Raw genomic sequence first — 51,150 nt, 5'->3', positions numbered from 1 at the left:
CGGCAGCTCTGCGGACGGCCAGGGTTCGGGCACCTCGGCGTCGGGCAAGGGCGACGAGGACAAGCCGGCGCAGGTCCCCGAGCCGAAGCCACAGCCGCGGGTGTACGTGATCCAGTGGGGTGACACCCTCACGGAGATCTCGGCGGAGACCGGAGTGCCGATCGGGGCCCTGGTCGAGAAGAACCGGATCCAGGATCCGAATCTCATCTACGCCGGGGCCTCGCTGCTCATCCCGCCCACGGCGTGAGAGCAGGCCTGGGGCCCGGACTGCGCCGACCTTCAGCGCAGTCCGGGCCTCTTGCTGTGTCCGGAAACGGTCAGTCGGCGGGTCCTGCAAGCATCTGCTGCAGCGATCGCAGCCGCGCCAGCTCGGCCTGCATGGGGGCGACGTCGTCCGGCGCGTAGTCCTGGGGGTAGTCGAGCTTGTACTCGGCGAGCAGCTCGATCTTGGCGGCGAGGAGGTCCAGCACGCCCAGTTCGTCGATCAGGGCCCGGGCGAAGGCCCGGAAAGCGTCCTCGTGGGTGATCGCCGCGCCCTGGGCCCAGCCGAGGGCTGCGAGGGCGGATTCTCCGTTCTCATGGGTGAGACCGCGGGAGGTGACGACAGCGGCTGCGGCCTTCTCGGTGAGGTTCGCCATCGTCCCGGTCGGGTCAGGCATCGGCATCGCCGCCTTGCCCTGCGGCGCTGTCGCCGGCCGGGGGCGTCGGGGTCTGGATGTCCAGCCAGATCTGCATGGCATCCAGTGCGTTCGAGACCCCGTCGCCTTCGTCTAGCGTGATCAGCTCCGTCCACCCCGACTGCGTGAGCGTCGAGACGGCGAACTCTTCCCTGGCCGCAGTCACCTGGTAGAGCCCGGAGCCGGCGACTTCGTAGATGGTCCGGCCGTGCCGGGCGGAGCCTTCGGCCCGTTCGTACTTGACGGGCAGCTGGGCTGCGCGGAGAGGGACGGTCATGGGCTACTCCTGTGGGTCGTGGCTCTCAAGAACAGACGATTCGGTAACGGTGGCCGCGCCGCGCACCGCGCGGCTGCGACCACCACGGAACGACCCCCGGGACCGGCGTGAGCCGGTCCACGGTCTTTCCACCGGTTCCCCAGGGACGCAAAAGACCCCGCCTCGGCCGAAGCCGGGCGGGGTCGACCGAGCGCCGGAAGAAGTGCTGCGCCGCGCTCAGGCGGCGTCGGTGTCGGCCTCACCGGGATCCTCGGCAGCGTCGTGCTTGTCAAACAGGAAACCCCGGGCCTGGCCGCTGGCCATCATGTCTCCGAGGTGCGCCAGGAGCACCGCGCGCTGCGTGGTCCGGCGGTCCTCCAGCGGGTCGTAGTCGCGCAGGGCATCCAGGTTGACCACCCAGCCGTTCTCGCGTTCGACTGCTTCCTCAAGTTCGGAGCCGGCGGCGACGGCCATACCGGTGAAGTCGTGGTCGAACTCGGGTGTGACGTCGAGCCGCTGTGTCGGGTCGTCGATGTAAAGCGTGTCGCCGAACAGCAGCCCGCCGGAGCGGTCGAAGGCGGTGAGAAAGGCGCGGTCGGCGCGGGAGGTGTTCTCGACATGCACGGCGGCCACGGCGTCGTTGGCGAGAAAGTCCGTCTGGCTCAGACGGGCATAGGTGCGTGAGCGGGCCTCGTAGCACCACATGATCGACCGGGCCTCGTCGAATCCGCGGAACTCGTCGGAGGGGGGCTGCATATCGACCATCTGATGCTCCTTCACGGGCGTGATCACCTCAGTCCGGCGGGACATCACGATGTACGGAATCGCCGGGCTGTGGTTCCCATCCTGCCACAGGAGTGGAAAAGATTCCACTCAAATACCAAACGCCGGCACGAGGAAGACGTCCCCAGGGTGGTGGGACCCCGCGGCGGGATCAGTCTCGAGTGGAGTCAGGGCTCTTGGGCGGGTCGTCGAGCTGCTCGCTCTTGCGCGCCAGCTCCACAATGGCCCGGATGCTGGCCAGTGCGCCGTCGCTGAGCCCGTGCACACGCAGGGCGATGGTTCGCTCCAGCGGGGTCAGCTCCTGCTCGGTGGCGCTATCTGGCTCGTTCTCCTCCAGGAAGTAGGACAGGGGGACGTCGAAGGCGTCGGCCAGGGCTCGGAGGTGCTGCAGGCGGGGATTGTGGGCCTCCCCCTTGCGCAGTTGCTGCAGGTAGCTGAGCGACATCGAGGAGATGCCGCGCTGCTCCATTCTCTGGACGATTTCCTGCAGGGTGACGGGGCGACCGTGTGGTCCTGCCGTCTCCGCGAACAAGCGTTCTAGTCGCTGGGCGATGGTCACGGAGCTGGATCCTCCTCGTGATTTCAGACATGAAGTCATCGAGGCGAACGGTGCACGCGACGACACCTTCATACTAGTGGAAGATCTTCCAATGCGGTGGCATCGGCACATTTCCGGTTGCGCCGGAGCAGCGGGCAGTCCTAGCCGGCCGTGGGCATGTACGCACTGGCTCCGAGCATCACGGCGGCCGCCAGGCCGGATCCGAGTGTGAGCTCGAGGCGTGTGTGGTGCTTTAGCTTCAGCCGGGCGAAGGCGACCACGGGCAGCAGGGTTGGGAGGGCGAGCAGCCACCAGGGCGAGAGCAGCATCGCCGCGAGGACGACGAGGGAGGTGAAGCAGAACGCGTGCATGGAGACTTTCGGTCCCAGGAGGGTCACTCCCCCGGCAAGGACGAGCCCGGCAACCATCGTCGGCAGGATCCACAGCAGCGGGCGCGGTGCGTCCAGCAGCACCGCCGTTGCCATGCCTCCAAGCACAGACGCCACGCAGACCAGGAAGACCCGCCAGCGCTGATCGCGCCGGGTGACGTGTCGATCGGTGAGCTGCTCGCGCCGCACGGCGACATGGATGGTTGCTGTCGGGATCACTGCGCAGAAAGAGCCGATCAGGATGCCCCATCCGAGACCAACCCATGTATGCGGGTGGCCTGTGACGCCGCAGAGGACGCAGATGAGGAACACGGACACAGCGGGCGCGAACACGTCACTGAGGATCCGGGCGGCCCGGGCCGCAGGATCGCCGGTCTCGGGGATGCGTATTTTCGTTCCGTTCCCGGTCATCGCCCGTCCGTCCCATTCATGGCACTCATCGCTACTCGGATCTCGTAGAGGCTCTGCACAGAGGCGGCCAAGGTTTCGTCGTCTTTCAGCTTGAGCGTGCGGAGCCGGCTCAGGGCGAGTGTGAACCACCCGAGGCTGGGAACGGCGTTCTCGCCGCTGAGATGGCGCACCAGCCCCGCCGACAGGTGCGGATCCTCGGGGTGCTGCCTGTGCAGGGGTTCCAGTGCGGGGTCGTGGTCCTCGCGGATGAGTCTGAGCGCGTCGTGGGTTTCGATGGTGAGCCTTGAGAGCGTCATCAGCTGATCGAACCCCTGCCTGTCTTCGGGCGGAAGCTTTACGTCGGGGTGAAGAGTGGTGGTCGTTCGCCACAAAGGTACGACGACCTCGTGCGCGAGGCGGAGCGCGAGCCTCACCTGCGTTTCTATGCTGATGCGGCGGATGACCCCTGTTGCGAGTCCCAGGAAGAAGAAGCTGACAACGGTGACGAGGAGTTGTGTCCTCAGTTCAGTTCCGCCGACGACCGGACTGCCAAAGAGGTCCAGGAGTGATGAGCCGATGAACAGGGCAGATCCGATGGCCCCCGTAAAGACGAATGCAACCGGAAGGCGGGCGGAGAAGGGTTGGTTCTTCTGCGTCATGGTCCGCCAACAGCCGACGGCAACTACGGCAGTTGCCGCGGCGAATGCAGAGAGGTACAGGAAGTTGTAGGAGATCAGTGCCCAAGCCTGGCCGCGGGCAAGGGCGGCGTCGATGTCGACCCGGTCGTAGATGGTGCCGTCGGCATGGACGGGGATGAACCACACCAGCACGGCCTCGCCCAGGGCGATGATCCCGGCGAAGAGGTAGATGAACCGGGTTGCACGTCGTGAAAGCGGAGTCGCGCGGAACGTGAGGATGAGCAGCGCCACGGATACCTGGGCGGTCAGGATGGCAAGGCGCTTGAGGAGGTCGACGGCAGGTCCGTCTAAGGGCGGCTCCACGCCACGGCAGACCGTGGCCACGAAGAGGGCGGCACAGGTGACCCTGAGAAGGTTAACCCGGCGTCGGCGTCCTTGATACAGGGCAGAGACGATGATGATCAGGCCCATGGTGATACCGACAATGATGATCTCAGTCATCAGATCTCACCGTCCTCGTTTGATCCGGACAGGAAGGCGAGGACCTCGCTGCGTTCTTCCGATGCCCGCCGCTTCCGGTGCAGAGCATCCATCAGCCGCATGCCGGTGGTCTCGGCGCGCTTCTCCACCGGATCGTCGAACATGCTGCGCAGATGGGTGCAGTCGGTGTCGGCCCGGACGTCGCCGTGCAGGATATGGGCGAACTCGTGGAGGATTGTCTGCTCAATGTTGAGGGGCGGGAGCTCAGGGTCGTAGAAGACGTGGGCCACTCGTCCGATCACAGTGGTGAGGCCGCTGACCTCATAATGGCGCATCTCATCCGGGATGGGCCGTATCACGATCTCGAGGCCGCAAGCTGAGGCGATGGCTTTCCCGAGTGCTTCGAGGCTCAACTCGTTCGGCCAGTCGAAGAGGTCGAGCTGAGCGGGCTTCGGGGTGCAGCTGGTGGCACCGACCTTGGCAGCGCCTTTGCGCATCAGTCGGGCGAACAGGGGGTGACGGGGCTGGCCGTTCCGAGGCGTATCGGCGGTCGCAGCGGATGGAATAAAGGCAGGCATCAGCGTTCCTCTAAATAGCGAGAAGAGCGGACACCGCCTGTCGTTTGTCAACGAAGGGGTACAAGTCCAGTAAAGTTCCGTGTCACAACTTTACAACCTGGGAGGGTAAGAAAAAAATGAGCGACATGGGGAGAACTGCCCTGGTGATCGGTGCAACCCGTGGGATCGGGGCGGCCACGGCTCGAGCCCTGCTCTCCGCCGGCTACCGGACGGCGGGTACGCATCGTACCGGGGGGACCGTGCCCGAGGGGGTGCTCCCCCTCGAGATGGATGTGCGTGACAGTAATTCGATCGCAGCTGGCGTCAAGGCGGCTGCCGCCGACCTGGGTGGTCTGGATGTGCTCGTCGTCGCAGCAGGGATCACCCGCGACAAGCTGCTCATGCGGATGAGCGAGGAGGACCTGATCGAGGTCATGCAGGTCAATGCGATCGGGCCGATGCTGGCCTGCAAGGCGGCCCTGGGGCCGATGCTGCGGCAGCGCGGCGGATCGATCGTGCTGGTTTCATCCATGTCCGTGAAGTACGGCGTTGTCGGCCAGTGCAATTACACTGCATCCAAGGGGGCATTGGAAGCGTTTGCACGATCGATGGCCAGGGAGTACGCAGCCCGGAACATCCGGGTGAACGTTGTTGCTCCCGGCGCAACTGATACGGACATGATGGCTGATGTTGCTGAGGAGGCACGGATGGCAATGCTGGAAGGAATCCCGCTGGGTCGGTTCGGGACGGCAGATGAAGTCGCTTCGGCGATCATTCACACCGCGGAGAATACCTACATGTCGGGGGCCACTGTGCAGGTCTCAGGCGGTATTTGATCATGCAGGTCCAGCTGGATGTAGGTTCCTGGGGCCTTTTCTGCGGAAGCGACGGCAAGCAGCTGGTTCTGGTGGACGATAAGCCCTGTGGTCCGGTCTCCGCTCGGAAGCCCACGCGTGCAATTCCCAGGCGTCTTCTACTTGATGAGAACCGCATCGCCCAGGTGATGCGCAGTGGCAATGTAATTTCCGAGACAGTCCCCCATGCGGACGAGCAGTGGGCAGTTGAGGTACGGCCCGTCTTCTCTCCACGTACCTCCACGGTGATCGGTGTCCTCGCCGGCGTGGCCAAAGCGGCTGATCCGCTTCCGGAACCACCGCTGGTCGGTGGCTGGGAATGGGAGATCGAGCGTGACGCCGACGGTCAACCAACACTGCGCCGGCGCACGTACTGGGACCGGAACCTGTTTCGTATCTATGACGTCGACACAAGCGTCGCCCAGCAGCGCAGTGGCTATTGGGAAGCCGGGGAATGGGCGAGCGAGCTCATCGACCAGTCCGACCGGATGCGCGTGAACAGCCTCATCCGCGACGGCATCCAGGACGGGCTGATGGGCGTAACGGGCAAGGTCCGGTGCCTGACCTACAACATCGTCACAGGTTACGGCACGGCTTCACAGGACCGTCGGCACATGCGCCTGGTCGGCGTGATTCCGCCGATCGAGCCCGATCACGACAAGATCTATCTGCAGGGCTTCAGTTACGAGGCCCCGGAGACTTTTCACGATATGGCCTTCGAGCAAGACGCCAATGCGGGGCGCGTGGACGACGTGCTTCGCGGAGTCATGGCCCTGGCCAAGGAACCGATGGCCGTCGTCGACTCTGCAACGCTGGATGTTCTTATGACGTCGCCATCGTGGCGTCGGGAAGACTTCGGGTATGTCGGCGGCCTTGGTGAATTTGCCATTGACGCTTCAGGTGAGTTGCACAGGTTCATCGCGGCTGCGGCGAGGGATACCGCTCGTTCTCAATCGATGGGTCTGGCGCTTCGCCGGGTCGACGGTTCCGTGCAGAATGTGCGCATCACCGCCACCGGAGTCAGGTCTGGGGCTGAAGGGCGGGATGCAGTCATCAGGCTCGACTTTTAGTCGAGTCCACCTGCCCCGCCGTTTCGCAACGGGTTTCGTGCACTGAACACCGCCACGGTACCGATGACGTCGACCTTCACTTGGTCGAAGCTTCGCCGCAGTACAGCCTCAAGTCCTGCGGCGTCGTCTTCGCGGTTGTGAAAGATGCCCAGGCGGTTGTACAGGGCCATGAAGCCGCGGCCGATGAGGTTGTGGCTCACGCCACTGCCCAGGATGGTACTGCCGAACAGCACACCGTCAGCAGCGAGCCGCTCCCCTAGGTGTTTGAAAGCTACGCCCTTGTCCGCCCAGGAGCCGGGAACGCAGTGGAAGACGTAGTTCGCCGCGATGGAATCGAATTGGCCGAGAGCCTCGGGGATCGGTTCGAGGACGTTCGCGGTCACACCTCTGGTGCTTACGTGGGTGTGGGCGAGTCTGGACGCTGCGTGCTCCACGCTGTTTTCGTTGAGGTCCATGAGTGTGATCTCAGCAGATTCGGGGAGGTCGGCATTGGCGAGGTACCAACCAGTGCCGGGACCGACATCGAGATGGCGGGTGCCGATGCAACGGTTGTACTGGTCTAGCATGAGCTGGCTGGGGCATCGCCAGGCCAGCGAATTGGAGAACTTCACGACGAGCAGGTCGTAGAAGCCCAGCACCGGCTTGCTGTAGATACCTGCGCCGCGGCGCACTTCCTGGTCGTTCATGTGATCGGAGCCTATCGGTCGAGGTCGGTGAAGTGAGGGTCAGCAGGGTGGTTTCACGAAGGAGCAAGGACGGCTGTGCTGGGGTCCGTGTCCACTGGGTAGCTCTGAGATTGCATCCTAGTGGAAGTAGTTCCACTGGTGAAGTCGAGCCGGTGCGGCGTCAGCCGAAGACCAGCTCGCCGTAGCAAGCGGTCTGAAGGATGATGTCAAGGTCTTGGACGCAGCCGAATCCGAGCTGTTCGGACTCGATGGCGGCAGAGCAGCAGAGGTGGTACCCCTTCTGCTTGGCCTTTCGAAAGGCTTCCTTGATTTGGGCGGCCGACAGCTCGTAGTCCTTGGTCTTGGACTCGTCATCAGACTCTGGATCGTCAAGTGTGATGCTCACGTGCAAGCCGTCCTCTGTCAGCTTGCTCCCGTGGTACCAGGGAAGCGCGCCACCGAAGTAGAACTCTTCGACGTCCTGCAGGACTGAAGCTGCTGATTGGGTGAAGATACCGGTGTTGGTCATGTTTCCATTCCTTCGCGATTCCGTGCGATCAGGGCAAAATGACTTCGCGGGAGGCGAGGTCGGAGAGAACGGCCGGATCCGGGACCCGTGCATCGACGCTGTCCTCCTCACAGAGGGCATCGATCAAAGGGTGGCCTTCCAGCGCGCTGCGGGCTTCTGTGGGAGATGCGAAGACGACAGCTGTGCGGGGATGGAACTCCCGGTCGATGAGCACGTAGCCTAGTTCGCCGGGCTCGCGGCGCTGCATGCGCAGCAGGTCGAGATGCAACCGTGCCTGCGCTTCGACGGCGGCGACGTCGATACCAAGATCTGCTGAGAGTCGGTCGTCCACAGTCCTGGGCTTGTCGGACTCCGGGGTCTGCCTCGCGCGTTCAGTGTTGTCGTTGATCATGCTCATCCCCTCTCGTAGGTCTTGTGGAAGCCGACGACTTTGCTGGTGATTTTCCATGCAGCGACGATCCAGGATGATGCGGCCACGGTTCTACCTCTGGTCCGCGATCTAGTCGAGGGGGTTCCTGTCCTCCACGGTCATCTGATCGATCGCAGCCAACCGTCTGGCGATTGTTTGTTCGAAGCCATTGCCGGTAGGACGGTAATACTGTGTGCCGCGGACGGCATCGGGTAGGTATTGCTGCAAGACAACTCCGTGTTCGAAGTCGTGAGGGTAGAAGTAGCCTTCTCCGTGCCCGAGGCCCTTCGCGCCCGGGTAGTGCGCGTCGCGCAGGTGCACTGGCACGCTCCCGGTCCGGCCGCGCCGGACGTCTTCCAGCGCTTGGTCGATGCCGCGGATGACGGCCGGCGACTTGGGGGCCGTGGCGATTGCGACCGTTGCCTGAGCGAGGTTGAGCCGCGCCTCGGGCATACCGATCAGCTGGACTGCCTGGGCGGCGGCCACTGCGATGCCCAGCACCGAGGGGTCGGCCATGCCGACGTCCTCGGAGGCGTGCACCACCAAGCGCCGTGCGATGAACCTCGGGTCCTCCCCCGCCTCGATCATCCGGGCCAGCCAGTGCAGGGCCGCATCCGGGTCGCTGCCTCTCATGCTCTTGATGAATGCGCTGACGACGTCGTAGTGCTGGTCGCCATCGCGGTCGTAACGCTGCAGCGCAGCGCCGGTGACCTGCTCCAGCACCTCGCGGTCGACGACGCTCTTGCCTGCGGCCTGCGCAGTTGCGACAGCGGTCTCCAGCCGGTTCAGCGCCTGGCGGACGTCGCCGCTGGACAGCCCTGCAATGATCTGCAGCGCGGGGTCGGCGAACCCGATCCCGGTGGCTGAGAGGACCGGGTCCTCCTCTAGGGCACGCGAGAGCAGGTTCACGACCTCGCCGTCCTCCACAGGGCGTAGGACCAGCAGGATTGAGCGCGAGACCAGTGCCGAGTTGACCGAGAAGCTCGGGTTCTCGGTGGTCGCGCCGATGAGCGAGATGACCCCGGCCTCCACGGCGGGCAGGAGGACGTCCTGCTGCGCCTTGGAGAAGCGGTGGATCTCGTCAATGAACACGAGCGTCTGGAGGTCGTCGTCGAGGGCCTTCTGGGCTCCGGCGAGCGTTTTGCGGACATCGGCTACGCCGGCGCTGGTCGCAGAGAGCTCGACGAAGCAGCGGCTGGTCTGGCGGGCGATCACCGAGGCGATGGTGGTCTTGCCGACGCCGGGCGGACCCCAGAGCAGGACCGAGGTCGCACCCTCGCCCTGGGCGAGCAGCTCGAGCGGCGAGCCGGGAAAGACCAGGTGCTCCTGGCCCACGATCTGGTCGAGGGAGGTGGGCCGCATGCGGGCGGCCAGGGGTTGGATGGCACTCATGGTCTACTCCTTGTTTGGTTCGAGGCGGGCGATCTCGGCCTCGACCCGGGCTTCTTCGCTCTGTGCCGCGGCGGTGCGCGCCCTGGCCTCGGCGAGCCGGGCACGCGCCTCGCGCAGCGCCTGCGCGTCCGACATGGCCTCGACGGCGTGGATCGCTTCGAGCACCGGTGCGGCTGCGTACGAGGGCACCCGGACGCCGATCTGCAAGTAGAAGTCGTCACCGTCAGATGCGTGACCGACGCTGGGCGGCCGGCCGAACGCTGTCGTGCACTCCTCGTTCTTGCGCGTGTGGATCCGGCCGGCGAAGACCTGGGCGGCGGTCACGCTGCAGTCCGCGACGGCGGCGTGGATGGCCCGGAGCACCGGCTCGACGAGCTGGGTGTCGGTGCGCTGCTGTGGATTGACGGTCGGCAGGAGTCCGGGGTCGAGGTGGCTGTCTTCGATGCGGGGGTGCATGGTTGCTCCTTTTGCGGCGGGGGTGGCCATCAGCTCTCGATGCGCGTGAACGGGCCGGAGTTGTGGACGAACAAGGCGATGATCGGCGCGTACCGGGCGTCGCGGTGTACGCCGCCGGCGTCGGTCCAGCCGCCTTGGGCGTCGAGCGTCCAGCGGTCGCCCGTTGCGTCGAGGTACTCTCCCGGCTCGGCCGGGAGCCGATGCTGTTTCACCATCCGGCGGAGCTTGCGGTCAATGGCGGCGCGTTTCCTGGCCGGCATGGGCGCGCCTGTAGTCCGTTCAGGGGGATAGGCGTCCCCGGGCAGCAGGTTCTGCTGCCTGAAGCGGCGCGGGAACAGTGGCATGGCGGTCCTTTCAATTGACGGTGCTGCGCTCAGGCGGAGACGGCGTCCCCCCGCTCCTTGTGCCGGGCGAGCACCCGGTAGACGGTGCGGTCGGTGACCTCGGCCATGTCGGCGATGGTCCGGGGGTCGATCCCTCTGCCGGCCATCGCGACGATGAGGGTGTCGCGTTCCTGCTTTTGCGCCTGGGCGGCGCTACGGTGTGCCACCGGTGAAGTCTTGATAAGGCGGTCGCGTTCGGCGGTGCTGAGTCCGCCCCAGATGCCGAAGCGCTCGTCGGCGCTCAACGCGTAATCCAGGCACTGTGCGCGCACCCCGCACTGGGCACAGACCTTCTTGGCGTCGGTGGTGTTGCCGCCCTTCTCCGGGAAGAACGCGTCGGGGTCTGTTTCTGCGCACAGGGCATCCCTGCGCCACTTCTCGTCGGGGTCCTCACCGCTCATGACGGTGCGGCCGGGAGGCGGGTGTTCTGCTGTGCGAGCACCGTGGCTCCTCCTAGAAGTTGTCGTGCGTGTGTCGGTACTTCGTTCTCGGGGTGTGCGCGCACAGAGCCCCGGAGGATCCCATTCCTCCGGGGCTCTGTGCGCGAGGCTTCCGTCCTGTACTCCGGGGCGGCTGCGCCGCGCGCTGCTCCCGCTGTTCCTTTTAGTCACTGAAAAGGTGCGCGAAGTGTTCGTCGCTGAGGTCAATCTCGACACGCTGGCCCTCACGAGAGACCGTGAAGACGCAGCCCTCGTCAGCACTGGGCTGCCATGGTCCGCGCTGGAAGACCTCCCGCCAGACCTTGCTGGCGGCCTCAGCGGGCGATGCAGCATCCTGGTCGATCGTCCATCCGACGAGGTACTCCTCGCTGCCGGTGCCCTCAAACGGGTCGAGCTGATCCCGGGGGAAGACCTGGTCGAGCGCACGCTCGAAGTCTTCCCGGGTGGTGTCGCCGCCGGACACAGCTCCGCGGACGAGGTCGGCAAGGCTGTCGATGTGCAGGCTCATGGGGTTGCTCCCTGGGTTTTGGTTCGGGTGGGGTCTGCTGCGACCAGCGCGGCGATGAGCTCGAGGTCGTCTCCGGTGTCGGGGTCGATGAGGGTCCCGGCGGATCCGATGTCGGCCAGCGGCTGCTCGTGCGTCTTGCCTGCCGTGTCCCGGTAGACGAGCGTCACGCCGGACAGGTCCACGGCCGTGGTGCTTACCGGGGAGGACTCGGAGGCCTCGAACGCCGGCCGGATCGCCTCGATGAGCGCGATGAGGTGCTGTACCTCTGCTTTCCGTTCGAGCAGCGCCTTGCGCTGGAGTGCGCGCTGCTCGAACCGGGCCAGGTGCGCGTCGCAGCAGGTGTCGGTCTTGTCGGGTTCGTCCTTGGGATAGGACAGCAGGTAGTGGTCCGTCTCGACGGATTTGTCGACGAGCGTATCGAGCAGGATGTCGGCCTGCCGGGCGGTGATGCTGAGGCCGAGGCGCTGCTGCGCCGCTGCCATCAGGACGCCGCCTTCCGGTCCTCCGGGACGATGCCCTTGGTGCACAGCCGGACGAGGGCGGTGAGCATGTCCTGGCGGTGCCCGCCCCAGTGGACGGTGCGGCCGGAGGCCAGCTTGACGACGATCACGGGTGCCTGGGCATATCCGAGGTCTTCGGTGATGTGGCGGTGGTTTTCATCGCCCTGCTCGATGTCGATTTTGGTGTACTGCATCGCGGGCTGCTGCCGATCGAACAGGCTCTTGGCCTTGTCGCAGTTGGGGCACTCCGCCGGCCCGTAGATGGTGATTTTCGGCGCGGTGTGGGCGGTCCGGGGCAGGTCGCCGATCGTGGTGGGGGTCATGGGACTTGGTTTCCTTCTCTCCCCTGCTGGGGGTCGTTGTGGTGTGGAGGCCCTGGCTCTCAGACGTCGGGCTCCAGGTCGAACAGCCCGGGCTGGGCCACACGCTCGCGCAGCTGCCGGGCGGGTTCCTCGCCGAGGCGCTCGACGGCCTTGTCCAGGTCGCGGTAGGCCTCGGACTCGCCGAGTCCACCCATGGCCTCGATCTGGAAGTACAGCTCGGCGAGCTCCCGCTCGCTCAGGCGGTGGCCGAGCACCTCGGGGGCAGCGAGGTCGGTGTACGAGGCGCTGTAGCCCAGCTCCCAGTCGGACTCGGTCTGCTGCTCGGCCGTAAAGGCCACGAGGATGCCGTGGTCGGGCACGAGCGCGCCGACGAGCAGGTCCGCCAGCTGGTCCGGTGTCGGGCTCCACGGCTGCGCCTGCTGGAGGACTGCGCGGACCTTGGTCCGCAGCACTGAGTCGGCGTACAGCCCGGGCTTCCCGCACGGGCAGGTGCCCGCGAGGGGGCCGCGATCGATGGGCACCCAGAGCCCGTGGTCGTGCTCGAGGTGTTGGTCGGCGTCGTGCCGGGCGATGGCTGCTGGTGTCGACATGACCGTGCTGTGCTGCCAGCTGCACCCGATGCACGCCATGCCGTCTGCGCGCTGCTGGCCGTAGACGTAGACCTCGTGCTTGCCGGGGTGCTTGGCGCACTTGCCGTCCGGCGTCGCGTCGACCCACCAGTCGGGCAGGGGCGCGTTCACGGCTTCACGTCCTTGGCTGTGCTGTGCATCTCGGCGAGATGGGCGATGGTGCGCCGGCGGAGCCCGTCGTAAAGCGCCCAGAAGGCGTCGTCGCGCGCGGCGAGCTCGTGTATCCAGCTGTTGATCTGTCCGTCCGGGAGCGCTGCGATCTCCGCCGCCTGCTCCGGATCGAGGCCGTGGGCCTCCGGGGCCTCCCGCAGCTCGGCGCGCAGTGACTCTGCGTCGAGCGCGATTCCGGTTGCGGGCCCTCGGTGGTTGTCGGTCATGGGTGGTCTCCTCGGTGTCGCTGCTGGTCGCGGATCGCCTGTCGCTCCCGCTCGCGGCGGGTGCCCTTGCGGGGCTTGGGGGTGTGCCGCTGCGTCGCACTGGACTTGCGGAGTTCCCGCATCCAGTGCGCCTGTTCGGGATTCGCCGACGGCCGGAAGCCCTCGGTGGAGTAGTGCTGCCTGCGCTTTCGGCTCATGGGTTCTTCTCCTCCGCCACGCGGGCGATGTGGCGGGCGTAGCCAGCCGCCCACGTGCGGGCATCGGCGGTCTGCGCGGCGGCCACCGCCTTCGCGGCGCGGTCGGCGTCGATGGGCAGCCGATGCCGGATGAGCAGCGCCAGGGTGACGTCGAGCATCACGGTGCGCTCGTGGTCGCTCAGCTCCGTCTGCTCGGAGTGCTCGTGCACCCCACGGCGTTCGTGCAGGGCACGGTCCGCCCGCGAATCGAGCAGGGTCTGCTCGATCTCAGGGACGAGCTCTTCTGCGGTGGTCGTGGTGGTCTGGGGCGTCATGCGGTTCTTTCCGCCGGGCCGCTTGGCCCGGGATCGAGGAGCCCCGTCGCGCCGCCGTCCCACAGGGACCCGGCCGCGGCGAGGCTGCGGTCGTGTGGTCTGGGTCAGTCCTTCGAGCCGTCGCGGAACTGGAGGTACTCCCGCAGGGTCGGCGCGTCCGCGCCGGGGAGCGAGATCCGGTCGAGGGCTCCGTACAGGTCCTCGTCTCCGATCAGCTCGCCCTCGTGGGCGACGACGGCTTGCGCCAGGCGGACCAGCAGGACCTTCATCTCCTCGGCGCGCTCCTCGTCGGCGGTCCGCAGGCGCTTGATGTCGATGAGGCGCTTCTCGCAGAGGCTCTTGAGGTAGAGCGCGCCCTTGCGCCACTCGAGGAACTCGATCAGCTGTGTGCTGTGATCCAGCGGGGACAGCCGCCAGATCTCGGCGTCGTCCTGGCGGAATGAGAGCTGCTGGTCGATGCTTGAGGCGGTGGTCTTCAGCCAGTGCTCGGTTTGGTTGAGGCCGGCCGGCGTGGTGGTGACCTCGGCCCAGACTGCGTCATCGCGCAGGCAGCTGCGCATCACGGCGTCGAGCGGGTCCTGCAGGCGTGGAGGTGCGGGGCGGGCGGTGGTCGTCATGGTCATGGCGGATGTCCTCGTCGGTCGTGTCGTTGATGGTCTGCGGAGCGTCGGCCCCGACAGCGCGCCCGTGGCGCTGGTTGTGGAATTAGGTCTCAGTTCCTGGTGCCGAAGCGCAGGTCGGGCCAGATGGGCTCGACCGAGACGCCCAGCAGCTGGATACGGGGGTCGCGGTCCTTGGCGCGTTTCCAGGCGCGGCGAACGGCTGCGGCCTTGTTCCGGGCCTTCTTCTGGTCGTCGAACGGCCCAATCAGGCGCGAGTAGGTCTGGGGGCTGGCGGACTTCAGGCTCTCGGCCTGCATCATCACCACGACGCCGTAGCCGTTGGCCTCCTCGGCCACCAGGTCCTCCCAGGAATCGTAGGTGCGTTCGGTCTGCGTGCTGTACGCCTTCATGGCGAGACCTCCTGGTCGTCGTGACGGATGTCGATGGGCCGCTCCCAGAGCGGCATCCCGTCCTCGCCGGTCTCGGCCGAGAACTCGAGGCGGACCTCCGGCTGGTCTATGTGTGCGCCGAAGTCCGACCAGCCCGCAGGCGGGAGCCGGTAGATGGGCTGCTCAGCCATGGGACTCGCTCCTTCTCGTTGTGGTGTCGTGGCAATGAGGGGGGACCGGGCCGGGACCCGACCCCCGACATCACTGCCCCGGCACCCGGGTCGGCCCTGCCGACCCCGACGCTGTGCCCTCCGGTGACCAGCACCCGCAGGGTGCCGGTCACCGGTCGGTCATGAACCAGCTGCGATGCGTTCCGTCCCGGTCATCCTGGTCTCAGCCATGGGGCTGTTCTCCTGCGTTTCCGGGTTGGGTCTGCCGACGTTCGGCGGCCCAGGGGAGGCGGGAGTCCTGGTCAGCGGAGCACCAGAGCCCGCCAAGCGAGGCGCTGCGGTGGGTGTGGGGCAGGTGGTCCTCCCGGTCTCCGCACAGCCCGACGGGCAGACCGGCCGGGTCTCCAGTCAGCTCGGCGAAGCGCAGGCGGTACTCGAGCTCGGCAGCATCCGGGCTCCAGGCCTGGATCTCGATCCCGAAGGGCTGACCTGGAACCTCCCAGTCCCCCGCCGGCTCGCCCAGCAGCGCCGCGCGCTCGTCGAGCAGGATCCGCGAGTCGGCGTGCTTCACCTCGGCGGGCATGGCGGGGTCGATACTGAACTTCTGGGCGATGGCGACCATGACGCCGTCCTCGACGGCCCAGTACTCCGGCATGTGAAGCTTCAGCGGGCGGACCATGTCGCCCACGTATGCCTCTGTCGCGTCGTGCAGCAACGCCCAGAGCGCATGCTCCGGGGCGACGAGTCGCGAGAGGAGTACGCAGTGCTCGGCGACGGACATGAACCGGCGGACGTGGCCGTTGTAGCGGCACTGCATGGACAGCGCGTGTGCGATGTCGGCGATGTCCACGTCCTCGGGCCGCGGGTCCAGCGGGTAGAACCGGCGACCCGTGTAGGTCTGCATCCAGTTGCCGCGCGGAACTACGGTCGTGGCGGGCCGGGCTCCGGCTGTGGCCATCCCTGCTCCGTGATGGCGAGTGACGCTCCTTGTCCCCCGGGCGGGGTCGAAGCTGGCCGGCAGCTCGCGGTCGAAGAGCTCCTCGAGCAGCGCGACGTCGGGGTCGACGGGTTCGTGCTCTGCGCTCTGGAGCCAGAGCACGCCGTAGCGTTCCCCGGTCTCGCGCAGCACGACGTCGTGCAGGCCGTCGTCGGTGTTGTCGATCGTGTAGTCCGTGTTCGGCCCGAGGGCCGGTGCGCGCAGCGGCTTCGTTCCGGGCCGCGCCTGCATGGCTTCCCTGGCCTCGGCGGTGAAGCGCACGCGCGCTCCGTCGGGCCAGGCCTGGTGCTTCGGGTCATTCATGGATCAGTCCTCCTCGGGCCGGGTGGCACTGGGGTCGGGGTGGTGCGCCGCGGAGCGCCGGCGTGTGGCTGGCGCTCCGCGGCGTCGGAATGGGTTGGTCAGACCCGTTCGGAGACCCACAGGTCGTTGAGGTCGTCCTGGATCTCCTCCTCGAGGGCGACGAGGATCGCCTCCTCGCCGGACACAGCCGAGATGAGGTCGTCCTGGACCTGCTGCTTCTCTGCCAGGACTCCGGGCATCCGCTCGTCCTGAGTGCCCTTGGTGATAATCCGGTGGATCACCACGGGCTTGGTCTGCCCCGTGCGGTAGAGACGGCCGTTGGTCTGCAGGTAGTGCTCGAGCGAGAACGGCAGCGTGTACCAGATCATCGTCGAGCCGCCGTCCTGCAGGTTCAGGCCGTGGCCGGCCGCCGCGGGGTGCAGCAGCATCACCTGGATCTGCTTGGCGTTCCACCGGCGGACCATCTCCCGCGAGCCGTCAAAGACCTGCGCGTCGATGCCCGCCTTCTTGAAGCGCGCCATCAGCTGCTCCAGGTCAGAGCGGAAGTGGTACGCGACCAGCACGGGGTCTCCCCCGCTGTTGCGCACCAGGTACTCGGCCATTTCGAGCTTCTTGTCGTGGATAACCTCGTACTGGCCCTTGGTCGCCGGGTCCTCCGGGTCGGCCGTGTAGAGCGTCCCCGAGGCGAACTGCATCAGTTTGCTGGTGAGGACCGCCTGGTTCTCGGCGACGATCGACTCAACGCTCTGGGTGAGCTTGCCGTCCTCGTCCTGGTAGGTCTTCACGACGTCGAGCACGAGGTCGCGCCTGAACTCCTTGTAGGCCTGCATGAGGTCCGGCGGGAGGGTGACGTTGGCGTCCTGGATCGTCAGGCCCGACAGGTTGAGGTTGGTGTTCTGCGCGCTCATCACCAGGTGCCTGATGGCCTCATGGATCTCGGCCTCGGCGTTCGGGGTCGGGATCCACTTCGCCGGGGTGGTGGTGCCAGGCACCATCTTCGGGATGAACCACCGGTTGCGGAACTCCGTGATGGTCGGGCCCAGGGCCTCGCCCTGGTCGAGCAGGTAGATCTGGCTCCACAGGTCGTGCAGCCCGTTCGGGCTCGGCGTGCCGGTCAGCTCGATGAGCCGCGTGATGGCCGGGCGGACCGCTTTCAAGGCCTTGAACCGGGCGCTGCTGTGGGACTTGAAGCCCTGCGACTCGTCGATGATTACCGTCTGAAACGGCCAGATGAGGGTGTCCTGTCCGTTGATGGACTGGATCGGCATCTGGTCGACCAGGCCGTAGCGGCACTGCGCGCAGCCGTCGCCGCCGCAGCTGCGACAGTCGTGGCTCTCGCGCTCCAGCGCACCGCGGGTGACGAGCTCGCTGATCGCCTCCTTGACAGCGGTCTTGGTGGGGGCTTTGGTTCCGGACTGCCCGGCAGCCAGCTGCAGGAAGTGTCCGATCAGCTGCTCCTGGGCCATTGGTCCGATCGTCTCGATGAGCCCGCGCAGCCGCACGGCCTCCGGTGAGATCCCGGCGGCGATGGCATCGCCGGTGGGCTCGCCGGTCAGCTGGAGCAGACGCGCACCCTGGGAGGGCTGGGTCAGCAACTCCTGGTTGACGAAGTACATCGTCGGCGGGTCGGAGAAGACTTCCCGAAAGCGTTCCAGGCGCTTCTCCTTGGGCAGCTTCCGGTCGTTCTCGTTGACGATGAGCGACTTGGTTCGGATCGGGAATCCCCATTTGTCGATCTCGTCGAGCCAGGTCGAGCGTGCGATCGCGATCGGTGCGACGACGAGGATGTGGCCCATCGGCCGGACTGTCTGCAGGACGCTGAGGGTCGAAAGCGTCTTCCCGGCTCCGACACCAAGCCAGGCTCCGGCGAAGGGGCGGCTGACGAGGAAGTCGTGGATCTGCTGCTGGTAGGGCTTGAGCACGATGGGCGCGGGTGACGGCTGCGGTGGTGCGATGGTCGTGGTCATGGTGTGCGGCCTCCTCTCGTGGGTTGTCGGTAGTCGGGATCAGGCATGGAATGCCTCGCGGATAAGGCCCATGCGGACCTCGGCGTCATCGGCCCGGCGTGTCTGGGCGGCGAGCTCTGCCTCCAGCCCGACGATCCTGCGCTGCAGGGCGGTGACACGCGGGTCTTCACCCAGTGCGGTGCGTACGCGCTCAAGCACCGCTTCGGCAGAGGCATCCCCGACGGCCGAATCGGGTATGCGTGTCGCAAGCGGCAGATCTTCCTTGGCCTCGGCGGTCATGTCGTCCTCTGCTTCCTGCCCGGGCTCGGGCGCGATCATCAGGTGTCCCCGGCGGCGGGTGGGCCGGGCCGTCGCGGGCCCCGGCTGGTCTTGTTCCGGTGCATCGGGCTGTGCGGGCGCGTCGACGGGCACGGCCTGGAAGGCCGGCTCCCCGGCCCCGTCGAACGAGACCTCGATGAGCTGGTCCGCAGGCAGGCCCTCGGGCTGGGCGTCGAACCAGCGGGAGAAGGCGGCTGGGTGCTCAACGAAGGCCACCGCGACGGTCATCTGCCGTTTCCCGCGTGGCCTGCGGTCTGCGGCGGATACTGCATGGTCGGCCCGGTGCCCGCCGAGCAGCCGTTTCATGTCGGCACGGGCGTTCTGCGCCGTGCGGTTGGGTGAGGTCATGTTGCGCGGCACCGAGACGGATCCGCCGGCGTTGTTGCGCAGAATGGCGTGGCCCCGGGACGAGACACGCCCAACGCAGCCGGCCCGCATCGCTTCGAGCACGAGCTCCGTGGCCTCGCGATCGAAGGTGCCCAGGTCGGCCCGGGTGAGCTGGCGGAAGGCCGAGGTTGCCTGGCCGTTGCCCTTGGTGACGCGGCCGCTCATCGGGCGGCCTCCGGGGTTCCGGCGTCACCGCGGGCGATCACCGTCCGGGTGCTTTCCGCGGCCAGGAGGTTGAACACCACGGCAGCCGCGTGGTCCTCATCGTCTTCGCGGCACATCCACTGCATGAAGTGGCGGAAGGCGCTGGCGCGGAACTCCTCCATCTCTGCGGCAGTGCTGGCCTGCTCCCAGTCGCGCGAGTCGTACTTGCGCGCTCCACGCTCCACGAGCGCGGCCGTCCTTGTGAGCAGCTGGTCCTGGTAGGGCACCTGAAGGGGTACGAGCAGGTCGAAGCGGGGCTGGCCTGTCTTCACCTCGCGCTGCATGCCGGAGGCGGTGACCCTGCGTGATCCCGAGTCTTTCGTTTCGTAGTCGCGGGCGGTTGTCTCCGGGCCCGCGGCCGTGGCTGTTGCGGTCATGATGCTGCTTTCTGCTGGCTCTCGATCCGGCGGTAACCGAGCACGTGGGTGATGAAGGCGTCGACGGCCTGCTCGTCATCCACGACGTGGATCTCGGCACCGAAACGGCGCATCTTGGCGTGCATGACGTGCTGGCGCTTCTCGAGGTCTCCGCCGGGTCGCTTGACCTCGACGAAGACCGTGCCGGTGGGCGTGAGGACGATTCGGTCGGGGACGCCCCCGCGGGCCGGGGACACAAACTTCAGGCAGAACAGACCGTGCCGGCGGCACTGCGTGAGCAGGTACTGCTCGACGGCCTTCTCCCGCTGGTTCTTCTTCCTCGGCATGGGGGCTCAGTCCTCGTCGGTCCCGGCAGCGTCGGAGGCGTCGCCGTCAAGGAAGTGCCCGAAGCCGACGATGTCCTCGTCGTCGATGTAGGCAGCGATGGCGTCCGGGTCGTAGACGAAGCTCGGGTCGTCAGGGTCGACCACGACCCAGCGCTTGGCCGCATTGCCGTAGTTGGAGAAGCCGTCGATGTCGGCGACGGTCACCAGGCCCTGGTGGGCGAGCTCCTTGAGCCGGGTGCGGATGCCGGAGTCCGAGGAGCGCGGCACCTCGCCGAGGCTGGTGACGACGCGGTCGTGGTAAGCGGCGATGAGCTCGTCGTGGGTGAGCGGGCCCTTCTCGCGGACGATGTCGAGCACGATGGGACGGACGCGGGATGCGCCGAGCGCGGCCTTCACGGCGGCGGCGTAGGAGGTCTCCGGGTCAGTGGAGCGGACAGGGAGTGTTGACTGGGACATGATGGCCTCTCGTGGTCGTGTCGCGTCGAGTCCGAATTGCCTTTCTTACTCAATTATGACTCGAAGTGAATGATCTGTGCGGAACCATTCGCAATGGTGCGCAGAGTTGAACAAGGGGGCCGCGGCGTGCGCGGCCCCCTTGTGCGGGTTGTGGTGGATCGGCTCAGACGGCCTCGTTCATCCAGTTCTTGGTGAACGTCTCCTCGAGCATCCGGACGTAGGTGTCCAGGTCCAGCGAGGCGATGAGCCGCTCGATCCGGTCGGCCGGCAGCTGGTGCAGGTCGTCGTTGACGACGACCATCGACCAGGTTGGGTCGATGGCGTTAATACGCCGCACCACGACGTCCTGGTCGTCTGGGAGCACGGCGAGCCCGTCCGACATGCTGGCCTCGGCGCGGGAGCGGGCCCAGCCGTGATGGCGCAGCACCTCCAGCGCGACCGGGTCGCGCTTGGTCCGGCCGATGTCCTCCTCGCGGCGCTTGGCCTGGCTGGCCGCGGTGACCTTCCAGGCACCGGCGTTGAGCAGGCTCCGGGCGTTCTCGGTGCCCTCGCGGACGATGAACACCCGGTTGACCATCTGCAGCACCTGTGGGTCGCGGACGTTGGTCACGTGACCCTGCTCGCTGAACTTCACACCCACGGCGGGGTCGATGGGCGCAGCCGAGAAGGGGTAGGTGATCGAGCCGCGGGAGGCCGCGATGACGTTCTGGAACAACAGGAGCGACCGGATCGGGTCGTCCTCCAGGACCGCCTCCTCGATCACCTTCCGGCCCAGCATCAGGTCGAAGGGCTCCGCGATCGCCGACTCCCCCCTGCTCGCCACCGTCTGCAGGTAGCGGGCCAGGGCGAAGTCGATCACGGCCGGGTGGGCCAGCGACTTCGTCGGAGTCGGGCCCGCGTGGCAGGCCAGCGTGCCGCCACCGGCGGCGATGATCGGACTGTCTGCCACGGACCGCCCCGGTTCCGGGGCCTCCAGCTCCAGGCGGTTGTTCGAGTCCTTGCTGATGAGGAACATCAGCTCAGGTTCGATGTCGACGCCGATGGCCTCCTGCTGCTCGGCGAGCACCCGGTTGTTGGTCGCTTCGTCGAATCCGTTCTCGCCGCCGACGACCGAGTAGAGGCCGTCGGTGTTGGTGGAGATGATCCGCGCCCCGGCCAGCGTCTGGGCCTGTCCGATCCGCCAGCTGAACAGCTGGCCAAGGATGCGCATCGAGATGATGCGGTTGTTCATCCGGATCGGCGTCCGGTGACTTGCGTCGCCTGCGCCCGAGGCCGAGTTGAGGATCAGCTTCGTGCCGTTGCGCAGCACGCCGAGCCCGGCGATCTGAGCCTTCAGCCGCGCAGCTTCAGGGCTGTCGCCCGGAAGCTGCGCCAGCTGCTTCTTCAGCCCCTTGATCTCCTGGCCGTAGCGCTCTTTGTCGAAGAAGATCTTCGCGTAGCGGTCCTCACCCAGCTCGGGGTTCCAGAACGCCCGCATGTTGCGCAGCAGGTTCGGGTAGTAGCTGGTGAAGTCCTCGTGGATCACCAGGCCAGCCGAGGTACGTGCGAACTTCGGGTGCAACTTGTCGGAGCCGTCTTCCTTGGCGATGAACAGCTCCGGCTTCTTCTTGGCCGGCTCATCGCGGTAGGCGGCATTGGTGGCCGTGCTGTTGGCGAGTACCACCTTGCCTTCCAGGACACCGCCGTCGGGCAGGACGACGTTCAGCGCCTCCGCCTCGGGCCGCTGGGTGGTCAACAGGTCCGCCGGGTCAGGCACCTGGGCCTGGGCGCGGGCGAGCTGCCCGGCCTGGTCAGGGTCGTCCTTCTTCGGCTTGCGGTACTTGACCTTCTCCGGGTCCGAACCCAGCAGGACCAGCCGCTTGTCGACGAAGGTGCCGTCGGGCAGGCGGAGCATGGCGTGCTGACGCTTGGCCTCGGCCACGAAGTCCTTTGCGTCCGGGAAGGCCTGCGCTGCCCGGATGAGCATCATGGTCTGATCGTTGTGCTCGACCTTCTCGGCGTTGAACACCGACAGGTCGGCTTCGGCCCCATGGATGCCGCCGGTGGAGAACGTGGCGAAGCAGGACGACGGCGAGGCGTCCGCCCGGAAATACGGCACGTTGTTCGGGGTCTTGGGCACATCGCGCAGAGACCGGGCCGGAAGGCTGAACTTGTCGCGGTACTCCTCGGAGTCGTTGAAGTTCTGCCCCTCGATCGAGCGGTAGTACGCCACGACTTGCAGGAACTGCCGGTGGGCCTCGCGCTGGGCTGCAGTCACTTCGGAGTGGGTGGCCGGGTCGGGCGCGACGTTCTCCTCGAAGAAGCGCACACACTCGTCGAGCACGTTGACCGGCTCGATCCCGCGTTCTTTAGCGACCTCGGGGTGCGGATATACGAAGGACACCGCCTCGATGTCATCCAGTGAGGCGTAGGGTGCGAGGATGCGGCCCACGAACTTTGCCGATGAGGAGTCGACTGCCAGCCGGTCCTTGCGCACCGCACCGTTATTGGTGAACACCGTTTCGGTGAACTGGGCGAGCAGAGCGGCCTTGAGATCGAAGTTGCTCGCGTACGCCGGGTGCCGGAACAGCTGGGCCAGACCAAGGCAGTCCGAGACGTTGTAGGCCAGCAGCTCATAGAGATCCTCTACCGCCTCGATGCTCGTGTCATGGCTGAGCTTCTCGGATTCCTTGATCTGGCGGCCGAGCATCCCGAGCAGGCGCTTGAGGCTGACCTTGGACTGCAGTTCGTTCAGCCGGGCCACGTCCAGGTGCCGGCCCGAGTGAAGCATGGCGCGGCGGATCTTCGCAGCCGCCCCGTCCCAGCCGAGGTAGCCAGGCATGTACTCGATGTGCTGGGACGAGAAGAGCTGGTCGTTGTGGTCGCGCAGAGTACGGGCCGTGGTCGGCTGAAACGGCCGACCGCTGCCCGGGGCCGGAAACGCCTCGTTGAGGTAGAGCGCGACCATAGTCGTGTCATAGTTCATTGAGTTGTAGCCAGCAAGGAACGGATGCACTGCCGGGTCGTACTCGGGGTCTGTGTCGCAGACCGGACGCAGCGCCGCGGGGTACCCGCCTGGGTCGGAGTGGTTGCACACCTGGTCGGCGTTCGAGAGGCCCATCAGTTCGGCGAGCCGGAGGCTGCCCCGTTCGCCGCCGAGGTTCCAAAGCTGGACGCTGACCGCGGGCAGCCCCGGGTTGGAGCGGATCACGGTGTCGTAGAGGGCTTGGGGGTCGACGGAGGCGACCAGCGCCGGGTCGTCGGCCAGGAAGAAGATCTCCAGGTCGTGGACGGCGCGGCCCGGCCGCGGGGTGTAGGCGCACAGCGTGAAGACGTTCGACAGCGATTCGATGTCGTAGAACGTGAAGAGCGCGGTCTCAGCTGTGACGGGGGTGCGCTGGGTGGTCATGGGTCTGGCCTTTCGGTCGTCACCGGCCGTCACGGCCGGGGTATGCAGTTATCTGGTCGGGGTGCCGGCTGCTGCCGCGGATGGCCTTAGGCGGCGCTTCTTCCTTGTGACGGGCGCGGGGACCGGCCGGGCACCGCGGACCCATCGACCTCCCACCAGGGAGTAGCCGAAGTGCTCACGCTGGCCGATGCAGTCGGCGCATTCCTTTCCGGGTGAGACTCCCTCTCCTGCACATCCGTCCTTCAGTCGATCGGGTTGTGTGGAGAGCGGCGGCGCGGGGCGTCCATCCGACTGGAGGCCTCAGCCACGAGCCGCCGCTTCTCCTCCGGGTCGGCACTGATCTGCGAGCGGACGATCAGGTTGGTGATCCGCTGTTCGCGGGCGACATCGGCCAGCGCGGTGCTCGCCCTGCCTTGTTGCTTGGCGAGGTCGGTCACCGCCCGGGCGAGCTCGGTGATGGCCCTGGCGATTGTGCGCATGGTCGGATCAGTCCTCTCCTGTGGTGTCCTCGTCGTCGGCGTCCACCTGGGCGGCGGGACCGGTGTGCCGGAGCAGGCCGCGGTAGTTGGCCTGAAGGACCGGCTGCGACTTCTTTTTCGGGTCCGAGCCGCTGTAGTGCGGGTTCATCCACTTCTTCAGCTCGTACTCGGCGATGGTCGTCTCGGGGGTGGCCATCATCTGGCCGGGGCGGATCTTCTTGTTCTTGTCCGGGCAGTGCCACAGCGGGTCAGGCCGCACGATCGCAACCAGGTCCGTGATGAACTGCTTGTTGCTCACCGGCGACCCCGAGGGCGAGACGTCTGCGAACCAGGCCTTGTAGAGGTCATAGGTGAAGGTGAAAGGCACCAGGTCCCACACCAGCCGCTCGCGGAACTCTTCCCAGAAGGCGCGCACGGGGTCGTTGGCCTCCTTGTACTCGGCCAGGACGTCCTTGGTCGCCACCGGCTCGGAGAGCTGGTAGTAGTTGCCCGGGTCGGCTGCGCCGGCGCGGTTGAGCACGTACCAGAGGGCGTACTCCAGGACCTCGCGGCGCTGGAGGTAATCGTCCTTGATGTACTTGCGCTCCATGCCGGTGAAGCTCTTGTTGAACGGTACGAACAGCTGCCGGCGGTAGAAGCTTTCGGACTTGTCCTTCACGCGCGGGAACTCGTTGAGGCACTGGACCATGAAGCCGAAGAACTGGTAGGCGATCGGCATCCGGTACTTCCGGTTGATCTGGATGACGTCGTTGGTGACGATCGCCTTCAGGTTGGCCGCTTTGTCGATGAAGGTGCCCACGTCGTTCTCGTCGACGATGATCGCGTTGGCGCGCACGAGCGGCTCGAGCGCGAAGTCCTTGCCGAAGTCGCTCAGCGGGATCGAGGTGTGCGAGCGTGGCCCGCACAGGTTGCGCATGAGCGAGCACAGCGTGCCCTTGCCGTTGTTGCCCTGTTCTGAATAGAACCAGGCAGTCTTGCCCCAGCTGACGTGCGGCCGGATGATCGCGCCGATGACCTCCCAGAGCAGCTCGGGGATACCCTCCTCGTCGGAGAGCTCGTGGATCCAGGACTCGATGTCCCAGACCGAGCCGTCGACAGGGTGGACGATCACCGGGTTGTCCGGGTCTTCGACGTAGTCGATGTGGCACTTGGCCAGGAACACCAGTGCCGGGTCGAAGGGTACGAGCGACTTGGGTTCGAAGTGGAAGGCCTTGCCGCCCTCATGGATGTCCCGGGCCTCGCGGCCGTAGTGGAACACGCCGTTGTTCACGGCGATGAGGTCTCTGTGGCTGCACTGGTGCCGGCGCGGGCTGTCCTCGCGGAGTACTGCCAGGACCTCGGCGAACTCCTTGAGTGTCAGCTGCGTGTTGTAACGGCGTGCCGTGGTGCGGATGTCGTCCTCGCTGGTGGTGTACGTGCCGCGGCCCGGGCCGGTGGCCTGGTACATCGCCAGCAGGTCGTACTCGCGGTCAGTGTCCTTGGCGCTGGGGGCGATGCGGATCACGTGGTGCAGGCTCAACAGGATTTGCGCCACTTGCCAGTAGGTCAGGTGCCGGGCCAGGGGCAGCTTCTCGGCAGCCACCTTGGTCTTGCTGTTCTCGGCCTTGGAGACGCCGTTCACGATCGCGAGCAGCTGCTTCTCGAGCAGGCGCGGTGCCGGCGGGTCCGACGGGTCGATCAGCTGGAGGTAGACCTCGGTCGCGCGCGTGACTATTTCGTTTTGCGGGGCGATGTCGCCGCCGTCGGCGAAGTACGTCATGACCTCGGTGAAGGCGTCGGCGACAGGGTTGGTCGAGGGGGTGTCGAAGTCCTCGTCGAAGACGGGCGTTGGGTCGTCAGGAGTCGTCATGCTGCTGTCTTTCTCGATCGCGTCGAGTACCTGCCGGCAGTGAGTGGGAAGCCGATTGGTCTCGTAATCGAATAGGAACGTGCTCACGACTCTATGCCATCCGAATGGTCTTTCGCAACGAGTCGACTGATAGCCGACTCATGGTCCGGCAGAGGTCCCGGGTGGGGCTCGGAGGGGTCGCGCGCGAGACCCGGAGGCCACGACGACACGACGAGAGCGTGCGGTCTGGAATGAGAAACAGCGGCTCCGGGGGCGTATGCCCCACGGAGCCGCTGGCTTCTCGTGCTCGAGCACTCCCCCGCGGGCGGCGTGAGCCGCCCGACCCCCTGGTCGGGGTTCGGGGAGTTCTTCCGACCGGCCGGCCGGGAACCTCCAGAGCTGGGATCCGGCTGCAGCAGCGAGCCGGTATACCCCCTATGGGTATCGGAAGGTGTACCACTTGACGTGGTACACCTGTTTCCCCTGGTCAGTCGGGGATTTCAGGACTTCTCCAAACGGGGTGTACCACATGGAGATTTGCACGTGGTACAGGCGTTTGCCCTGGTGAGACGGGCTTTATATACCCCCTGTACCACTTGTACCACTAAATAAAGACTAGATATACGCGCATGGGGATAAGAGCTCTTACTGGCTGGATGACCGATCGGAGGCGTCCTTCGCGCACATATGTAAACGCTCGGAATCTGGTGGTACTCGTGGTACACCTGCCGAAAACGCTGATCTACCAAGGCAAAACGGCGTACCACGTCCGCTCGGGCACGTGGTACAGACTCCCTCGGCCGCGGTCGCCTGACCCGCCGTTTGAGCAGGCCAGCACTGGGATCGGGAGGTGTACCACGACACGTGGTACACCTCGGCGCTGCGTCCTCCCGTGCAGCGGAGCATCAGGCCCTGACGGCCCTGACGGGAGCGACCGCGATGGGTCCGGCGTCCTGGTCGACCGGGCTTCCGAGTGATTCCGAGTGATTCCGAGACAGACCTTCGAATGGCCGCCGGAATGGGATGCCAACTGCATTGCACATGATGAATCGACACTGATAGAGTGGGCATTGGTGTTAGGGCCAGGAACCGTCACCAGGCGTTGTTGTCACAGGAACGTGAAAACAGAAAGGCCGGAGAAGCATCCCCGTGGGAAGGGAGCTCTCCGGCCTTTCTGCGCGCTCACGCTGGTGCGAGGCCCAGGGTGCGCCGGCCGCCTAGAAGGCGGCCGCGCTGCGGCCTCGCCGGTATCCCGCATTGGGGGACTCGGGTATGTGGGCACGGACCCGGTGGCCGTCCTCGACGGCGTACAGGATCTCGTAGGTGATGGAGACGTTGCGGTTGCAGGGCATCACACCCTGCCTCCGGCGCATCTCGAGCTTGCGGAAGCCAGCGACGGACTCGGCGCGTTCGAAGAAGCGGGCGAGCATCTCGCGGGCGCGTTCGCGCGCCTGCTCCGCCGTGCCGCCGCTGGTGCTCATGGTGAAGAAGTGCATGGACCCTCGATCGAAGGTCGGCCTCTCACCGGTGTCTAAGTCGCTGGCGAACCGCGCGCGGCGCACTTCGCTGCCGCTGGGGCGCACGAGCCGGCCTTGCGCGTCATACGCGCACTTGTTGACGACGGCCATGGTGGATCCACCTCCTCTCAGGTCTGGCTGACGAAAATCCTTCAGCCAATCCCCCGGTGACCGGATCACCCCGGTCACCCGAGAGCAGGCCCTCCGGAGCGACCGTCGGCCCACGGCCGAAAGGTCGCCCGGAGGGCACCAGCGTCAGTCCTGCACGTTGAGCCCGGCCGCTATGCGGCCTGTGGCTCGCTTTCCCTGCATTCTTCCCCGCCGGCCTCCCTGTCGTCTTGTGCAGGCCCGCACGCGGGTGCCGCCATGCGGTACACCGCCAGGGCGCACGCGAGGAACGCCGCGGTCATCAGCAGCGCTGAGACGGGGTTCGCCAGTGCGCCCAGCAGCTGGGCGGGGACAAGGACGGCCGCGAGGTTGAAGGCCAGGTGGAGCAGCACGCACGGCCACAGGACGCGGGTGCGTTCGTAGACCAGCGCCAGCAGCACCGCCAGGGGCAGCGTGGCAGCAAACTGGACGACGTTGGCGTGCAGCAGGCTGAAGCCCGCGGCGGTGACGAGCACCGCCGCGACGATGCCGACCCTGCGCCGCAGCAGCGGGTAGAGCAGGCCGCGGAAAAGCATCTCCTCGGCCACCGGCGCTGCCACCAGTGCGAGCAGGAGGGCCACGACGGGACCGGCGTCTGTCTTGGCTCGGGTCGATTCATCGAATCCCGCCGAGCCGCTAAGGGTATAGAGCCACAAGGCCAGGGACTGGCCGGCGAAGAACGCCAGAGCCAGGCACCCAAGCACCGTTCGGGTAAAGCGCGGTGTTCCGGACATCGGTCGGACCGTTGGCGCGTTGGCGAACCACCGGGGCCGGAAGAGCCTGGCAGCGCTGACGAGCAGCGCCACCAGGCCTCCGAGCACCGCCGTACCCAGGACGGGCTCGCCGACCTCGGAAACTACGGCAAGGCCAAGTCCCAGGTAGGCGGCGAGCACGCCGAGGGGCACGAGGACACACCACGCGATGGAGACGAGCCGGGACTTGATGGGTGGAGCGGGCATCCCCGCCTCCTTTCCGTGGTCAGACAGACGCAGGGATCTGCTCTTCGATGACGGCCTGGACGCGGGTCTCGCCGCGGAAGGTGTTCAGCTGCAGCTTCGCGATGAAACGCAGCGTTCCGACCTCGGTGCGGCTGGCCGACCGCGTCAGAGCCGAAATCTCCGGCTCCTTCTCCTCGGCGACGTTCCACCACAGGCAGGACAGCCCGGACCTGGTGACCAGCCGCAGGTGCTTCTTGCACAGGCGGCACACGCGGTAGCCGCGGGCGTTGGTCATCAGGTTGGCGTCGGTGCGCTCATGGCCGCAGTCAGTATCGGAACCGATCCGGTCCACCCGCAGCCCGAGTGGCTCGACAGCGATTTCGACCACCGGCTCGACGAAGCCGTGGCCGAAGGGCCGCAGCGCTTCCACACGCCGGACGAAGCCGACCAGAGGCTCCAGGTCGTCCAGGCCAGCATCGCAGTCCCGGTCCGGGCCCAGGACCAGGTCGGCACGGCGCTCATCCTGGACGACAGCCAGCAGGGCAACCTGCGTGGCCTCCCGCAATGCTTCGACCAGACCGTCGAGCAGTTCCGCCCGGTCGACCTTGACGCCGCAGGCCTGCTGGTGGCCGATGGCGCGCATGCCGTCCTGGTGCTCGAGTGTGTCGATGATGCCGAACCACGACGGTGCCCGGCCGGAGCCCCCGACGTAGTCATCCGGCCCGGCGGGACGGTTGAGCACGACGACCGGGTGGCCGTGGCGCTCCATCAGCCGGTTGGCGAGCAGACCGTACATGCCCGGGTAGGCCTCGGAGAAGTAGACCCAAGGGGCCAGCGGCTGATCACCCTCCTCGAGCTCCTGGGTGTGGACCTCGACAAGCTCCTTGCGGCTCTCGTTGGTCGCGATGACCTGGTGTGCCGCCTCGAGCATCAAGTCCTGGTCAGGCGCGGTGAACACGCCGAAGCACGGTGCGAGCGGGTCGCCCGTGCGGCGCGGGGAGTTCATCGCCGGCGCGAGGTAGAACCCGTAGAAGCCCTCGTCGATGCTGTCGATGTCGCGGACCTTGCCTGCCTGGCCGAAGGCCTTCAGCAGGACCGCGAAGCCCTCGAAGGCCCGGACGAAGGCCGGGTGGTGCGGGTCGACGCGCAGCAGCTGCATCAGCGTCGACCGCCCGACGTCGATCGCCTCGGGGTCCGGGTCGAAGCCCCAGGGGGTCGGGACCGTGCGCGGCGCGGGCGCGTACAGCAGCCGTGCGATGGACAGCGAGTCGCGCACCAGCTGCCGGTTCTCGTACAGCACGGGCATGACGTCGGAGACGGTGCCCAGGCCGGCGAACAGGCGCAGCAGGCGGATCTCCCAGAGCTTCTCCGGCCGGTGGACGCGGGCATAGGCCTCCAACACCTGGTAGAGCACGTGCGCGCCGCAGATGCCGGTGTTGGCGTAGGTCTCGTCCATCCGACAGGGGTCGACGGTGACGTCGGCGCTCGAACCGGGTTCGAGCTCCTCGTGGTGGTCGGTGACCAGGGTCTTCCATCCCAGAGCCCGGGCGGCGGCGATCCCGCGGTGGGAGTTCACTCCCCCGTCGCAGGTCAGCAGGACCTTGGTGTCCGGCCACGTCGCTGCGATCTCTGCGATGTCCTCGGGCGTGAGGTCGTGGCCGCGGCGGTAGTCGGGCACGTGCAGCTCGACGTCGAAGCCGAGCTCTGACAGTCCGGCGTAGCCGAGCACACCGGAGGAGATCCCGTCCATGTCGAAGTCAGGGGCGATGGTGACCTTGTGGCCGGCGGCCCGGGCGTCTTCCAGGGCCTCGACCATCTCGGCCAGGCCCAGGAGCTCGTCGTGTTCAGCTGATTCGATCTCGCGGAGGTACTCGTCGGTCCAGCCGCGGCGCTGGCACATCAGGGCGAACAGGTCGACGCCGTCGTCCGTCAGTGGATGGTCGTCGACGGTCTGGAGAATGGTCATGGCGGGGGGCCTCTCGATCGTGTCGAATGGTCGGTTTACAGGGGTGGGGAAAGGCACCCGCTGGCAGTGTGATTTTAGCAGTGTGTCAGGTGGATTATGCTGGAATAGCAGCGTTTTCGGCCTATGATGAAGGCATTCGAAAGATCTGTCGTTCTGGCGTGCCCAAAGACTTCTCTAAGGTGGTTCGGATCGTCTACCATTCAAGACATGGCTATTCGAAATATTGTGGAGTCGGACATCAGTGGCAAGCCGGATGCTGCCACAGTCACCTTCGGACTGGGCGACACCTGGTTCGAGATAGACCTGACCGACGAAGAGCGCAAAGAGCTTGAGAAGAATCTCAAGGAATACATCAGTAAGGGTCGAAAGGCCACTAAGAAGGGCGAGAAGAAGCGACTCGTGCCCGAGACGACGCCCGAGGAACGCGAGGAGATCCGTAAGTGGGCGCGCGAGAACGGTCATGAAGTGCCCGAGTTCGGTCGCATTCCGAAAGCTGTCATGAAGGCCCACGATGAGGCACACGGCATCGAGCGGACTCTCTAGCCCACCCTTTCCGCAGTCTTTCGGGCCATACCGGAGAGATTTCCGGCCACCTATTCGAATCAAGGATCAACAGCCCTGCAGCACCAGCTGCAGGGCTGTTGTCATGTCCGGGGTGTGCACTTGTCAGAACGGAGGCAGGCGCGGGTGGATGATGTCTTCGACCTCGATGCTTGCAGCCAGGGCGCGGGAACGGGCGTGCACGGTGCCATGTGAGAAGTGCCCTGGCGTTCCGGGCATCAGCTGCTGCTGGCCGGTGCGTTGGTCGCACTGGCTGCAAAGGTCCAGGAAGGCGGCGACACGGACCTGCGCTCCCCCGGCGCGCATGGCGACGAGGGCATCGACCATCCGTTGGTTCCGGGTGAAGCCCGCCGCCTTGGGCTCAGCGCTCCAGTCGCCCGGGAACTCAATTACTTCGAAGCCGGCAGCCCGCCACAGCCGCTCGGCCATGGCGTCAGCACCCTTGGGACAGTGCCCTGAGAGGAGCACGGGTCGGGCGACCGCAGACGGTCCCCAGGCTCTCCAGGCCTCGTTCAAAGCCGCCTTCATGGCCTCCGCGGCGTCCCAGGTCCGGGAACCGGTCACGAGCAGCGCATGGCTGAATCCACTGGTCATCGCGATGCCTCCCGGCTGGTCATCTTGGTCATCGGCATAGATCCCGCCGGGGCCGCCGCGGTGGCAGTCCGGATTGTGATACTCGTCTGTCGCTGCATCATTCGCGTCCTCTTTCGCCGCAATGTTTTCCGGAATGATTCCCGGTGTTTCTTCTCAGTCGGCTGGTCACTACGCGGCAGCTGCCGACGCCTGGGCACTGTTGACCCTGGCAGCGCCGCGTTCGTAATGGATTGCCACCCGGACCTTCCGGTCCTCGCTGAGCGGTGCGACGTGAAGGGTGTATCCACCGTCCTTGTCGCGCTGGAGGTAGGCGACGCCGACCGTGCCGCTCTCTTCATCGTCGAAGTCGACCTTGCCAAAGCTCTCCGCCGGAGTCGCCTCAGTGACTCGCTCTCCGTGGGGGATCCACGGCCCGGCCTCGCACCTGGCTCCGGTGTCGTAGGGCGAGAGCTGCGGCTGTGGCCGGCGTGCGGACCTGGATGCCTTCCGGGCGTGTGTCATGACGATGCCTCTTCTGTTTCTCGGGATGTAGGTGTCGGGCATCGAGTGCAGGTCCCGCCAGGGGTCCGCGGAGACTCGATGTACGGTCCAGCTCCCGTGCCAGCTCCGCTGGCCTGACGGCCTTCTGGTGAACCGTGTCGGGAACTGCTCCGACTGGGCCGCGCAGCGGGCCGGCCGACGGGCCGTCCTCCTCGGACAAACCTGGTGCGCAGCGCCAGGTGATCCACCGCCTGGCTGCACCCTTTGCTGCGTCGTCCACCTGTGGATAAATGCGGCGGGGCAGGCGGGGGCGTCCTCCACTCAAGCGCAGCGCTGGGCATAGCCGGAGGGAGCGCAGCGACTGACGGACCGGCGAGCGAAGCGAGCGGTGGAACCTGTCGGCTATGCCGACCAACAGCGTCTCGAAGCGCAGCGAGAGACCGAAGCGAAGCGGAGGGTCCGCAGGACCGCTGTTGCCAGGTTCCCTTATGCCCTTTTCCTCTCTTGCCGCCATTTCGCCATTCCACGGCTGGAGCGTTAGCGGAAGCCTGGAATATCAGGGGAAACGCCCCGTACACCCTTGACCCGTACACCCCCTCTCCATCCGCGCAGCGGGTGTACGGGTCATGTCGTTTCCGCTGGATTTACGGGCTTTTGGGTGTACAGCCCTTTTGCCGTCCGCTGCAACGCCGTACGGATGCATCTTCCGCACCACCGCGAGGCACGAGCGGGTACCCGTACGGGTCCTCACACGTAGCGTCAGCGACGTCGGGCGCAGCCCGGTCCGCACCCCCTGGTGCATCCTGCTGCCGCAGGCGCATCAGACCCGGAGCGCAGCGGTCCACCACTCCCCGCGACCTGTCGCGTCAGGCTGTGGAAAACTCTGCTGTCACAGCACTGCACTGATCTGTCGGTGCGCTCGTCGCACCCGTGTGCGGGTGCTCACTCCGGCTCTGTTTCGCGGTCGCGCCAGCATCTGTCGCACCGCGTCCGAGGCGGGCCCACACCGCTTCCTTGCCGGGGTCCGTTCCGGGCCGGCCGGCTGCCCCTCCTGGTGGCAGCTGCACCCCCGGATGAGCGACAGCGAGTCCTCGACGGCCACCGCCCGGCCTGCCCCTCGTGGACGCATCAGAAGAGGAGCTTTCCCGGGAAGCATGAAGCCTCCCAGATCCAACGGGAGCCCCCGCTTCCCAGCGTCACGGAGCCGCCCGGGTCTCCCACCAGGTGCAGCTTCCTGGAGAGCCTCGCGGGTTCTCACCTTCTGGACCCCACCGCCCGTGAGGCACGGAAGGAAGCGGAGTTTTTGCCCTTTCGCTCCATGCGGGGCCCTACTACCCGGTTCGCCTTTTCCCTCCGCTCTCCTTGCGGCCCCCGGGCGGGTCGGTGACGCCACAGGCGCAACCACAGCTGCTCCACCCTGCTCCGATAGCTCCTCCGCTTGCTCCAGGACTGCCTAGAGGTGTCGCAGGCGGGTGTTCCAGGTACCGGTCCGGGCCCGCATCGCTGGACCCCTTCTGGTCCCGGAGTGGACAGATCATTGCACCGGCATGGCCAGACAGGGACACAGACCAGACCCATAAAAGACCCGAGAGAGTCCAGAAAGGCCATTCAGGCCCCATTGAGTTCCGGATGGCACTCCTTGGGGCCGCTTCGGGCGTACTGCTGGTCCCATGATGGTCTCTTACAGGTCTGCTCTGGTCCGGCTCGCGACGGTGGACTGTTGCTGGTCTCTTCGAGGGCGCTTCTGTGCTTTGTGTGGAACCACCGAGCGCCCTCCAATGTGCCGTGGCCTGATCGAGGTCTTCTGCTGGTCCGCAGCGGACCGCGTGCCGGTCCCGGGTGAGCCCTTGATGAGTCCTGTGTCTTCTGGTTCCCCGGCAGACCCGTGGCCTTCTGCGGGTCCTGCCGGCGGCTCCCACGGGTCCCGCCGCGGCCAGGGGTCGCTCACGGTGATGCAGGCCTGATCTGCTGGCGGCCTTTTGCTGGTCTTGGCGTGGTCCTTGCAGAGACCATTGAAAGACCAGTAGAATGATGACTGATAAATGAGTCGAAAGGTCCCCGACTGGCAGTAGCGCCTCGGGGACCGCGCATGAGAGGGGGCCGCGATGACCGAGGACAGTGTCCATCAGCACGAGGGCGCAAGGGGGTGCTCGCAATGACCGATAAGGCCGAGCCACGCCGTCTGCGCTGGAGCGTCCCGCGGGCCGACGAGTCGACGAACCGGTGGCTGGACGAGCAGTACGACATCTCGCGCTCGCTCCAGCTGCTGATCCGCGAGTCCATCCAGCGCGACGGCTACATCGACGTGGTCAACCGTCCCGTTGAGCATCTTCCCCGGCGCGGCCGCCCGCCGCAGGGCGAGCAGGACCCTGGGCGCAGCGAGGCCCATGAAGGAGAGGAACGCGGCGATGACGGCCGTGACGGGAGTGAAAGCCAGCACGAGAGTCGCGAAGGCCGTGACGAGGCTGCCGTGCCTGTTGCTGTTTCTTCAGAGCCCGTGCAGCGCGTCGAGGCAGCCCAGGCTGTTCAGCCGCCGCCCACGCCTCCTGTCCGCGAGCCCCACCCTGTTCCCGCCGAGGAGCCTTCTGTCCCTTCGGGGCTGGACGCCTTCCTCACCCGCTGATCCGCACCGCACTTCCTGAGACACCGACTTCCTGACCGAGAGGGACACAACCATGAGCAACACCCGCACCGCCGAGAAGACCATCCAGCTCACCGGCGGCATCGACGTCGGCAACGGATACGTCAAGGGCGTCATCCGCGGCGAGGTCCACGGCAAGGAGGTCTTTGACACGATCGACCTTCCTTCTGCCGTGGTGAGCACCTCGCGCTCCACGCCCAAGGTGCCCGAGGCTGACTCGGATGCCTTCAAGATCGTGGTGGAGGACGACTTCTACAACCGCGTCGCCGCCTCGTTCACCACTCCCCTGATCGGGCACTCGGACCTGCGCACCTTCGGCCGCGCGGCACTGAGCACCCCTGGGTCGAAGTTCACGCAGTTCGAGGTCGTCGGATCCCGCTCGAAGGCCGACCAGGAACTGAGCTCGGTGCTCGTCCTGGGCGTCTTCGCCGCCAAGGCCCTGCGCGACTATGTCCGCGAGCACGGCGCGCTGCCGGACCGCGAGCTGCGCGCCACGGTGCGCGCAGGCCTGGCTCTGCCGATTGCCGAGTACGTGCAGCGCCGCAGCGCCTATGCTGCCCAGTTCGCGGGACTCCTGGGCGCGGCCGACCCCACGGTGCACCTGGTGACCGTGAAGAACTTCTCCACGCCGGTCACCGTGCGCCTGCAGTTCGAGGATGTGCAGGTCCTGCCCGAGGGCGCGTCCGCGCAGTTCGCGATCACCGACAAGGGCGCGCCGCTGGCGCAGGCTCTGCTGGACGATCTTCGGGCCTCGGACCCCGAGGAGGCCGCGCGCCTGCAGGGTGTCACCGCCGAGCTGCTGGTCGGTGTGCGCAACACCGTCGGCGTCGACGTCGGCGAGGGCACCGTGAACTTCCCCGTCTTCACCGACGGCGCGTTCAACTCCGAAGCGGCCAGCACGCTGGACCAGGGCTACGGCACCGCGCTGACGAACGCGCTGGACCGCATGAGCACCAGCGGAGACAAGGACCTGAGGTTCAAGAACCGCAAGGCGCTGGCCGACTTCCTGCAGCAGGAGCCCAGCGTATTCCTCCAGGGCAGGTTTGACCGCGCCAAGGGCTACGTCGACGAGGAGGCCGAGTACCTGGCCGAGGAGATCGGCGCACGCTTCGAGGACGTCCTCGCCGAGGTCGGCGGCACCACCGAGGTGGTGTACGTCTACGGCGGCGGTTCGGGCCCGATCAAGGAGATCCTGCGCACTGTCCTGCAGAAGGCCGCCGGCGGCATCCCGGTGCTCTACCTCGACGCCGCGTACTCGCGCCACCTGAACCGCGAGGGCCTGTACCTGGCGGCGAAGGCCGTCGAGGTCCAGAAGCCCGAGGGCAAGCGCAGCAAGGCCGCGGCGTGACGATCATGCATTCGTGGCCCGGTCCCGAGAGGCTTGCGGTCGGCATCGAGATGATGCGTGCAGGCTGCCGATCGCGTACTGCTTCCTGTGGTACCGCTCACAGTGCTGAGCGGTACCACAGGAAGCCCCGAAAGAGACCACTGATCGACCAACAACAGACCACAGCCCACCCCAGGAGGGATCAATACCATGACCGACCACGACGAGACCCACGACGGACCCAAGAAGGACCAGCGTCAGACCTATGAGAAGCCCTCGGGCATCGTCGCACGGCTCCAGCAGCTGCACGAGGACCGACCTGTAGTCTTCGCCGTGCTCGTGATGGTGGTCTCCGGGCTGGTGTTCCTGCTCGGCGGAGTCCTCACCGGAGCTGTGGACCTCATCGGCATCTCTTTGCTGCCGGTGGACAACATGCCGTAGCGCCCGGCAGGCACAGCGCGGGCGAAAAAGAGACCTCCCCGGCGGCAGCTGATGCTGCGCCAGGGAGGTCTTTGCGGTGCTGGTGATCCAGGTCAACAGGATGGTCAATCGATGCCATGCTCGGCCGACAGGGCTGCGAGATCGTGGCTGAGATCTTCCATCGCGGCGATGGCGGCCATGGTGCACTGCTGGGTCGCAGGGCAGCAGAGCGAACGGCGCAGACCTGCTCCGACGATCTCGACGGCCGGCATGTACTTGAAGAGCATGCGGTACATGCGCGAATCCTGGCCGTGGCCGAGCTGGTGCCGGATCGAACCGGCGTTGTCCTTCAGGTCGCTGGCCTTGATGAGCAGCGCCCGGGAACCGGAGTTGGCAAGCCGCGTGAGGTGCTCCTCATAGGAGGTGCTGCCGTTAGGGGTGGTCACCGCACCAACGAGCACCGAGGCGCGCCGGCCGTACAGCCGTGCCAGGCAGCCCAGGGGATCCTCACCCGGCTGGCCGAAAGCAGCAAGCAGCTCTTTGCTGCAGTCCTCGACGACATCATGCAGCAGTGCTGCGGCAATCAGTTCAGCGTCGGTGACGCCCCAGCGCAGGAGGCGCAACGCCACGCGCAGCGGATGCTCGATGTACGGCACGCGAGGCATGTCTCCCCTGATGAAGCGGGTCTGCTTCCGGTGCAGGAACGAGGCCGTCGCAGCTGCGCGGGTCACGAGCTCCGTGTTCGTGGTGCCGGGCATGAGGTGTTGGATCTCCCGCTCGAGTTCGAACACGAGCATCGCAGGGTCCATTTGCTTGAGCGGGATACGCGTCGTGGTCAGGGTGGTCATGGCTCTTCCTTTGTTCGGGATGGTTCTCTTGCTGTTGCAAAACACCAGGCGCTGCCCCGCAGCGCGTGGACCCGCCTCAGAGACAGAGTGAGAGCCCCGGCCCCGCGCCGGAGCGCAGGAGCCGGGGCTCTGGTGGGATCAGGCAGGGCGACTGGTCATTGGTGCTGGCTGGGCTGGGTGTCGTTGTGACGGCGTAGCCGGGCAGCCCAGGTCTTCAGGCCCGGAAGTCCAGCAGCCCAGACAGCACCGGACAGGACCACGAGCACCACGCTCGCCGTCCAGTGGCCGGTCCAGGCGCTGGCTGCGATCGCGGGCAGCAGGGCGAGGACGTTCAGCACGATCCCCGTGACGAGGAGCGCCCTGCCGACACTCCGGAGGATCCGCTCGCGGCGGCCGGTGGTCTGCATCGTGTCAGGCATGGTGGTTCACGCTCCTTCGTCGTGGGATGTGTTCTCTCAGAGCTCGATCCGCTTGCCGCGGGCGAGCTCGGCAGCGGGGATGCTCAGCCGGTAACCGCCGACCGGGTAGCTGGGGTGGTCGCTGGCGACGACCGCGCAGTTCCACCAACCAGCGTGGCGCTTGCGAGGACGGGGTTCTTCCTCGCCCTCGGTGCGGGCCTCGCCGCGGTTTTCGATGGGCACCACGACGACGCGGTGGCCTGAGCCCCGCTCGGTGGCGTGCCAGGGCAGCTCGATGAGCAGGTCCTGGGGCCACTGCTCGATGGTGACCGGCAGCTTGGACAGTTCGTGGTTGGCCGAGCCCTCGGGCGACTGCGCGAGGCGCTGGGCCTCCTGCTCGGCGGTCTCGACGAATCCGATCTTCTCGAGGAAGGACATGGTGATCAGTGCTCCTGGTTCATGGGTTGGGAAGTCAACGGGTCAGCCTCAACGCTGGACTCGCCGCGGACGAGATCAGCCAGCGCCTGGGCGTAGGCGTCTTTGGCCCGTTCGATTGCAGCCTGCTCGTAGAGTGAGTGGATCTTCTCGCCGGCGGCGATGCGGTCCTCGACCTCGTCCATTGCTATGACGGCGGCGGCGAGCGGGACCCGGGCCTGAGCCTCGGCACGCCGCAGCTCCGGGTAGAAGGCCTTGCTCGTGGCGAGCCGGTGGACGGCGGCAACGCGTTGAGCTTCAGCGTCGAGGTCGGGCTCGGAAGTGGTGGCAGTGGACACGGTGATCCCCTCCTGTTTGATGAAGTCGTTTGTTCGATGCCGGACCTGGATCAGCTGCGCTGGTTCCTCAGCCCTCTGCCAGACGGCGGGCGGCCGCCTGGAAATCCGTGAAGGTAGTCTCGGCGCGTTCTGCCCGTGTGCCGTCCGCCGTGAATGCCGTGCCGCACCATCCGGTGACGTAGCGCTGGCACAGCTCGCGGTCGGCCTGGCGGGCCTGCTCGCCGTAGACGGGCGCGCTGACGACCAGCACATCAGAGCCGAAGTCGAATGGCAGCGCGTCCTGCATGGGTGCGGCGATGGTGCTCATGGCGGTTCTCCTCGGAATCCTGTGGGGCACGGCGCTGCACTGCAGGCCGTCCTTCGTCGATGACTCCTCCGTGACAGCTCCGCTGTCACCACCGCTGGCTGCACCTGAGAATCGAAGATGAAGAAGAACAACAACAAGGTTCCAACCCCGCGCCGGCAAAACGCGGATGATCCGCAGCATCGTCACAACCCCTCCACGCACCCTGGGATAGGCTTTCGGCGGAGTTCAAAATTCAACAAAGGGAGAGATTCGTGGCGGGAAGCGCGGTCTATGGCAAGGGCTACCACGCAGGCAAGCAGGATGCGCGTACAGAGGACCTGATCGCCGCGGGGGTCTTGGCGGCTGCAGGTCTGGTCATTGCAGGTGGCGTCAAGGTTTACCGGAAAGTCAAAGAGGCCCACGCAACCCGGCTGGAACAGCGGCTGAAGGACATCGACGACGGAGGTAACTCCGAAGATTCCGGCCAGCAGTAAACCACGGACACAAAAAAGAGACCCCACCGCCGGAGCACGCGCTCTGACGGTGGGGTCTTCTTCAGGCGAACGTCCTGTCCGCAGCGAAGTGCTCGTGCACGGCCTCGCGGGCGGCGGGGTATTCGTCGTAGGGATCCGGGTAAGCAGCATCGAACCGGGCAGCGGTGGTGATGCCCTGGAATCGGAGCAATTCCAGGAGATCCGGCAGGTCCTGTGCACGGCCGGAGAACTCCGCGGTGTCCGCGGCGATGATCTTGGCGCGGGTCAGCGTGGGGACACTGGCCAGCTGAAGCCTGATGCACTCGTACGCTGTGTCGTCGTCGATCCAGCGCGCCTGGTATATCGAGGCCACGAGCTCAGCGTCGTCACCGTCCATCACGTTGTCGTTGTTGATCCAGTCGCGCTCCAGGTTCATTTCGTCGGCCACCTCATGGATTGCCGCCATGACCTCTGGCGCGAAATCGCCGGTGACGCTGTCGATGTCGACGGTGAATGCCCGGTCCGCAGCACGGATGCCGTACTTCATGAGCGCGAAGCCGCCGATCGCACGGATCTGCACCGGGGCGTTCAGCCCCAGGCGCTTCAGCTTTCCGTCGAGCACCTCGAGCGCCCGCTCCAGCTGGGCCAGGCTGCACTTCTGGTCGTCGTGGCTCATCGTGCTGCTCCTTCTGGTCAGGAAAGAGCGGGTGTCTCCTTCGAGTCCAGATCCGGATCGGCTGTGCCGATCTGACGAGCCGCCAGGAAAGAGACGAGCCCGGCACCAGGGGCTCTCCCCCGTGCCGGGCTCTGTTCAGGCTCAGTGCATGCGTTCGATGCGCGTGGATCCGGACCCGTCCTGCAGGCCGGTGGCGCAGTCGTACCAGAAGCCGTTGGGCAGGCGGACCAGCGTGTGCGCCTCACGTCCTGGCCAGTTGCCGGCAGCTGCGATCGCGGGTACCGCCCGGCGGTCCATCACGCAGCTCACCCCCAGCTCCTCCACGACCTGCGGGTCGCGGACGTACTTCGCGGTGGAGCCATTGCGGGGATCGCACGGGACCTGCTTCATCCAGGCGGGGTGGTCGAGGACCCTCTTGACGAGGACCTTGTCGCCGACCTGGAGTTCGTCCAGCTCAGAGGGTGCTGTAGGGATGGGCATGTGGTTCTCCTGGTTCGTAGTCTGTAAGTGCAGCAGCTCAGCCGCGGCCGATGGAGGAGCACTGTGAGTGCGCACCGGCTTGCAGTGCCACGGCGTTGTCAGCCGCCGTGCGGTACTCGGGGATCCGCTGGGGCTCCGGCTCGCCCTTGGGGAACCAGGGCATGGCGTAGCCGTCGGTGACCTGCTGTCGCGCGGCATCGTTGTGGGCCGGTGTGATGACGTAGGCGAGAGAACGGCCATAACGGTCAGTTCTGTCTGCCCCGGGGTCGTACTCGATGGTCACTGGCATGCCCTGCGGCAGGATGCCGCCAAGATGATCAGTGGCGGCCCTAGCGCCGCACTCGGGCTCGGCATCCTTGTGATAGTTCATTTCGGGCGCGTCGATGCCCAGGAGCCTGACTGTGTGCTCGGGGATCCCGATATGCTTGTCGGTCGCCTCGAGCAGGCCGGCCACCGGCAGCACGGCGACGGTGTCGCCGTCGATGACACGGATGACTTTGGTCTCCACGCTCGCCGGTTTGCCAGAGGACACCTGTCCCGGGTCCTGGGCTGCCGCAATGCTGGTGGACGGCGTACTCGGGACGCCGGGGGCCTTCGGCAGGTCCTCGCAGCCGGTCAGCGTGACGATACAGAGCACGGCGGCGATGAGGCCGCCGAAGACAGATCCGGAGGGGGTGCGCTTCATGGTGGGGTTTCCTTGCTGGAGTGGTCGTCGGGCGCTCTGGCCGGGGTGGCAGGCGTGCTTCTCCACGGGCACGCCCGAGCCAGCTGTGCTGGCTGTTCCGGAAAGAGAAAGACAGGACCCCCGGCCCTGAGCGATGCGCTCGGTGCCAGGGGTCCAGTGAGAGAGATCAGTTGCCTGCCGCGACGGATCCGGAGTCGATGGGTTCGACGATGAAGACGCCGTCGGGCTCGCCCGTGAGCTCAGCAGCGAGCCGGCTCAGTGACTGGGCGTGGTCGAGCCTGTTACCGGCCCAGACACGCCGGCCAGCGTCGAAGTGCTCTGCGGCTTTCCTGGTCTCCTGTTCGGCACCGAGCGAGGCGATGTGTGCGAGCTTGCGGCGCACGTCCGGGCTGAGCTCGCGGATCAATGCGCTGCGTCCCTTGTGCGTCATGCCGAGCAGCATGCCGTTGCTGATGGGTCCGGTGTACATGGCGGTTTCCTTGCTGGTCAGGGTTGTTCCGGTCCGCGGGCGACGAGCACGAGGCGCGAGCCGCGGACGAGGTGGGCCTCACCGCCGACGGTGAGGATGTGGACAGTGCTGCCCACCGAGGGCCGCACCTGCTCGACGACGGCTGTGCCGCCATCCAGATCAGGGTTCAGGTCGCGCAGCGCGACCCGGTCGCCCCGGCGCAGCATCCGGGCGCTCTTGCCGCCGAGGATGCGGTGGCGCTCGGTCGAGCGCAACAGAGCCTCCTGGACCGCAGGACCGCCGTCTTTGACGATGTCGAGGAAGGCGGGGGTGATGGTGTCGGTCATGGCATTGCCCTCCTGGCTGGTGCAGCTGATGGATCGCGCGGGCCTGTACGACCCTGGGTCTGTGGCGCTCACGGGGATCGAACCCGTGACCTCTCGTGCGTCGCCCTGCAACGGGCCTGTAGCCTGGGTCTGCCCGACCAGGGATTGATGCGGAATCGAACCGCGGGCAGTCAGAACGCCGAGTGCTCTGCCGCTGAGCTAGAGCGCCGTGGGCCGGTTCCGGGAAGGAGCCGGCGAGGGGTTGTGAGGAAAGGGACGAGGAGCCGTTCGCCACTCACTTCCAGGTCGGTGCCCGCAGGGAGTCCGGAGCCGTGCAGCCGTCGCACGGCCTGGCCGCTGGCGCGAGGTGGTGCTCGACGAGATGGGACAGGAACCGGACTCCGACCTCGACGTCCGTCGTGAACGACTCGTCATCGGCCGTGCCGACGATCTGCGCGGAGGCGACCGTCGAGTCGATGTCCAGGTCGATGACCAGCTGCAGGGCGAGGCCCGGCGCGGGGCCGATCAGCTCGACGAGCACCTGGTAGTCCGGCTCGCACGAGTGCGAGACCCAGCCGACGTGGCGCTCGAGCTCGTCGGCGTCGTCGGCGGCGTTCAGCTCCTGGAAGACCGCTGCGACGGCGGACAGGAAGCCGGTGAGGGTGTGGTCGTGGTTGCGGTGATGACGGTGCTGCACGGAGGTCGACATGGCCCCTCCTCGGTCGATGGGTGGTGATCAGCGGATCTCGGAGTAGCCGCACTCCGGGCAGGTGTGGGTGCAGGCGCAACCGCGCCGGCCGGCCCGTTCGCGGGCCGTGGCGGGGGCGTCGGACTCCATCGGCGCGCCATCGTTGGGGCAGCTGAGACCAGACATGGCGGACCTCCAGTGAAGTGTGGCAGGACGGGGACGTTGTCCTTCGTCGTCAGATCCGGATCGGCTGTGCCGATCCCCTCCACACAGGCCACGAACGAAACCTGAACGAAAAGACAGCGCCCCGCCACGCCGCTGCTGCCGGGAGGGCAGGGCAGGGCGCGCGGGGCGCTGGTGGGGCCGGAGCCACGGAGGGATCGAACCGCTCTGCACGGAAGCTCTCAGCGCCGGATCCCGACGGCGGCCTTGCACCGCTTGGTGAGGACCAGGAACTGGAAGAAGGCTACGGCAGCCGACTCACCGAGGAAGTAGTGCACTTCTTCGATCGTCATCCCACTGGGGTCGAAGTCGACGATCCGGGGATACGTCTCGGCGAGGATCCGCGCCGCCGCGGGAAGCCCGGCAGCCGGCTGGACCTCGGCGGCGGGCTCGAGCTGCTGGACCAGGCTCATTCCGGGTCCTCCAGGTCCATCCGCCCGGTGACGGTGCGGAAGCGCTCCACGGGGCGGGTGCCGCCGTGATCGGCGACGAAGACCTGGCTGGCGTGAAGGCGCAGCTTCTGGATGACGGCGGTGACGACGTCGTCGACCATGGCCTCGACATCCGGTCCGGGGTGGTCGGTGATCACCGAGCCGACGACGGCGGTGAGCCCTGCGTGCAGGGCCTGGTCGTGATCGGTGGCCTCGACGGTCGCGTCGGCGACGATCTGCATGGCGGAACTCCTTCTCTTGGCTGATGACGTTGGGGGCAGGGCAGGACGGCGGCCAGCGAAAGCAGATCCCCGTCCGAGCAGCCCGAGGCTCCTCGGACGGGGACTGTCGGCGTGCGTGAGCCGCCTATTCGGTTGTTATTCAGTTGTGGGTTGTGCTGGGTGCGGGGCGCGCTTCTCAGGAGAAGGGCAGCTCCTCGCTGTGGACGGCGCTGGCGACGGCCGGCTGCGGTGCGGCAGCGGCTGCGACGGGAGCCGGAGCCGGCTGGGTCTGCAGGGCCTGGTTCTGCGCCTCGGCGGCAGCGACGCGCTCGTTCACGCGGGCCTGGGTCACCGAGCGGGGCTCGAGGAACGTGATGTCCTCGACGACTGCCTTGAGTTCGAAGACCTCGACACCGTTCTTGGTGTAGCGGTCCTGGCGCAGCTTGAGGTTCACGGCCACGAGGTCACCCTTGTGGATGCTCGCGAACGGGCCGATGCCGTTGGTGGTCGCGCGCACGAAAGCCTCGACCGGCACAGCGTCAGCGCCGCGGTTGCCCTGGCTGTCGGTGTAGTTGTGGTCGGCCATCAGGGTGAACGCGACCTTCTTGGAGCCGTCCTGGTTGTTGAAGACGACCGGGTCCTTGGTCAGGCGGCCGATGACGGTGGCGGAGTTGCGGGGGTTCGACATGAGTGTTTCTCCTCGTTGTGCACGAAACGCGCGGGCAGTGTCCCTGCTCCGCGCGCGATGGTGAGTTGAAGTGTTCGGTTGTCTCTCAGACCCCCATCCGGATCAGCTGTGCTGATCAGACGATGATCTTTCGAATGAAGACTCGGATCAGCTGTGCTGATCGAGCGCTCCTCAGTGCTCCTTCCGGATCAACTGCGTTGATCCCAGATGCCCTTGCATCACGGGTCCCGCATCAGCTGCGCTGATCGAACCCGGTACGCCCGGCCCCAGGCCAGCCCGGTGCTGCTCCCAGATCCCAGAGTTCGGCCTCGATCTGATCGGCCGCGGCCACGTCTCCGCTCTCGCAGGCCCGCCGGTAGTCCTCCTCCAGGTACGCGATCTGCCCGTCCCGGTTCGGGAACCGTCGCCGGAACAGCAACCAGCCCAGCCACGCGAGGCAGATCATGAAGGCAAGAGTGGTGATGAGGACTCCGGTGCTCTCGATGATGTTGTCCATGGCGTTTCTCCTGTCTGCTTCAGATCCGCAGCCGCCGGCGGACCAGGTCCATGAGCGTCGGGTCGGGTGTATGTCCCTGGGCCTGCTGCAGCTGCAGCCAGGCGAGGACGTTCTGCGTGTCCTGGGCCTCGAGCTGGCGGCGCTCGACCTCCAGCTGTTCCTCGCCGAGGGCGAGCATCCGCCCCTGGAGCTGTTCGATCTTCTCGAGGTGGCCGGTGTTCACTTTCAGGACGCTCAGCGCATGGGTGTCCGCGGCCATCAGAGCGTCACCTCGACCTCGTGGGCGGTGGAGGCGAACGGGCCGACGGTCACGGAGCGCATAATGCGGACGAGCCCCGCATCCTGCAGGCGCTCGGCCAGGCCAGCGTGTTCCGACCAGTCCTTGATGAACACCCGCCCCGGGCCGGCTACGAGGCCATATGCCTCGAGGTTCACCGAGATGCGCTCGGGGGCCTCGTCGGTCAGGAGTATGAGGCTGCGCTGGGCGTCGGCGTGCTGAAGGGTGCCCGTGAGCTCGATGACGCCGAAGTCGACGGCGACGCTGTGCCTGATGACGGGCGGTGCGATGGTCTGGTCCATGGTTCTTCTCGCTTTCGATGCCTGCACGGGCAGGTGAATGGTTGTTGACCCCGGGCCGCCGTGGCTTCGTTGCCGGGCTGCGGCAGGAACGGTGTGTCCGGCGCTTCTCGCGACGGCCCGGGGCTGTTCGTGGTGCGGCGGTGGGCCGCATGAAGTCTTGACCCAGCCCCGCAGGAGGCCAGGGGCCGGAAGGGGTCTCTTTAGATTCCCCGGCGGGCCCAGTCGTAGACCTCGGCGGGACCGCGACGGGACCTCGCGGAGCCCTGGCCCTGCCCCTGGATGAGACGAAGGGTCGGGCGGGCGGTGGGTATAGGAATGGGAACGAGTGAGCTGTTTGCCTCCTCGGCCTGCGGCTGCTGTGCTGCCACCTTGTCTGTATGTCTGCGCCGGAGCGCAGCCTCGGCCTCGGCGTAGAGGCAGATGAGCCCGAGCACAAAGACGGCGAGGAGCACGATGAGGGCCCAGCTCTGCAGTGGTGTCATGGGCATGAGCGGGACGCTCCTTCACTGGTCGATGGTTCAGTCGATGAGTCCCCCGGCGCAGCTGCGCTGCGTCGCTGCATCCCTGCCCCGGGTCAGGAGGCCCGGCGGGCAACGGTGTGCCCACAGGCGAGGTAGGCGATGTCGTAGAGCGGGGCCGGGCCCCAGGCGGCCTTCCAGTCCGCGGGCAGCGGCAGCGGCTCCGTCGTGCGCAGGACGACGTCCTGCGGCATGCCAGGGATGCCGCCCTCGACATCGGGCACCGGATCGTCCCCGGGGGTGCAGCCGCCGCACCACTCCTGTTCGGGCAGGAGCGCAGCGGCGGCCTGCAGTTGGATCTGCTGTGCGATGGCGTCCGACGGCGGTGCGTCGTCGATGACGTCATGGAGGGGGCGGGCGATCGTCATGATGGAGTCCTTCGGTCTGTGTGCGGTCAGTGGGATGAGCGGGATGGCAGCCACCCGCGCCAGGGCCGCCGGCTCAGCCCACGGCGAGCTGCGTGGCCCGCGACCAGCTGCCCATCCGGAACCGGATGGTGGCCGCCGGCGGGACATGGGTCCGGCAAATGCCGTCGGTGCCGCCGGTGCGCCAGGCCTCGTAGGCGAGCACGGCGATGGAGCCGGTCTTGATCCAGCACTCGCGCAGGGCGTCGAGGATCATCTCCTCGGTCCACTTCGTGGTCGCGCCCTGGAAGTGCAGCGGCTGCTCGGTGGTGTTCAGGCCCGCTCTCTCCAGGGCTGCATTCCAGGAGCCGAACCGGCGCTCCAGCAGCGGCGCGGATGGTTCGTCGTCGTGTCTGCGGCGGATGTAGTCGTTGCGCGGGAGGCTGTCCCGGTCCGCGGCGCAGCGCAGGAGCGCGTCGACCATCTGCTTTTCGGTGTAGGTCTGGACAGGCCCTTGGACGGCTCGGGCCGGCTCTGCGGGGTCGAATGCCGTGCAGGCGTAGGCGTTTCCGGCCAGCGCGTGGGAAATTGTGTGCTCCGAGATCCAGTGATCGTCCGTGTGCGGATCGGGGTTCTCGCACTGCACGCCGCCGCTCTCGTGGTGCTGGCACGGCAGGTGCTCCTGCACCTGCGGGTCCGCGATCTGGCAGCGCGGCATCAGGTCCGTCGGCACAGTCGTCCGGGTCATTGGCAGTCCCTCTCTCGGGTCGGCGTCGTCCGGGCGCGGCATGCCGTCCCGACCCGGCCCACCCAGGGACCGGGTGACGCGCTCGGGACGCGTCGAGCACCCGTCCGGATCAACTCCGTTGATCCCTCCCAGCCCAGCTGCCCCCTGGCGATACCAGGCATCGCCAGGGCCTGGCGCAGACCTTCTGTCAGCCGTCTTTTGTGTCGCTCTTCGCGCATCATCCGATAGACCATTCGATTGGCCTATCGGATAAGATGTACTGGAAGACCAGTCGGATGCGGGCTCTGTGCCATCCGGCGCAGACATCGACCCGACAGGAGAGGCCATGGCGATGAAGACCCCGATGACGAGGAAGGCGGCATTGTCCGCCGCCGCACTGGCGGTGCTGGGCAGCCTGCTCGCCGGATGCTCCGCCGGCTCAGAGACGGCGCAGCCGTCGCCGAGCCCGAGCACCAGCGCGGCGAAGGTGACGAGCGAGGACCTCGGCAAGGCGCTGGACCGGCTCGTGTTCCAGGGCACCGGGGCCAAGAGCACCGACGGCGGCGCGTGCCTGGTCCGCGCCGCCCAAGACAAGAAGCTCTCGGACGCCGCGCAGGCCTACATCGTGGGCAAGGGCAGCGACGACATCGCCGCGGTGGCAAATGGCCTGCGCGAGGTCAGCGCGATGGACGCCGCGATCATGCTCTCCCCTGAGCTGGGCGACAAGTTCGACGTTTGCGTCGACGCGGTGATCCCGCCGACCCCGGCCCCGGATGCCACGACCGGCAAGGACGGCAAGGACGGCAAGGACGGCAAGGACGGCAAGGACGGCAAGGATCAGGTCTACGTGCCGCCGAATCAGGGACAGGAGCTCCCCCAAGCCCGGCAGCCGGATCTCACGCCGAAGTTCCCGGTGCCCCAGGGCACGAGCATCAGCTCCTCCTCGCAGCTGACCGCGGGGCTCGTTTCGACGTTCTCCGCCTATGCGCTGAACGAGGATCAGAAGAAGACCTATGCAGCCTCGGGCGCTTGCCTGGCGGGCGTCGTCTTCCAGGCGGGGTTCTCGCAGGAGACGCTGCGCTTCCTCGCCGGCGGCGCACCAATAGGGGCCGGATCGATCTCGGACTTCCTGCCGAAGGACGAGGACAAGAAGATCTGGAAGTCGAAGGACTTCACCTCGGCACTCGTGGACTGCACGGCCAGCGCCAACGTCTGAGGCTCATCCATCGCGGCTTTTCGTCCTGCCGTTGATTGGCTTCTACCGATCAAAAAAGAAGAACCGGTGCATACTCGCACCGGTTCTTCTTTTCCTGGTCACAAAGCTGCCGAAGTCATAGCAAGACCCAGATGGCAGCATTCCAGAGCGGAGTCCGCGTCACAGCACTTCGATGGCGACGTCGGCACTAGAGCCGTTTTGGCTGCGCATTGCCGAGGTGCGCGCGCACCACGGCAATGTCCCTCGTCGGGTCGCGCCGGATCCGCTTCGACTTGACGATGAACGCGGACTTCTCGATCACAATGAGCTTCAATCCATGTTCGGGGATAAGAAGGCGCTTGCGTTCGTCGTAGAGGCGACGTTGCTCGCCGCGACCGACACCAGAGACGGTCTGCCGCCGATCGAAGAACGGTGACGGTTTCGAATGCTGCTCCTCCTGGAACTCGACTACGAGCTTAAGATCGGACCAAAAGCCGTCCACGGGTAGCTTGGTGCCGAGGGGTCGCAAAGGGGACGGGTCGCCGCGGAGCCAATCGAACGTCGCTTGGCGACAGCTGCTCATGCCGAGGACGCCGTCGCACAGGTCAAGCACGTAGTGCTCATCGGACGCAGTGCGGTCGACCATGCCGTGATTCTTGCAGAGTTCAGCCGAGAGGCCCATGCTTCATAGGTTCAAGAACAATGTTTGGTCCGCTCTGAGAGCTTAGGATCTCGGAACCAGGCTGATTCGGTCAGTGCCGCCGTCTGCCGGATACGGCCCGGTGCCAGTATTCCGCTTCTGCACTTGTCAGAATCTCGTAGATCTCCTCGACCACGAACTTGCCCAAATAAGGGCGTTCCTCGGCGCTCAAAGTTCCCAGAGACACCAGTGCAGCCGACAACAGCACATCGTCCTCAATCGAAGGCTCAACCCATTCCCGCACGCAATCGTCGGCGAGGTCCTCCCAGACATATGGCGAGGTTGCTATGGCCTCCCTGACCGCGGCGAGTCGCACCCTTACGTCTCCGCTGCGGGACCGCGTGTAGAGACGGATCTGGTATTCATCCGAGGCCGGGGGCACAAGTGGTGCCCCGCCGGCGACCGAATGCTGCGCAGCAATGACCTGGTAGCGGGCCCGGGCAGGGTGTCGGTCATGGAGGTCCTGGCGTATTTCCCTGATGCGGTGCCCGGGGCGCAATGTTGCAATTCCAGGGATGCGGTTGTCCCGCCTATTCGCGTTGTGTGGTGCCATGACCTGTCCCGACAAGCGGCCAATAGGTGTCCCCCTCCCTCATGATAGGCCCGGTTCGGACGGAGGTTGAAGGCCACCGGATCGAGGCGGCTGGGCATACCGGAACGAGCTTGATCGTCCCTGCGGTTTTCCACATACGTCAGGACTCCCCTATCGGCAGTCGGCAACCGATGCTGCACTGGAGGCATGCTCAGCTACGAAGACATCATTCTGCTCGGCGAGGAACGGGTCCTGGTCATCCAGGAACACAAAGAGGGCCGTTGCTGGTGTGGCCAGACCTGGCAATGACCAACCTTGACGGGCGCTGTCTTGGTTGTATGGCTGGTGCTTCCTGATTCCGGACTGCTTGCTTCAGGCCGGACCAGGACCTTGCTGGGAAGGGGCCAGGTGAATTCAGCAGGGTATCCGGGCGGAGGAGCATACTGAAACGGTTACACCTCACGGTCCGGAACGCGAATGATGATCATCCGGGATCCTTCCGGGATTTTGGCCTTCGCCGCGGCCAGGGTGGTGCCATAGTCGGGGCCTGTCGCGCTGACGCGCATCATTTCGCCCTGGGCATCTTCAATGGTCAATTCAACCTCCATAGCTCTGAGCATAGAGCCCTGCCCGGCCGTCCTCTGTCCGTTGGAGAAGAGAAAGCTGTCAAGTAACAGCATGCGCAGTGAGTAGCCTGCCTAAGACCGGAGCGAGACTGGGATTGCCGGTAAAGGCTAGACTGCCTGAGTGCCCGGTCATGATCAAGAAGGCCCGTTCGATCGGGCGCAGCCGCTCAATCCATCACGTCTTCAGCAGCCCAAGGACAAGTCAGTCCAGTCTGAGCCCATTGAAGTGCCCAACCCTGAGGCCGCCGGAGCCTGCGAGCAGGATATGAGCCAGGGCCCGACCCGCTGGCAGCGGATCAAGGATCATCCGGCTTTCAAGACAGGTCTCGCCGTTGGCGCTCTTGCGGCTGCTGGCGCGGTCACGTTGTTGACACTGAGGTCGCCCGAAGCATTCAAGCAGGTCAGCGCGGCGGTCTGGGAGAAAATCCCTGAGTTCACGGAGGCGGCTTTCGAGGGCATCGGCGAGGAGGCCAGCAGAAAGTCTCCGACCGAGCATAATGTCAGCGGGCACCAGCGCGTGCAGCACTACGGTCCCGGCGGCACCGAGACAAAGTTCGTCCAGGTATCGCCTTACTCGCGTGGAGGTAGTACCTAACAGGCGCATGCGATACTGACCGTGTCGAAAATTGCGGTTGTGCTTGTCGTCAGCGGTTTATGTCATATCAGAAACGGCTTCGGCGGGACGTATTGGGACGGTAGGGCCTTTGGGTATCTTTGATTTCCTTGCGAAGAAGGAAAAAAGCTGGGACGAGATCGATGTCTACGAGGGTGAAACGCCCCCGTGCCCCAACTGTGGGACGCCCCTGGTGAAAAAGTTTGTTTACTCCGAGATGTACTGCCTTGAGTGTCGCTACGGTCTAGATGACGATGACGATGACGACAGCGAGGCGCTGAGTGTTTACGATGCAGCTCAGATCTGGGCCTCACACGGTAAGGATGAGGATTACATGTTCGGGTATTCCTCGGAGGAACTCGAAGCCGCGCTTTAATGTGGCAGGTCGCTGCTCGAGTTTGCTGCCGGCGCGGGTGCTGTTGAGGTCCTGCGCTTCCCTTACCCCGCTATGCCACAGCGACCGGCAGCTCGTCCCAGTGGGTCGTGCAGCGCTTCGAGAGCATGGCGCGCTTCATCTCCCACGCCGGCGGGGTCTTCATGCCACCCAGGCCCACAACCACTCCCTGCGCGCCGAGCTTTCTCGTGATTTCGTCAAGTACCTTCCCTACTCCCCGATCTTCGAATTCGGATTGGAACACAGG

At 66.2% G+C, this 51,150-nt stretch carries 74 protein-coding genes and 1 tRNA gene (2 of these 75 running past the window's edge); 11 read left to right on the top strand and 64 right to left on the bottom strand.

Annotation, left to right across the window (positions count from 1 at the left end; genetic code table 11):
- Positions 1-247, top strand: the final stretch of a protein-coding gene (locus tag QRM95_RS11390; RefSeq protein ID WP_208294361.1) for a LysM peptidoglycan-binding domain-containing protein. Its footprint begins 311 nt before the window's first position; 247 of the gene's 558 nt are visible here — the last part of the coding sequence; its start codon lies off the left edge, out of view; the stop codon is at positions 245-247.
- Positions 248-317: 70 nt separating this feature from the next.
- Here the strand turns inward: QRM95_RS11390 and QRM95_RS11385 are convergent, their stop codons facing one another.
- The 7 genes from QRM95_RS11385 to QRM95_RS11355 form a co-directional block, all read right to left on the bottom strand.
- Entirely contained in the window at positions 318-659 is a 342-nt protein-coding gene (locus tag QRM95_RS11385) for a hypothetical protein (protein WP_284975279.1), read from the bottom strand.
- On the bottom strand, positions 652-954 hold the full coding sequence (locus tag QRM95_RS11380) for a hypothetical protein (RefSeq protein ID WP_133830744.1): 303 nt from the start codon (positions 952-954) through the stop codon (positions 652-654). The genes QRM95_RS11385 and QRM95_RS11380 overlap by 8 nt, the downstream gene beginning before the upstream one ends.
- Before the next feature lie 216 nt (positions 955-1,170).
- Positions 1,171-1,698, bottom strand: coding sequence for a hypothetical protein (locus tag QRM95_RS11375; RefSeq protein WP_133830745.1), 528 nt, complete (start codon positions 1,696-1,698; stop codon positions 1,171-1,173).
- A gap of 169 nt (positions 1,699-1,867) precedes the next feature.
- Entirely contained in the window at positions 1,868-2,275 is a 408-nt protein-coding gene (locus QRM95_RS11370; RefSeq protein ID WP_285247734.1) for a hypothetical protein, read from the bottom strand.
- A 140-nt stretch (positions 2,276-2,415) separates the two neighbouring features.
- Entirely contained in the window at positions 2,416-3,054 is a 639-nt protein-coding gene (locus QRM95_RS11365) for a hypothetical protein (RefSeq protein WP_284975276.1), read from the bottom strand.
- Positions 3,051-4,172 (bottom strand): hypothetical protein, encoded by a 1,122-nt coding sequence (locus QRM95_RS11360; protein WP_133830748.1) that lies wholly within the window; start codon positions 4,170-4,172, stop codon positions 3,051-3,053. Before QRM95_RS11360 ends, QRM95_RS11365 begins: the two co-directional genes overlap by 4 nt.
- Complete coding sequence (locus tag QRM95_RS11355; RefSeq protein WP_133830749.1) at positions 4,172-4,729, bottom strand: hypothetical protein; 558 nt, start codon at positions 4,727-4,729, stop codon at positions 4,172-4,174. The genes QRM95_RS11360 and QRM95_RS11355 overlap by 1 nt, the downstream gene beginning before the upstream one ends.
- Before the next feature lie 116 nt (positions 4,730-4,845).
- Between QRM95_RS11355 and QRM95_RS11350 the strand changes: the two genes are divergently transcribed.
- Positions 4,846-5,544 (top strand): SDR family NAD(P)-dependent oxidoreductase, encoded by a 699-nt coding sequence (locus QRM95_RS11350; protein ID WP_285247733.1) that lies wholly within the window; start codon positions 4,846-4,848, stop codon positions 5,542-5,544.
- A gap of 2 nt (positions 5,545-5,546) precedes the next feature.
- Positions 5,547-6,632 carry a hypothetical protein gene (locus tag QRM95_RS11345; RefSeq protein ID WP_071416438.1) on the top strand — a complete coding sequence of 362 codons (1,086 nt, stop codon included), beginning with the start codon at positions 5,547-5,549 and terminating at the stop codon, positions 6,630-6,632.
- Here the strand turns inward: QRM95_RS11345 and QRM95_RS11340 are convergent.
- The 29 genes from QRM95_RS11340 to QRM95_RS11200 all read right to left on the bottom strand — a co-directional run bounded on the left by QRM95_RS11340 (position 6,629) and on the right by QRM95_RS11200 (position 30,513).
- A complete protein-coding gene (locus QRM95_RS11340) occupies positions 6,629-7,318 on the bottom strand; it encodes a class I SAM-dependent methyltransferase (protein WP_133830751.1) in 690 nt (229 codons plus the stop codon). The two genes, QRM95_RS11345 and QRM95_RS11340, sit on opposite strands and share 4 nt — an antisense overlap.
- 160 nt (positions 7,319-7,478) lie before the next feature.
- Positions 7,479-7,826, bottom strand: coding sequence for a hypothetical protein (locus tag QRM95_RS11335; RefSeq protein ID WP_133830752.1), 348 nt, complete (start codon positions 7,824-7,826; stop codon positions 7,479-7,481).
- A gap of 28 nt (positions 7,827-7,854) precedes the next feature.
- Entirely contained in the window at positions 7,855-8,217 is a 363-nt protein-coding gene (locus QRM95_RS11330; protein WP_056387508.1) for a hypothetical protein, read from the bottom strand.
- A gap of 108 nt (positions 8,218-8,325) precedes the next feature.
- On the bottom strand, positions 8,326-9,627 hold the full coding sequence (locus QRM95_RS11325; protein ID WP_285247732.1) for a replication-associated recombination protein A: 1,302 nt from the start codon (positions 9,625-9,627) through the stop codon (positions 8,326-8,328).
- Between the two features lie 3 nt (positions 9,628-9,630).
- A complete protein-coding gene (locus QRM95_RS11320) occupies positions 9,631-10,083 on the bottom strand; it encodes a hypothetical protein (protein WP_133830754.1) in 453 nt (150 codons plus the stop codon).
- Positions 10,084-10,112: 29 nt separating this feature from the next.
- Positions 10,113-10,427, bottom strand: coding sequence for a hypothetical protein (locus QRM95_RS11315; RefSeq protein ID WP_133830755.1), 315 nt, complete (start codon positions 10,425-10,427; stop codon positions 10,113-10,115).
- Between the two features lie 29 nt (positions 10,428-10,456).
- A complete protein-coding gene (locus QRM95_RS21110; protein WP_133830756.1) occupies positions 10,457-10,867 on the bottom strand; it encodes a WhiB family transcriptional regulator in 411 nt (136 codons plus the stop codon).
- 202 nt (positions 10,868-11,069) lie between these two features.
- The gene (locus QRM95_RS11305) at positions 11,070-11,414 is read right to left on the bottom strand and encodes a hypothetical protein (protein WP_071416432.1); all 345 of its coding nucleotides are present in this window, start codon (positions 11,412-11,414) and stop codon (positions 11,070-11,072) included.
- On the bottom strand, positions 11,411-11,896 hold the full coding sequence (locus tag QRM95_RS11300; protein ID WP_071416431.1) for a hypothetical protein: 486 nt from the start codon (positions 11,894-11,896) through the stop codon (positions 11,411-11,413). Before QRM95_RS11300 ends, QRM95_RS11305 begins: the two co-directional genes overlap by 4 nt.
- Positions 11,896-12,237, bottom strand: a complete 342-nt coding sequence (locus QRM95_RS11295) for a glutaredoxin family protein (RefSeq protein WP_056387525.1) — start codon at positions 12,235-12,237, stop codon at positions 11,896-11,898. The genes QRM95_RS11300 and QRM95_RS11295 overlap by 1 nt, the downstream gene beginning before the upstream one ends.
- A 59-nt stretch (positions 12,238-12,296) precedes the next feature.
- Positions 12,297-12,827, bottom strand: a complete 531-nt coding sequence (locus tag QRM95_RS11290) for a hypothetical protein (RefSeq protein ID WP_133830757.1) — start codon at positions 12,825-12,827, stop codon at positions 12,297-12,299.
- Between the two features lie 146 nt (positions 12,828-12,973).
- Positions 12,974-13,243 carry a hypothetical protein gene (locus QRM95_RS11285; protein ID WP_285247731.1) on the bottom strand — a complete coding sequence of 90 codons (270 nt, stop codon included), beginning with the start codon at positions 13,241-13,243 and terminating at the stop codon, positions 12,974-12,976.
- A complete protein-coding gene (locus QRM95_RS11280; protein ID WP_056387535.1) occupies positions 13,240-13,440 on the bottom strand; it encodes a hypothetical protein in 201 nt (66 codons plus the stop codon). The genes QRM95_RS11285 and QRM95_RS11280 overlap by 4 nt, the downstream gene beginning before the upstream one ends.
- Positions 13,437-13,754 (bottom strand): hypothetical protein, encoded by a 318-nt coding sequence (locus tag QRM95_RS11275; RefSeq protein ID WP_285247730.1) that lies wholly within the window; start codon positions 13,752-13,754, stop codon positions 13,437-13,439. Before QRM95_RS11275 ends, QRM95_RS11280 begins: the two co-directional genes overlap by 4 nt.
- A 104-nt stretch (positions 13,755-13,858) precedes the next feature.
- Positions 13,859-14,377, bottom strand: coding sequence for a hypothetical protein (locus QRM95_RS11270; protein WP_056387540.1), 519 nt, complete (start codon positions 14,375-14,377; stop codon positions 13,859-13,861).
- Positions 14,378-14,466: 89 nt separating this feature from the next.
- Complete coding sequence (locus QRM95_RS11265; RefSeq protein WP_071416427.1) at positions 14,467-14,766, bottom strand: hypothetical protein; 300 nt, start codon at positions 14,764-14,766, stop codon at positions 14,467-14,469.
- Positions 14,763-14,936: a hypothetical protein gene (locus QRM95_RS11260; RefSeq protein WP_156400143.1), complete on the bottom strand. Its 174-nt coding sequence runs from the start codon at positions 14,934-14,936 to the stop codon at positions 14,763-14,765. The genes QRM95_RS11265 and QRM95_RS11260 overlap by 4 nt, the downstream gene beginning before the upstream one ends.
- Before the next feature lie 202 nt (positions 14,937-15,138).
- On the bottom strand, positions 15,139-16,215 hold the full coding sequence (locus QRM95_RS11255) for an HD domain-containing protein (RefSeq protein ID WP_284975273.1): 1,077 nt from the start codon (positions 16,213-16,215) through the stop codon (positions 15,139-15,141).
- Between the two features lie 98 nt (positions 16,216-16,313).
- Positions 16,314-18,182, bottom strand: a complete 1,869-nt coding sequence (locus tag QRM95_RS11250; protein ID WP_133830759.1) for an SNF2-related protein — start codon at positions 18,180-18,182, stop codon at positions 16,314-16,316.
- Between the two features lie 39 nt (positions 18,183-18,221).
- Positions 18,222-19,052: a hypothetical protein gene (locus tag QRM95_RS11245; RefSeq protein WP_284975272.1), complete on the bottom strand. Its 831-nt coding sequence runs from the start codon at positions 19,050-19,052 to the stop codon at positions 18,222-18,224.
- Entirely contained in the window at positions 19,049-19,468 is a 420-nt protein-coding gene (locus QRM95_RS11240) for a dATP/dGTP diphosphohydrolase domain-containing protein (protein WP_133830761.1), read from the bottom strand. Before QRM95_RS11240 ends, QRM95_RS11245 begins: the two co-directional genes overlap by 4 nt.
- Positions 19,465-19,794, bottom strand: a complete 330-nt coding sequence (locus QRM95_RS11235) for a VRR-NUC domain-containing protein (protein ID WP_133830762.1) — start codon at positions 19,792-19,794, stop codon at positions 19,465-19,467. Before QRM95_RS11235 ends, QRM95_RS11240 begins: the two co-directional genes overlap by 4 nt.
- A 6-nt stretch (positions 19,795-19,800) precedes the next feature.
- The gene (locus tag QRM95_RS11230) at positions 19,801-20,250 is read right to left on the bottom strand and encodes a hypothetical protein (RefSeq protein WP_133830763.1); all 450 of its coding nucleotides are present in this window, start codon (positions 20,248-20,250) and stop codon (positions 19,801-19,803) included.
- Positions 20,251-20,413: 163 nt separating this feature from the next.
- Positions 20,414-23,638, bottom strand: a complete 3,225-nt coding sequence (locus QRM95_RS11225; protein WP_285247729.1) for a hypothetical protein — start codon at positions 23,636-23,638, stop codon at positions 20,414-20,416.
- Positions 23,639-23,880: 242 nt separating this feature from the next.
- The gene (locus QRM95_RS11220; protein ID WP_133830765.1) at positions 23,881-24,117 is read right to left on the bottom strand and encodes a hypothetical protein; all 237 of its coding nucleotides are present in this window, start codon (positions 24,115-24,117) and stop codon (positions 23,881-23,883) included.
- 7 nt (positions 24,118-24,124) lie between these two features.
- A complete protein-coding gene (locus QRM95_RS11215) occupies positions 24,125-26,053 on the bottom strand; it encodes a DNA primase family protein (RefSeq protein WP_208294363.1) in 1,929 nt (642 codons plus the stop codon).
- 1,109 nt (positions 26,054-27,162) lie between these two features.
- Positions 27,163-27,573: a hypothetical protein gene (locus QRM95_RS11210; protein WP_133830766.1), complete on the bottom strand. Its 411-nt coding sequence runs from the start codon at positions 27,571-27,573 to the stop codon at positions 27,163-27,165.
- 170 nt (positions 27,574-27,743) lie between these two features.
- Complete coding sequence (locus tag QRM95_RS11205) at positions 27,744-28,568, bottom strand: CPBP family intramembrane glutamic endopeptidase (RefSeq protein ID WP_284975270.1); 825 nt, start codon at positions 28,566-28,568, stop codon at positions 27,744-27,746.
- Positions 28,569-28,587: 19 nt separating this feature from the next.
- Positions 28,588-30,513 (bottom strand): DHH family phosphoesterase, encoded by a 1,926-nt coding sequence (locus QRM95_RS11200; protein WP_284975269.1) that lies wholly within the window; start codon positions 30,511-30,513, stop codon positions 28,588-28,590.
- A 207-nt stretch (positions 30,514-30,720) separates the two neighbouring features.
- On the opposite strand from QRM95_RS11200, the gene QRM95_RS11195 reads away from it, so the two are divergent.
- Entirely contained in the window at positions 30,721-31,056 is a 336-nt protein-coding gene (locus QRM95_RS11195) for a histone-like nucleoid-structuring protein Lsr2 (protein WP_056387574.1), read from the top strand.
- Between the two features lie 123 nt (positions 31,057-31,179).
- On the opposite strand, the gene QRM95_RS11190 is transcribed toward QRM95_RS11195, so the two are convergent.
- A complete protein-coding gene (locus QRM95_RS11190) occupies positions 31,180-31,668 on the bottom strand; it encodes an SLOG family protein (RefSeq protein WP_133830769.1) in 489 nt (162 codons plus the stop codon).
- A 168-nt stretch (positions 31,669-31,836) separates the two neighbouring features.
- Positions 31,837-32,169 carry a hypothetical protein gene (locus tag QRM95_RS11185; RefSeq protein ID WP_133830770.1) on the bottom strand — a complete coding sequence of 111 codons (333 nt, stop codon included), beginning with the start codon at positions 32,167-32,169 and terminating at the stop codon, positions 31,837-31,839.
- A gap of 2,134 nt (positions 32,170-34,303) precedes the next feature.
- Here QRM95_RS11185 and QRM95_RS11180 point away from each other — a divergent pair.
- From QRM95_RS11180 to QRM95_RS11170, 3 genes are all read left to right on the top strand, one after another.
- Entirely contained in the window at positions 34,304-34,771 is a 468-nt protein-coding gene (locus QRM95_RS11180) for a hypothetical protein (RefSeq protein WP_133830771.1), read from the top strand.
- Between the two features lie 52 nt (positions 34,772-34,823).
- Complete coding sequence (locus QRM95_RS11175) at positions 34,824-36,137, top strand: acetate and sugar kinases/Hsc70/actin family protein (protein WP_133830772.1); 1,314 nt, start codon at positions 34,824-34,826, stop codon at positions 36,135-36,137.
- Positions 36,138-36,326: 189 nt separating this feature from the next.
- Positions 36,327-36,557 carry a hypothetical protein gene (locus QRM95_RS11170; RefSeq protein WP_133830773.1) on the top strand — a complete coding sequence of 77 codons (231 nt, stop codon included), beginning with the start codon at positions 36,327-36,329 and terminating at the stop codon, positions 36,555-36,557.
- Positions 36,558-36,661: 104 nt separating this feature from the next.
- Here the strand turns inward: QRM95_RS11170 and QRM95_RS11165 are convergent, their stop codons facing one another.
- The 5 genes from QRM95_RS11165 to QRM95_RS11145 all read right to left on the bottom strand — a co-directional run bounded on the left by QRM95_RS11165 (position 36,662) and on the right by QRM95_RS11145 (position 38,862).
- Entirely contained in the window at positions 36,662-37,384 is a 723-nt protein-coding gene (locus QRM95_RS11165; RefSeq protein WP_133830774.1) for an HD domain-containing protein, read from the bottom strand.
- A 155-nt stretch (positions 37,385-37,539) separates the two neighbouring features.
- Positions 37,540-37,803, bottom strand: a complete 264-nt coding sequence (locus QRM95_RS11160) for a hypothetical protein (protein ID WP_056387596.1) — start codon at positions 37,801-37,803, stop codon at positions 37,540-37,542.
- A 36-nt stretch (positions 37,804-37,839) separates the two neighbouring features.
- Positions 37,840-38,220, bottom strand: coding sequence for a hypothetical protein (locus QRM95_RS11155; RefSeq protein WP_133830775.1), 381 nt, complete (start codon positions 38,218-38,220; stop codon positions 37,840-37,842).
- A gap of 5 nt (positions 38,221-38,225) precedes the next feature.
- A complete protein-coding gene (locus tag QRM95_RS11150) occupies positions 38,226-38,555 on the bottom strand; it encodes a hypothetical protein (RefSeq protein WP_284975268.1) in 330 nt (109 codons plus the stop codon).
- A gap of 67 nt (positions 38,556-38,622) precedes the next feature.
- Complete coding sequence (locus QRM95_RS11145; protein WP_133830777.1) at positions 38,623-38,862, bottom strand: hypothetical protein; 240 nt, start codon at positions 38,860-38,862, stop codon at positions 38,623-38,625.
- Between the two features lie 251 nt (positions 38,863-39,113).
- Here QRM95_RS11145 and QRM95_RS11140 point away from each other — a divergent pair, with 251 nt between their 5' ends.
- On the top strand, positions 39,114-39,335 hold the full coding sequence (locus tag QRM95_RS11140; RefSeq protein ID WP_056387604.1) for a hypothetical protein: 222 nt from the start codon (positions 39,114-39,116) through the stop codon (positions 39,333-39,335).
- A 61-nt stretch (positions 39,336-39,396) separates the two neighbouring features.
- Here the strand turns inward: QRM95_RS11140 and QRM95_RS11135 are convergent, their stop codons facing one another.
- From QRM95_RS11135 to QRM95_RS11055, 17 genes are all read right to left on the bottom strand, one after another.
- On the bottom strand, positions 39,397-39,990 hold the full coding sequence (locus QRM95_RS11135) for a hypothetical protein (RefSeq protein ID WP_133830778.1): 594 nt from the start codon (positions 39,988-39,990) through the stop codon (positions 39,397-39,399).
- A gap of 141 nt (positions 39,991-40,131) precedes the next feature.
- Positions 40,132-40,470, bottom strand: a complete 339-nt coding sequence (locus QRM95_RS11130; protein ID WP_056387609.1) for a hypothetical protein — start codon at positions 40,468-40,470, stop codon at positions 40,132-40,134.
- A 37-nt stretch (positions 40,471-40,507) separates the two neighbouring features.
- Complete coding sequence (locus QRM95_RS11125; protein WP_284975267.1) at positions 40,508-41,155, bottom strand: thermonuclease family protein; 648 nt, start codon at positions 41,153-41,155, stop codon at positions 40,508-40,510.
- A 166-nt stretch (positions 41,156-41,321) separates the two neighbouring features.
- Positions 41,322-41,624 (bottom strand): hypothetical protein, encoded by a 303-nt coding sequence (locus tag QRM95_RS11120; RefSeq protein WP_056387614.1) that lies wholly within the window; start codon positions 41,622-41,624, stop codon positions 41,322-41,324.
- Between the two features lie 17 nt (positions 41,625-41,641).
- On the bottom strand, positions 41,642-41,950 hold the full coding sequence (locus tag QRM95_RS11115; RefSeq protein WP_071416397.1) for a hypothetical protein: 309 nt from the start codon (positions 41,948-41,950) through the stop codon (positions 41,642-41,644).
- 62 nt (positions 41,951-42,012) lie between these two features.
- A tRNA-OTHER gene (locus QRM95_RS11110) sits at positions 42,013-42,158 on the bottom strand.
- Between the two features lie 66 nt (positions 42,159-42,224).
- A complete protein-coding gene (locus QRM95_RS11105; RefSeq protein ID WP_133830781.1) occupies positions 42,225-42,626 on the bottom strand; it encodes a hypothetical protein in 402 nt (133 codons plus the stop codon).
- Positions 42,627-42,665: 39 nt separating this feature from the next.
- Positions 42,666-42,803 (bottom strand): hypothetical protein, encoded by a 138-nt coding sequence (locus QRM95_RS11100; protein WP_156783993.1) that lies wholly within the window; start codon positions 42,801-42,803, stop codon positions 42,666-42,668.
- 218 nt (positions 42,804-43,021) lie between these two features.
- Entirely contained in the window at positions 43,022-43,252 is a 231-nt protein-coding gene (locus tag QRM95_RS11095; protein ID WP_056387625.1) for a hypothetical protein, read from the bottom strand.
- Positions 43,249-43,512: a hypothetical protein gene (locus QRM95_RS11090; RefSeq protein WP_133830782.1), complete on the bottom strand. Its 264-nt coding sequence runs from the start codon at positions 43,510-43,512 to the stop codon at positions 43,249-43,251. Before QRM95_RS11090 ends, QRM95_RS11095 begins: the two co-directional genes overlap by 4 nt.
- Before the next feature lie 175 nt (positions 43,513-43,687).
- Positions 43,688-44,179, bottom strand: a complete 492-nt coding sequence (locus QRM95_RS11085) for a single-stranded DNA-binding protein (protein ID WP_021473537.1) — start codon at positions 44,177-44,179, stop codon at positions 43,688-43,690.
- A 232-nt stretch (positions 44,180-44,411) separates the two neighbouring features.
- Positions 44,412-44,675: a hypothetical protein gene (locus QRM95_RS11080; RefSeq protein WP_133830784.1), complete on the bottom strand. Its 264-nt coding sequence runs from the start codon at positions 44,673-44,675 to the stop codon at positions 44,412-44,414.
- A 19-nt stretch (positions 44,676-44,694) separates the two neighbouring features.
- Complete coding sequence (locus QRM95_RS11075) at positions 44,695-44,934, bottom strand: hypothetical protein (protein WP_133830785.1); 240 nt, start codon at positions 44,932-44,934, stop codon at positions 44,695-44,697.
- Positions 44,934-45,281 (bottom strand): hypothetical protein, encoded by a 348-nt coding sequence (locus QRM95_RS11070; RefSeq protein WP_133830786.1) that lies wholly within the window; start codon positions 45,279-45,281, stop codon positions 44,934-44,936. Before QRM95_RS11070 ends, QRM95_RS11075 begins: the two co-directional genes overlap by 1 nt.
- Positions 45,282-45,454: 173 nt before the next feature.
- Positions 45,455-45,742, bottom strand: a complete 288-nt coding sequence (locus QRM95_RS11065; RefSeq protein ID WP_133830787.1) for a hypothetical protein — start codon at positions 45,740-45,742, stop codon at positions 45,455-45,457.
- An 86-nt stretch (positions 45,743-45,828) separates the two neighbouring features.
- Positions 45,829-46,140, bottom strand: coding sequence for a hypothetical protein (locus QRM95_RS11060; protein WP_285247728.1), 312 nt, complete (start codon positions 46,138-46,140; stop codon positions 45,829-45,831).
- A 73-nt stretch (positions 46,141-46,213) separates the two neighbouring features.
- Positions 46,214-46,864, bottom strand: coding sequence for a homing endonuclease associated repeat-containing protein (locus QRM95_RS11055; protein WP_284975264.1), 651 nt, complete (start codon positions 46,862-46,864; stop codon positions 46,214-46,216).
- A 325-nt stretch (positions 46,865-47,189) separates the two neighbouring features.
- Between QRM95_RS11055 and QRM95_RS11050 the strand changes: the two genes are divergently transcribed.
- A complete protein-coding gene (locus tag QRM95_RS11050; protein ID WP_284975263.1) occupies positions 47,190-48,059 on the top strand; it encodes a hypothetical protein in 870 nt (289 codons plus the stop codon).
- Between the two features lie 187 nt (positions 48,060-48,246).
- Here the strand turns inward: QRM95_RS11050 and QRM95_RS11045 are convergent, their stop codons facing one another.
- From QRM95_RS11045 to QRM95_RS11035, 3 genes are all read right to left on the bottom strand, one after another.
- On the bottom strand, positions 48,247-48,684 hold the full coding sequence (locus QRM95_RS11045; RefSeq protein ID WP_133830789.1) for a hypothetical protein: 438 nt from the start codon (positions 48,682-48,684) through the stop codon (positions 48,247-48,249).
- Between the two features lie 106 nt (positions 48,685-48,790).
- Entirely contained in the window at positions 48,791-49,291 is a 501-nt protein-coding gene (locus QRM95_RS11040) for a hypothetical protein (protein WP_133830790.1), read from the bottom strand.
- Between the two features lie 431 nt (positions 49,292-49,722).
- The gene (locus QRM95_RS11035; RefSeq protein WP_284975261.1) at positions 49,723-49,878 is read right to left on the bottom strand and encodes a hypothetical protein; all 156 of its coding nucleotides are present in this window, start codon (positions 49,876-49,878) and stop codon (positions 49,723-49,725) included.
- A 139-nt stretch (positions 49,879-50,017) separates the two neighbouring features.
- Between QRM95_RS11035 and QRM95_RS11030 the strand changes: the two genes are divergently transcribed.
- Together QRM95_RS11030 and QRM95_RS11025 are read left to right on the top strand one after the other, a co-directional pair.
- Positions 50,018-50,491, top strand: a complete 474-nt coding sequence (locus QRM95_RS11030; RefSeq protein ID WP_133830791.1) for a hypothetical protein — start codon at positions 50,018-50,020, stop codon at positions 50,489-50,491.
- A 109-nt stretch (positions 50,492-50,600) separates the two neighbouring features.
- Positions 50,601-50,885 carry a hypothetical protein gene (locus tag QRM95_RS11025; protein WP_139126767.1) on the top strand — a complete coding sequence of 95 codons (285 nt, stop codon included), beginning with the start codon at positions 50,601-50,603 and terminating at the stop codon, positions 50,883-50,885.
- A gap of 70 nt (positions 50,886-50,955) precedes the next feature.
- Here the strand turns inward: QRM95_RS11025 and QRM95_RS11020 are convergent, their stop codons facing one another.
- Positions 50,956-51,150: the 3' end of a Y-family DNA polymerase gene (locus tag QRM95_RS11020; protein WP_285247762.1), read on the bottom strand. The gene runs 1,110 nt beyond the window's last position; only the last 195 of its 1,305 coding nucleotides appear in the window; its start codon lies off the right edge, out of view — the gene reads right to left on this strand; it ends in the stop codon at positions 50,956-50,958.

Origin of the sequence: Pseudarthrobacter sp. efr-133-R2A-89, from assembly GCF_030209315.1 — a bacterium.
Classification (GTDB): Bacteria; Actinomycetota; Actinomycetes; order Actinomycetales; family Micrococcaceae; genus Arthrobacter.
Note: the sequence above shows the minus strand (reverse complement) of the source record. Positions and strands in the feature narration are given on the sequence as shown.

Bases quoted from the DNA above. Each gene is read 5' to 3' on its own strand.
- QRM95_RS11380 (WP_133830744.1), bottom strand. From the start codon at position 954: ATGACCGTCCCTCTCCGCGCAGCCCAGCTGCCCGTCAAGTACGAACGG.
- QRM95_RS11165 (WP_133830774.1), bottom strand. From the start codon at position 37,384: ATGACCACCCTGACCACGACGCGTATCCCGCTCAAGCAAATGGACCCT.
- QRM95_RS11170 (WP_133830773.1), top strand. From the start codon at position 36,327: ATGACCGACCACGACGAGACCCACGACGGACCCAAGAAGGACCAGCGT.
- QRM95_RS11120 (WP_056387614.1), bottom strand. From the start codon at position 41,624: ATGTACACCGGACCCATCAGCAACGGCATGCTGCTCGGCATGACGCAC.
- QRM95_RS11255 (WP_284975273.1), bottom strand. From the start codon at position 16,215: ATGAATGACCCGAAGCACCAGGCCTGGCCCGACGGAGCGCGCGTGCGC.
- QRM95_RS11115 (WP_071416397.1), bottom strand. From the start codon at position 41,950: ATGACCGACACCATCACCCCCGCCTTCCTCGACATCGTCAAAGACGGC.
- QRM95_RS11365 (WP_284975276.1), bottom strand. From the start codon at position 3,054: ATGACCGGGAACGGAACGAAAATACGCATCCCCGAGACCGGCGATCCT.
- QRM95_RS11085 (WP_021473537.1), bottom strand. From the start codon at position 44,179: ATGTCGAACCCCCGCAACTCCGCCACCGTCATCGGCCGCCTGACCAAG.
- QRM95_RS11285 (WP_285247731.1), bottom strand. From the start codon at position 13,243: ATGACCGACAACCACCGAGGGCCCGCAACCGGAATCGCGCTCGACGCA.
- QRM95_RS11300 (WP_071416431.1), bottom strand. From the start codon at position 11,896: ATGGCAGCGGCGCAGCAGCGCCTCGGCCTCAGCATCACCGCCCGGCAG.
- QRM95_RS11060 (WP_285247728.1), bottom strand. From the start codon at position 46,140: ATGACGATCGCCCGCCCCCTCCATGACGTCATCGACGACGCACCGCCG.
- QRM95_RS11095 (WP_056387625.1), bottom strand. From the start codon at position 43,252: ATGAGCCTGGTCCAGCAGCTCGAGCCCGCCGCCGAGGTCCAGCCGGCT.
- QRM95_RS11175 (WP_133830772.1), top strand. From the start codon at position 34,824: ATGAGCAACACCCGCACCGCCGAGAAGACCATCCAGCTCACCGGCGGC.
- QRM95_RS11340 (WP_133830751.1), bottom strand. From the start codon at position 7,318: ATGAACGACCAGGAAGTGCGCCGCGGCGCAGGTATCTACAGCAAGCCG.
- QRM95_RS11280 (WP_056387535.1), bottom strand. From the start codon at position 13,440: ATGAGCCGAAAGCGCAGGCAGCACTACTCCACCGAGGGCTTCCGGCCG.
- QRM95_RS11290 (WP_133830757.1), bottom strand. From the start codon at position 12,827: ATGTCGACACCAGCAGCCATCGCCCGGCACGACGCCGACCAACACCTC.
- QRM95_RS11315 (WP_133830755.1), bottom strand. From the start codon at position 10,427: ATGCCACTGTTCCCGCGCCGCTTCAGGCAGCAGAACCTGCTGCCCGGG.
- QRM95_RS11250 (WP_133830759.1), bottom strand. From the start codon at position 18,182: ATGACCACGACCATCGCACCACCGCAGCCGTCACCCGCGCCCATCGTG.
- QRM95_RS11080 (WP_133830784.1), bottom strand. From the start codon at position 44,675: ATGGACAACATCATCGAGAGCACCGGAGTCCTCATCACCACTCTTGCC.
- QRM95_RS11035 (WP_284975261.1), bottom strand. From the start codon at position 49,878: ATGGAGGTTGAATTGACCATTGAAGATGCCCAGGGCGAAATGATGCGC.
- QRM95_RS11320 (WP_133830754.1), bottom strand. From the start codon at position 10,083: ATGCACCCCCGCATCGAAGACAGCCACCTCGACCCCGGACTCCTGCCG.
- QRM95_RS11225 (WP_285247729.1), bottom strand. From the start codon at position 23,638: ATGACCACCCAGCGCACCCCCGTCACAGCTGAGACCGCGCTCTTCACG.
- QRM95_RS11075 (WP_133830785.1), bottom strand. From the start codon at position 44,934: ATGGCCGCGGACACCCATGCGCTGAGCGTCCTGAAAGTGAACACCGGC.
- QRM95_RS11330 (WP_056387508.1), bottom strand. From the start codon at position 8,217: ATGATCAACGACAACACTGAACGCGCGAGGCAGACCCCGGAGTCCGAC.
- QRM95_RS11055 (WP_284975264.1), bottom strand. From the start codon at position 46,864: ATGACCCGGACGACTGTGCCGACGGACCTGATGCCGCGCTGCCAGATC.
- QRM95_RS11345 (WP_071416438.1), top strand. From the start codon at position 5,547: ATGCAGGTCCAGCTGGATGTAGGTTCCTGGGGCCTTTTCTGCGGAAGC.
- QRM95_RS11210 (WP_133830766.1), bottom strand. From the start codon at position 27,573: ATGGCCGTCGTCAACAAGTGCGCGTATGACGCGCAAGGCCGGCTCGTG.
- QRM95_RS11200 (WP_284975269.1), bottom strand. From the start codon at position 30,513: ATGACCATTCTCCAGACCGTCGACGACCATCCACTGACGGACGACGGC.
- QRM95_RS11190 (WP_133830769.1), bottom strand. From the start codon at position 31,668: ATGACCAGTGGATTCAGCCATGCGCTGCTCGTGACCGGTTCCCGGACC.
- QRM95_RS11295 (WP_056387525.1), bottom strand. From the start codon at position 12,237: ATGACCCCCACCACGATCGGCGACCTGCCCCGGACCGCCCACACCGCG.
- QRM95_RS11360 (WP_133830748.1), bottom strand. From the start codon at position 4,172: ATGACTGAGATCATCATTGTCGGTATCACCATGGGCCTGATCATCATC.
- QRM95_RS11335 (WP_133830752.1), bottom strand. From the start codon at position 7,826: ATGACCAACACCGGTATCTTCACCCAATCAGCAGCTTCAGTCCTGCAG.
- QRM95_RS11220 (WP_133830765.1), bottom strand. From the start codon at position 24,117: ATGCGCACAATCGCCAGGGCCATCACCGAGCTCGCCCGGGCGGTGACC.
- QRM95_RS11230 (WP_133830763.1), bottom strand. From the start codon at position 20,250: ATGTCCCAGTCAACACTCCCTGTCCGCTCCACTGACCCGGAGACCTCC.
- QRM95_RS11265 (WP_071416427.1), bottom strand. From the start codon at position 14,766: ATGAAGGCGTACAGCACGCAGACCGAACGCACCTACGATTCCTGGGAG.
- QRM95_RS11130 (WP_056387609.1), bottom strand. From the start codon at position 40,470: ATGCCCATCCCTACAGCACCCTCTGAGCTGGACGAACTCCAGGTCGGC.
- QRM95_RS11045 (WP_133830789.1), bottom strand. From the start codon at position 48,684: ATGGTCGACCGCACTGCGTCCGATGAGCACTACGTGCTTGACCTGTGC.
- QRM95_RS11245 (WP_284975272.1), bottom strand. From the start codon at position 19,052: ATGAGCGGCCGCGTCACCAAGGGCAACGGCCAGGCAACCTCGGCCTTC.
- QRM95_RS11040 (WP_133830790.1), bottom strand. From the start codon at position 49,291: ATGGCACCACACAACGCGAATAGGCGGGACAACCGCATCCCTGGAATT.
- QRM95_RS11205 (WP_284975270.1), bottom strand. From the start codon at position 28,568: ATGCCCGCTCCACCCATCAAGTCCCGGCTCGTCTCCATCGCGTGGTGT.
- QRM95_RS11145 (WP_133830777.1), bottom strand. From the start codon at position 38,862: ATGAGCACCATCGCCGCACCCATGCAGGACGCGCTGCCATTCGACTTC.
- QRM95_RS11100 (WP_156783993.1), bottom strand. From the start codon at position 42,803: ATGTCTGGTCTCAGCTGCCCCAACGATGGCGCGCCGATGGAGTCCGAC.
- QRM95_RS11305 (WP_071416432.1), bottom strand. From the start codon at position 11,414: ATGAGCCTGCACATCGACAGCCTTGCCGACCTCGTCCGCGGAGCTGTG.
- QRM95_RS11090 (WP_133830782.1), bottom strand. From the start codon at position 43,512: ATGCAGATCGTCGCCGACGCGACCGTCGAGGCCACCGATCACGACCAG.
- QRM95_RS11050 (WP_284975263.1), top strand. From the start codon at position 47,190: ATGGCGATGAAGACCCCGATGACGAGGAAGGCGGCATTGTCCGCCGCC.
- QRM95_RS11355 (WP_133830749.1), bottom strand. From the start codon at position 4,729: ATGCCTGCCTTTATTCCATCCGCTGCGACCGCCGATACGCCTCGGAAC.
- QRM95_RS11155 (WP_133830775.1), bottom strand. From the start codon at position 38,220: ATGTCCTTCCTCGAGAAGATCGGATTCGTCGAGACCGCCGAGCAGGAG.
- QRM95_RS11235 (WP_133830762.1), bottom strand. From the start codon at position 19,794: ATGCCGAGGAAGAAGAACCAGCGGGAGAAGGCCGTCGAGCAGTACCTG.
- QRM95_RS11350 (WP_285247733.1), top strand. From the start codon at position 4,846: ATGAGCGACATGGGGAGAACTGCCCTGGTGATCGGTGCAACCCGTGGG.
- QRM95_RS11160 (WP_056387596.1), bottom strand. From the start codon at position 37,803: ATGCCTGACACGATGCAGACCACCGGCCGCCGCGAGCGGATCCTCCGG.
- QRM95_RS11275 (WP_285247730.1), bottom strand. From the start codon at position 13,754: ATGACGCCCCAGACCACCACGACCACCGCAGAAGAGCTCGTCCCTGAG.
- QRM95_RS11065 (WP_133830787.1), bottom strand. From the start codon at position 45,742: ATGCCCATGACACCACTGCAGAGCTGGGCCCTCATCGTGCTCCTCGCC.
- QRM95_RS21110 (WP_133830756.1), bottom strand. From the start codon at position 10,867: ATGAGCGGTGAGGACCCCGACGAGAAGTGGCGCAGGGATGCCCTGTGC.
- QRM95_RS11375 (WP_133830745.1), bottom strand. From the start codon at position 1,698: ATGGTCGATATGCAGCCCCCCTCCGACGAGTTCCGCGGATTCGACGAG.
- QRM95_RS11125 (WP_284975267.1), bottom strand. From the start codon at position 41,155: ATGAAGCGCACCCCCTCCGGATCTGTCTTCGGCGGCCTCATCGCCGCC.
- QRM95_RS11385 (WP_284975279.1), bottom strand. From the start codon at position 659: ATGCCTGACCCGACCGGGACGATGGCGAACCTCACCGAGAAGGCCGCA.
- QRM95_RS11135 (WP_133830778.1), bottom strand. From the start codon at position 39,990: ATGAGCCACGACGACCAGAAGTGCAGCCTGGCCCAGCTGGAGCGGGCG.
- QRM95_RS11195 (WP_056387574.1), top strand. From the start codon at position 30,721: ATGGCTATTCGAAATATTGTGGAGTCGGACATCAGTGGCAAGCCGGAT.
- QRM95_RS11180 (WP_133830771.1), top strand. From the start codon at position 34,304: ATGACCGATAAGGCCGAGCCACGCCGTCTGCGCTGGAGCGTCCCGCGG.
- QRM95_RS11325 (WP_285247732.1), bottom strand. From the start codon at position 9,627: ATGAGTGCCATCCAACCCCTGGCCGCCCGCATGCGGCCCACCTCCCTC.
- QRM95_RS11260 (WP_156400143.1), bottom strand. From the start codon at position 14,936: ATGGCTGAGCAGCCCATCTACCGGCTCCCGCCTGCGGGCTGGTCGGAC.
- QRM95_RS11240 (WP_133830761.1), bottom strand. From the start codon at position 19,468: ATGACCGCAACAGCCACGGCCGCGGGCCCGGAGACAACCGCCCGCGAC.
- QRM95_RS11185 (WP_133830770.1), bottom strand. From the start codon at position 32,169: ATGACACACGCCCGGAAGGCATCCAGGTCCGCACGCCGGCCACAGCCG.
- QRM95_RS11270 (WP_056387540.1), bottom strand. From the start codon at position 14,377: ATGACCATGACGACCACCGCCCGCCCCGCACCTCCACGCCTGCAGGAC.